General features: G+C 61.6%; 54 protein-coding genes (2 of these 54 only partly in view). 38 read left to right on the top strand and 16 right to left on the bottom strand.

Annotation, left to right across the window (positions count from 1 at the left end):
• On the top strand, positions 1–62 hold the final stretch of the coding sequence (locus tag I7X13_RS11120; protein ID WP_198069322.1) for a VF530 family protein. The gene continues 214 nt to the left of window position 1, outside the view; 62 of the gene's 276 nt are visible here — the last part of the coding sequence; the start codon falls outside the window, past its left edge; its stop codon occupies positions 60–62.
• Positions 63–67: 5 nt separating this feature from the next.
• Positions 68–391, top strand: a complete 324-nt coding sequence (locus I7X13_RS11115; protein WP_198075555.1) for a hypothetical protein — start codon at positions 68–70, stop codon at positions 389–391.
• A 199-nt stretch (positions 392–590) separates the two neighbouring features.
• On the opposite strand, the gene I7X13_RS11110 is transcribed toward I7X13_RS11115, so the two are convergent.
• Positions 591–977, bottom strand: a complete 387-nt coding sequence (locus tag I7X13_RS11110; RefSeq protein ID WP_198069320.1) for an Hsp20 family protein — start codon at positions 975–977, stop codon at positions 591–593.
• Positions 978–1,197: 220 nt separating this feature from the next.
• Positions 1,198–3,060: a BamA/TamA family outer membrane protein gene (locus I7X13_RS11105; RefSeq protein ID WP_198075554.1), complete on the bottom strand. Its 1,863-nt coding sequence runs from the start codon at positions 3,058–3,060 to the stop codon at positions 1,198–1,200.
• 160 nt (positions 3,061–3,220) lie between these two features.
• On the opposite strand from I7X13_RS11105, the gene hemW reads away from it, so the two are divergent.
• The 6 genes from hemW to I7X13_RS11075 all read left to right on the top strand — a co-directional run bounded on the left by hemW (position 3,221) and on the right by I7X13_RS11075 (position 7,860).
• A complete protein-coding gene (hemW, locus tag I7X13_RS11100) occupies positions 3,221–4,369 on the top strand; it encodes a radical SAM family heme chaperone HemW (RefSeq protein WP_198075553.1) in 1,149 nt (382 codons plus the stop codon).
• Positions 4,366–4,797, top strand: a complete 432-nt coding sequence (locus I7X13_RS11095) for a hypothetical protein (RefSeq protein WP_198075552.1) — start codon at positions 4,366–4,368, stop codon at positions 4,795–4,797. Before hemW ends, I7X13_RS11095 begins: the two co-directional genes overlap by 4 nt.
• 14 nt (positions 4,798–4,811) lie before the next feature.
• Positions 4,812–5,510, top strand: coding sequence for an alpha/beta fold hydrolase (locus tag I7X13_RS11090; protein ID WP_198075551.1), 699 nt, complete (start codon positions 4,812–4,814; stop codon positions 5,508–5,510).
• Positions 5,511–5,522: 12 nt separating this feature from the next.
• On the top strand, positions 5,523–6,302 hold the full coding sequence (locus I7X13_RS11085; RefSeq protein WP_198075550.1) for a cyclase family protein: 780 nt from the start codon (positions 5,523–5,525) through the stop codon (positions 6,300–6,302).
• A gap of 80 nt (positions 6,303–6,382) precedes the next feature.
• On the top strand, positions 6,383–7,012 hold the full coding sequence (locus I7X13_RS11080) for a hypothetical protein (protein WP_198075549.1): 630 nt from the start codon (positions 6,383–6,385) through the stop codon (positions 7,010–7,012).
• 140 nt (positions 7,013–7,152) lie between these two features.
• Entirely contained in the window at positions 7,153–7,860 is a 708-nt protein-coding gene (locus I7X13_RS11075; RefSeq protein WP_213019062.1) for a hypothetical protein, read from the top strand.
• 75 nt (positions 7,861–7,935) lie between these two features.
• On the opposite strand, the gene rpmA is transcribed toward I7X13_RS11075, so the two are convergent.
• Positions 7,936–8,211 (bottom strand): 50S ribosomal protein L27, encoded by a 276-nt coding sequence (gene rpmA, locus I7X13_RS11070; protein WP_198069311.1) that lies wholly within the window; start codon positions 8,209–8,211, stop codon positions 7,936–7,938.
• An 81-nt stretch (positions 8,212–8,292) separates the two neighbouring features.
• On the bottom strand, positions 8,293–8,598 hold the full coding sequence (gene rplU, locus I7X13_RS11065; RefSeq protein WP_198069310.1) for a 50S ribosomal protein L21: 306 nt from the start codon (positions 8,596–8,598) through the stop codon (positions 8,293–8,295).
• Between the two features lie 508 nt (positions 8,599–9,106).
• On the opposite strand from rplU, the gene I7X13_RS11060 reads away from it, so the two are divergent.
• The 13 genes from I7X13_RS11060 (at position 9,107) to I7X13_RS11000 (ending at position 23,156) form a co-directional block, all read left to right on the top strand.
• Complete coding sequence (locus tag I7X13_RS11060; protein WP_198075547.1) at positions 9,107–10,066, top strand: ribonucleoside-diphosphate reductase small subunit; 960 nt, start codon at positions 9,107–9,109, stop codon at positions 10,064–10,066.
• A gap of 137 nt (positions 10,067–10,203) precedes the next feature.
• Positions 10,204–10,821 (top strand): YceI family protein, encoded by a 618-nt coding sequence (locus I7X13_RS11055; RefSeq protein ID WP_198075546.1) that lies wholly within the window; start codon positions 10,204–10,206, stop codon positions 10,819–10,821.
• Positions 10,822–11,033: 212 nt separating this feature from the next.
• Entirely contained in the window at positions 11,034–11,909 is an 876-nt protein-coding gene (locus I7X13_RS11050; protein WP_198075545.1) for a hypothetical protein, read from the top strand.
• Between the two features lie 255 nt (positions 11,910–12,164).
• On the top strand, positions 12,165–14,546 hold the full coding sequence (locus I7X13_RS11045; protein ID WP_198075544.1) for a ribonucleoside-diphosphate reductase subunit alpha: 2,382 nt from the start codon (positions 12,165–12,167) through the stop codon (positions 14,544–14,546).
• A gap of 74 nt (positions 14,547–14,620) precedes the next feature.
• The gene (locus I7X13_RS11040) at positions 14,621–16,288 is read left to right on the top strand and encodes an ATP-dependent nuclease (protein WP_198075543.1); all 1,668 of its coding nucleotides are present in this window, start codon (positions 14,621–14,623) and stop codon (positions 16,286–16,288) included.
• Between the two features lie 470 nt (positions 16,289–16,758).
• The gene (locus I7X13_RS11035) at positions 16,759–17,694 is read left to right on the top strand and encodes a helix-turn-helix domain-containing protein (RefSeq protein WP_198075542.1); all 936 of its coding nucleotides are present in this window, start codon (positions 16,759–16,761) and stop codon (positions 17,692–17,694) included.
• Positions 17,695–17,799: 105 nt separating this feature from the next.
• Entirely contained in the window at positions 17,800–18,510 is a 711-nt protein-coding gene (locus I7X13_RS11030; RefSeq protein WP_198075541.1) for an SDR family oxidoreductase, read from the top strand.
• Positions 18,511–18,714: 204 nt separating this feature from the next.
• Positions 18,715–19,032: a hypothetical protein gene (locus I7X13_RS11025; protein ID WP_213019061.1), complete on the top strand. Its 318-nt coding sequence runs from the start codon at positions 18,715–18,717 to the stop codon at positions 19,030–19,032.
• A 188-nt stretch (positions 19,033–19,220) separates the two neighbouring features.
• The gene (locus tag I7X13_RS11020) at positions 19,221–20,123 is read left to right on the top strand and encodes a DUF5694 domain-containing protein (RefSeq protein WP_198075540.1); all 903 of its coding nucleotides are present in this window, start codon (positions 19,221–19,223) and stop codon (positions 20,121–20,123) included.
• 147 nt (positions 20,124–20,270) lie between these two features.
• Complete coding sequence (locus tag I7X13_RS11015) at positions 20,271–20,699, top strand: hypothetical protein (RefSeq protein WP_198075539.1); 429 nt, start codon at positions 20,271–20,273, stop codon at positions 20,697–20,699.
• 121 nt (positions 20,700–20,820) lie between these two features.
• Positions 20,821–21,123 (top strand): hypothetical protein, encoded by a 303-nt coding sequence (locus tag I7X13_RS11010; protein WP_198075538.1) that lies wholly within the window; start codon positions 20,821–20,823, stop codon positions 21,121–21,123.
• A 221-nt stretch (positions 21,124–21,344) separates the two neighbouring features.
• Positions 21,345–22,742, top strand: coding sequence for an FAD-binding oxidoreductase (locus I7X13_RS11005; RefSeq protein WP_233454760.1), 1,398 nt, complete (start codon positions 21,345–21,347; stop codon positions 22,740–22,742).
• A gap of 99 nt (positions 22,743–22,841) precedes the next feature.
• Entirely contained in the window at positions 22,842–23,156 is a 315-nt protein-coding gene (locus tag I7X13_RS11000; protein ID WP_198075537.1) for a hypothetical protein, read from the top strand.
• Between the two features lie 10 nt (positions 23,157–23,166).
• On the opposite strand, the gene I7X13_RS10995 is transcribed toward I7X13_RS11000, so the two are convergent.
• Together I7X13_RS10995 and I7X13_RS10990 are read right to left on the bottom strand one after the other, a co-directional pair.
• A complete protein-coding gene (locus I7X13_RS10995) occupies positions 23,167–23,592 on the bottom strand; it encodes a hypothetical protein (RefSeq protein WP_198075536.1) in 426 nt (141 codons plus the stop codon).
• 47 nt (positions 23,593–23,639) lie between these two features.
• Positions 23,640–25,700 carry an ExeM/NucH family extracellular endonuclease gene (locus I7X13_RS10990; protein WP_198075535.1) on the bottom strand — a complete coding sequence of 687 codons (2,061 nt, stop codon included), beginning with the start codon at positions 25,698–25,700 and terminating at the stop codon, positions 23,640–23,642.
• A 178-nt stretch (positions 25,701–25,878) separates the two neighbouring features.
• Here I7X13_RS10990 and I7X13_RS10985 point away from each other — a divergent pair, with 178 nt between their 5' ends.
• The 9 genes from I7X13_RS10985 to I7X13_RS10945 all read left to right on the top strand — a co-directional run bounded on the left by I7X13_RS10985 (position 25,879) and on the right by I7X13_RS10945 (position 32,430).
• Positions 25,879–26,430, top strand: coding sequence for a GNAT family N-acetyltransferase (locus tag I7X13_RS10985; RefSeq protein WP_198075534.1), 552 nt, complete (start codon positions 25,879–25,881; stop codon positions 26,428–26,430).
• 72 nt (positions 26,431–26,502) lie between these two features.
• Positions 26,503–27,126, top strand: coding sequence for a YhcH/YjgK/YiaL family protein (locus I7X13_RS10980; RefSeq protein ID WP_198075533.1), 624 nt, complete (start codon positions 26,503–26,505; stop codon positions 27,124–27,126).
• A 73-nt stretch (positions 27,127–27,199) separates the two neighbouring features.
• Positions 27,200–28,465, top strand: a complete 1,266-nt coding sequence (locus tag I7X13_RS10975) for a TPM domain-containing protein (protein ID WP_198075532.1) — start codon at positions 27,200–27,202, stop codon at positions 28,463–28,465.
• Between the two features lie 108 nt (positions 28,466–28,573).
• Positions 28,574–29,128 (top strand): GNAT family N-acetyltransferase, encoded by a 555-nt coding sequence (locus tag I7X13_RS10970; RefSeq protein ID WP_198075531.1) that lies wholly within the window; start codon positions 28,574–28,576, stop codon positions 29,126–29,128.
• 31 nt (positions 29,129–29,159) lie between these two features.
• Positions 29,160–29,981, top strand: coding sequence for a hypothetical protein (locus I7X13_RS10965; protein WP_198075530.1), 822 nt, complete (start codon positions 29,160–29,162; stop codon positions 29,979–29,981).
• A gap of 55 nt (positions 29,982–30,036) precedes the next feature.
• Positions 30,037–30,804, top strand: a complete 768-nt coding sequence (locus tag I7X13_RS10960) for a creatininase family protein (protein WP_198075529.1) — start codon at positions 30,037–30,039, stop codon at positions 30,802–30,804.
• A 69-nt stretch (positions 30,805–30,873) separates the two neighbouring features.
• Positions 30,874–31,512 carry an HAD family hydrolase gene (locus tag I7X13_RS10955; RefSeq protein WP_198075528.1) on the top strand — a complete coding sequence of 213 codons (639 nt, stop codon included), beginning with the start codon at positions 30,874–30,876 and terminating at the stop codon, positions 31,510–31,512.
• 47 nt (positions 31,513–31,559) lie between these two features.
• Entirely contained in the window at positions 31,560–31,904 is a 345-nt protein-coding gene (locus I7X13_RS21925; protein ID WP_198075527.1) for a DUF433 domain-containing protein, read from the top strand.
• A gap of 94 nt (positions 31,905–31,998) precedes the next feature.
• Positions 31,999–32,430, top strand: a complete 432-nt coding sequence (locus tag I7X13_RS10945) for a hypothetical protein (RefSeq protein ID WP_198075526.1) — start codon at positions 31,999–32,001, stop codon at positions 32,428–32,430.
• A 10-nt stretch (positions 32,431–32,440) separates the two neighbouring features.
• Here the strand turns inward: I7X13_RS10945 and I7X13_RS10940 are convergent, their stop codons facing one another.
• From I7X13_RS10940 to I7X13_RS10925, 4 genes are all read right to left on the bottom strand, one after another.
• Positions 32,441–34,102 carry an MFS transporter gene (locus tag I7X13_RS10940; RefSeq protein WP_198075525.1) on the bottom strand — a complete coding sequence of 554 codons (1,662 nt, stop codon included), beginning with the start codon at positions 34,100–34,102 and terminating at the stop codon, positions 32,441–32,443.
• Between the two features lie 158 nt (positions 34,103–34,260).
• A complete protein-coding gene (locus tag I7X13_RS10935; RefSeq protein ID WP_198075524.1) occupies positions 34,261–35,397 on the bottom strand; it encodes a LacI family DNA-binding transcriptional regulator in 1,137 nt (378 codons plus the stop codon).
• A 120-nt stretch (positions 35,398–35,517) separates the two neighbouring features.
• Positions 35,518–36,120, bottom strand: coding sequence for a pentapeptide repeat-containing protein (locus tag I7X13_RS10930; RefSeq protein ID WP_198069284.1), 603 nt, complete (start codon positions 36,118–36,120; stop codon positions 35,518–35,520).
• 199 nt (positions 36,121–36,319) lie between these two features.
• Positions 36,320–38,410, bottom strand: coding sequence for an ExeM/NucH family extracellular endonuclease (locus tag I7X13_RS10925; RefSeq protein WP_198075523.1), 2,091 nt, complete (start codon positions 38,408–38,410; stop codon positions 36,320–36,322).
• Between the two features lie 189 nt (positions 38,411–38,599).
• Between I7X13_RS10925 and I7X13_RS10920 the strand changes: the two genes are divergently transcribed.
• From I7X13_RS10920 to I7X13_RS10910, 3 genes are all read left to right on the top strand, one after another.
• Positions 38,600–39,943, top strand: a complete 1,344-nt coding sequence (locus tag I7X13_RS10920; protein WP_198075522.1) for a Gfo/Idh/MocA family protein — start codon at positions 38,600–38,602, stop codon at positions 39,941–39,943.
• A gap of 112 nt (positions 39,944–40,055) precedes the next feature.
• On the top strand, positions 40,056–40,907 hold the full coding sequence (locus tag I7X13_RS10915; protein WP_198075521.1) for a pirin family protein: 852 nt from the start codon (positions 40,056–40,058) through the stop codon (positions 40,905–40,907).
• Positions 40,908–41,114: 207 nt separating this feature from the next.
• Positions 41,115–41,453 carry a hypothetical protein gene (locus I7X13_RS10910; protein WP_198075520.1) on the top strand — a complete coding sequence of 113 codons (339 nt, stop codon included), beginning with the start codon at positions 41,115–41,117 and terminating at the stop codon, positions 41,451–41,453.
• A 118-nt stretch (positions 41,454–41,571) separates the two neighbouring features.
• Here I7X13_RS10910 and lysA read toward each other — a convergent pair whose 3' ends face one another.
• Positions 41,572–42,807 carry a diaminopimelate decarboxylase gene (gene lysA, locus I7X13_RS10905; RefSeq protein ID WP_198075519.1) on the bottom strand — a complete coding sequence of 412 codons (1,236 nt, stop codon included), beginning with the start codon at positions 42,805–42,807 and terminating at the stop codon, positions 41,572–41,574.
• 48 nt (positions 42,808–42,855) lie between these two features.
• Here lysA and I7X13_RS10900 point away from each other — a divergent pair, with 48 nt between their 5' ends.
• Positions 42,856–43,401 (top strand): DinB family protein, encoded by a 546-nt coding sequence (locus tag I7X13_RS10900; RefSeq protein WP_198075518.1) that lies wholly within the window; start codon positions 42,856–42,858, stop codon positions 43,399–43,401.
• 69 nt (positions 43,402–43,470) lie between these two features.
• Here I7X13_RS10900 and I7X13_RS10895 read toward each other — a convergent pair whose 3' ends face one another.
• The gene (locus I7X13_RS10895) at positions 43,471–44,562 is read right to left on the bottom strand and encodes an NADH:flavin oxidoreductase/NADH oxidase (protein ID WP_198069277.1); all 1,092 of its coding nucleotides are present in this window, start codon (positions 44,560–44,562) and stop codon (positions 43,471–43,473) included.
• A gap of 524 nt (positions 44,563–45,086) precedes the next feature.
• Between I7X13_RS10895 and I7X13_RS10890 the strand changes: the two genes are divergently transcribed.
• The 4 genes from I7X13_RS10890 (at position 45,087) to I7X13_RS10875 (ending at position 49,415) form a co-directional block, all read left to right on the top strand.
• The gene (locus I7X13_RS10890; RefSeq protein ID WP_198075517.1) at positions 45,087–46,007 is read left to right on the top strand and encodes a prephenate dehydratase; all 921 of its coding nucleotides are present in this window, start codon (positions 45,087–45,089) and stop codon (positions 46,005–46,007) included.
• 149 nt (positions 46,008–46,156) lie between these two features.
• Positions 46,157–47,335, top strand: a complete 1,179-nt coding sequence (locus I7X13_RS10885) for a pyridoxal phosphate-dependent aminotransferase (protein WP_198075516.1) — start codon at positions 46,157–46,159, stop codon at positions 47,333–47,335.
• Positions 47,332–48,177: a prephenate dehydrogenase gene (locus I7X13_RS10880; RefSeq protein WP_198075515.1), complete on the top strand. Its 846-nt coding sequence runs from the start codon at positions 47,332–47,334 to the stop codon at positions 48,175–48,177. The genes I7X13_RS10885 and I7X13_RS10880 overlap by 4 nt, the downstream gene beginning before the upstream one ends.
• A 167-nt stretch (positions 48,178–48,344) precedes the next feature.
• A complete protein-coding gene (locus I7X13_RS10875) occupies positions 48,345–49,415 on the top strand; it encodes a chorismate mutase (RefSeq protein ID WP_198075514.1) in 1,071 nt (356 codons plus the stop codon).
• Positions 49,416–49,598: 183 nt separating this feature from the next.
• Here the strand turns inward: I7X13_RS10875 and I7X13_RS10870 are convergent, their stop codons facing one another.
• The 4 genes from I7X13_RS10870 to I7X13_RS10855 form a co-directional block, all read right to left on the bottom strand.
• The gene (locus I7X13_RS10870; protein ID WP_198075513.1) at positions 49,599–51,362 is read right to left on the bottom strand and encodes a T9SS type A sorting domain-containing protein; all 1,764 of its coding nucleotides are present in this window, start codon (positions 51,360–51,362) and stop codon (positions 49,599–49,601) included.
• Between the two features lie 187 nt (positions 51,363–51,549).
• A complete protein-coding gene (locus I7X13_RS10865; protein WP_198075512.1) occupies positions 51,550–53,307 on the bottom strand; it encodes a T9SS type A sorting domain-containing protein in 1,758 nt (585 codons plus the stop codon).
• A gap of 152 nt (positions 53,308–53,459) precedes the next feature.
• A complete protein-coding gene (locus tag I7X13_RS10860) occupies positions 53,460–55,544 on the bottom strand; it encodes a M13 family metallopeptidase (protein ID WP_198075511.1) in 2,085 nt (694 codons plus the stop codon).
• Between the two features lie 148 nt (positions 55,545–55,692).
• A protein-coding gene (locus I7X13_RS10855) for a M56 family metallopeptidase (protein WP_198075510.1) crosses the window boundary here: on the bottom strand, positions 55,693–56,023 show its final stretch. Its footprint extends 1,262 nt past the window's final position; the window shows 331 of its 1,593 coding nt (coding positions 1,263–1,593); its start codon lies beyond the right edge, outside the window; its stop codon occupies positions 55,693–55,695.

Raw genomic sequence — 56,023 nt, 5'->3', positions numbered from 1 at the left:
AGGTAGAAGCGCTGTACATCAAGGCTCGCAGCGCGGAAGTGCAGGGCCGCCCTCGCCCGTAAGCACCATGGCCAACGTCTCCGAAAAATCGTCCGGGCCGGCGCTGCTGGCGGGGCTGGGGCTGTTCATTGCCTTCGAAACCGCGGCCTTCTACGGCCTGCAATACCTCACCTCGGGCCTGGGCGAGGCCAACCAGAACCAGCCCGAAAACACTATTGTGGCCAATTGGGTGAAGACGATGGTGTTCTTCGTGGCGCACCTCCTGCTGGTTATCGCGGCCATGCTGGTGCTCAGCAACCGCCTGCCGCGCCGCTACCGGGGCCAGATGATGGGCTGGTTCTACGTGGCCGTGCTCATGAGCTTCGTGCTCATCATCCCGTTGTTCGGTTAGGCCCGAAAAAACAAAACCACCGCTACGGGCGGTGGCTCAAGAGTGAAATGCAGAAGACCCGGTAAGCGGCCGGTCGGTCCCGGCGGTATCAGTGGACTGCGGTGCCGGTCGGTCCCGGCAGTATAAAAAAGCGACGGCGAGGAGCGGGAGCGGAGCCGGTGGCTGGCAAGGGACCGCCGGCTCGCGCTACAAATAGGCTCTACTCGTTGCGCTTGATGTCGATTTCGCGCTGTTGGTCGTTGGGGTTCAGGAAGGGGATGCGCACGCGCAGCTCCTGGCCTTCGTGGATGGCGTCGATGCGGGCTACGTCGAGGTTGGTGGGCAGGTCAAGGGTTTGAACGAAGAGCGGGGCGGCCAGCTGGTCGTCGGGCTCGTGGCGGTAGTCGCTGAATACGGTCAGTTTCTGCTGGTTCAGCACCACGCGGAAGCTGTTGGCCGACACGGTGGGCATGGCCACGCGCACAATCACACCCTTAGGGTGACGGTCGATGCGGAGCTGCGGCTGGGCTACTCCACCACCGATGGTGTTGAGCAGGTCGAGCTGAGGGGCAATGCTATGGATGAATTTCGAGCTGATAAGTTTCATGGCAGGGAGCCGCAAAAAGGGGCGGCTTCGGATGGGTAATTACAAATGATGTACCAATCCGAATCGAGGCTTATCTGCGCTGAAAATCAGCTGAATTGACACGAATTATTTGGCCGTATTCGCCAATTCCGGCCACAGTGGCGGGAAGTCGTTTTAGTTCCCGAAAAATGCAGACGATATGGCGGCCCGTAGCGTGGACTTTGCGAGTCCGCGCTACAGTTTAAAAGCGGCTGGTCAAGCCGAAGTGGATTTTGGAAGATTTCAACTCGAACGCCTGATTGCTGGCCCGTCCCACCGAATACACGAATTGAAACAAGCCGGCCGCCGTGCGAAAGCTCAGGCCCGCGCCCACGCCGGTGGGCTGGTCGCTGAACCGGTCGCTTTCAATGTCGTGGCGCAGGTAAGCCTGGTCGGTGAAGAGAAACGCGTAGGAATCGGGCCCGATGAACTGGCGGAACTCGGCCGTGGCCACAGCGTAGGAACTGGTGTAGAACTGGTTTTCGTTGAAGCCGCGCAAGGAATTCAGCCCGCCCAGCCGGAACAAATCGTTGACGAACAGGCGTGAATTGAGCAGGCCCTCGCCGCGCAGGCGCAGCAGCAGCACGCCCGCCCGCTTCACCGGGAAGTAACGCTCGGCCCGCAGGCCGAAGGAATATTGGGTGGAGTTGAGCGGAATGCCGTCGTAGAGCTCGGGTTTCAATTCGCCGTTTTTCACAATTTTTTTAGTGCCTACCGCGCCCTGGGCATTCACGAGGTAGCCGCGGTGCGGGAAGAACAAATCGTCTAGGCTGTTCCAGGCGTAGCCCAGGCCGTAGGAATTGTACTGCGAGTCAATGGTATCGGGCAGCACGGTTTTTTGCCGCAGCAGTGTATCGAGCAAAAACGAGTTGCGCTGCTCCGTGAAGAAGCTGACGCGGCCGGCCCGCGCCGTGGGGTAGGTCACCTGCAGGCGCGGGCGCAGCGTGAGGAAGGCGTTGGTTTGCTTATAAAGATTGAAAGTGCCGGCCACTTCCAGCGGTGTGCCGAAGAAGTTTGGGTGCACGTACTGGGCATCGAGCAGCTGCGAGATGGCGTCGGTTTTGCGCCACTGCAGCCCCAGCTGCTTGCCGCCGCCCTTGATGTTGCGCAGGTTGATGGTGACGTCGCCGGTGAACTGCACGCCGGTCTGGCTGGCGTTCGAGTTCGGCAGAATGCCCACGATGGCGTCGAACTGGTTGCTGGGCCGGTCGTCGAGCAGCAAATACACCCGCGCCCGGCCCAGGGCGAAGCGCACTTCAGGCTCGGCCCGAAGCTTCACGTAAGGCAACTGGCGTAGCAGCTGGGCAGCGGCGGCCACGCGTTGCTGGCTGAAAGGCTGGCCCGGAAAAATCTGCAAATACTTGGTCAGAAAGCGCTTCTTGGTTTTGCTGTTGCCCACAATCTGCAGCGAGTCGAACACCACCACGCGGCCCCGCTTCAGCACCACGCGGCCCGCAATGTCGTGCCCACTCAGGTGCACGGAATCCAAGCCAACCGAGGCAAAGGGAAAGCCCTGGTTTTCGGCTTCGGTGAGGATACGCTCCTGGAGCTTGGCCCAGTCCTCGGGCACGAAGGGCGTGTGGCGGAAGAACTTTTCGCGGTAGCCGGCGCGGGTCAGCAGGCCATCGCCGAGGTTGCCGTTGCGCAGGTAGGCCCAGCGGAACTGCTCGCCCACGTACAGGCGCACCCGCACGGTGTCGCGGCTCCAGTGCAGCTCGTCGGCCGAGGCCGTGAGGTAAGAGTCTCCTTGCAAGCCCAGCACCAGGTCGCGCACTTCGCGCAGCGCGCTCAGCGAATCGGGCACACTGGTGCGCACTTTGTAGCGGCGCAGTACCGGCCGGTCGATGGCCTCAGTTTCGAGCACCAGCCGGCGCGGGTGGGCCAGCACCCGGCGCGTGGCCGCGGCCGAAGCCGGCGTGGCGCGGGGTGGCAGGGTAGGGGTGGCCAGGCCGGGCTGGTTGGGCACGTTGGGGTCGAGACCGGGCGTTTGGGCCGCGGCTAGCTGTGGCAGCGTCAGCCAGCCGAGCAGCAGCATTCCCCACAAGCGCAGTAAAAACCTATTCATTCGGGGTGGACAACGCAAACGGCGGCGTTTAATTTCCCGAAGGTAACAGCGCGCCTAAACCGGGCCTTGTCATACGGTCAGGCGGTACCTTTGCGCTCTGCATGGGCAATTCTGCCCGCGAAATAGATTTACTGTTAACTGCTCATTGTTAACTGAAAACATGGCCGGCCTCTACCTTCATATCCCTTTCTGCAAGCAGGCCTGCCATTACTGCGATTTTCATTTCAGCACCTCGCTGGGGCTGAAAAGTCGCTTGGTAGAGGCCATTGTGCGGGAAATTGAGCTGCGGCGCGACTACATCGGCGTGGGGGCAACCTTGGAAACCATCTATTTCGGCGGCGGTACCCCGTCGCTGCTCACGGCTGAGGAACTGGGTCAGATTTTCGCCGCCATTCATCGCCACTTCGCCGTTTCGCCGCAGGCCGAAATCACCCTCGAAGCCAACCCCGATGACCTCAGCGCCGCCAAGCTGGCCGAGTTGAAAGCCGCCGGCATCAACCGCCTCAGTATCGGCCTGCAAAGCTTTTATGAGCCGCACCTGCGGATGATGAACCGCGCCCACACTGCCGAAGAATCGACCACGGCCGTGCGCCGCGCCCAGGATGCGGGCTTCGAGAACATCTCCATCGACCTGATTTATGGCGTGCCCGCGCCGGGCCACCACATCTGGGAAGCCGATTTGGCCAATGCCTTCGCGCTGGGCGTACCGCACGTCTCGGCCTATGCCCTCACCATTGAGCCGGGCACGGCCTTCGGCCACCGCCTGCAGAAAGGCACTTTCAAACCTGCGCCGGATGAATTCGTAGCCACGCAATTTGAAATGCTGCTGGCTGCCATGCGCGCTCTCGGCTACGAGCAATACGAAATCAGCAACTTCTGCCGGCCCGGCCGCGAGAGCCGCCACAACGCCAACTACTGGCGCGGCGTGCCTTACCTCGGCCTCGGCCCCAGCGCCCACAGCTACGACGGCCGCAACCGCCTTTTCACCCTCGCCAACAACCCCCAATACGTGGCCGCTGTGCTGGAGCGCGGCGAAGTGCCCGTGACCGTGGACGAGCTCACGGCCACCGACCGTGCCAACGAGTACCTGCTCACCACGCTGCGCACCGCCCGTGGCTGCGACCTGGCCCACCTGCGCACCCACCACGGCCTCGACCTGCTGGCTACCCGCGCCCCCTACCTCGCCGAGCTGCAGGCCAACGGCTGGGCCACTATCCAGAATGAAGTCCTTACCTTGACCGACGCGGGCAAGCTCTTGGCCGACCACATCACGCTGGAGCTGTTCCAACCCCCCGCCGTAGCCGAATGAAACTACTGAGCGACAGCATTGCCGACGACGCCGACTTCTTTGTGGAGCAGATTCACGTCGTGGCTATTGTCTTCGATAATACCGACGACGTGACCGTGTGGGCCACCACGTTTTTCGATAACGACACGCACTTTTTTCATCTTGCGCTGCCCTTCAAGGCGCTTGATACCCTGCTGAACCTGGCCCACCCCCGCGCCGAAGCCCTGCAGGAAGAAGTGGCCGATGCCCTCGCTGCCCAGGAGTGGCCTGCTCTGCTCGAGTACAATTCCGAGGAAGCACCGCCCGTACCCCTGCCCAGCGTGGCCCTGAAACTATCCGTCACCTACCCAGCCACCGAAGACGGCGAGCTGGACGAGGAAGACCCCGACGACCCGCAGCCCCACAACATCTTCTACCTCGAAGGCGTGTTTGTGCGGCTCGATACGTAATTGGCGTGGAACCCGTGCCCCCCGTTTTTTATCTTATTCCCGGCTTGGGGGCCGATGAGCGGGTGTTCCAATTCCTGCGCTTGCAGGGCGAAGCACATACGCTGCGCTGGCTCCCGCCGCAAAAGGCCCCCGAGACCTTGCCACACTACGCGGCTCGGCTCGCGGCCGCAATTCCACCGGCGCAGCCCTGCTGGCTGGTGGGTGTTTCCTTCGGTGGTGTTTTGGCGCTGGAAGTTGCGCAGCTACGCCCTCTGGCGCGGGTGGTGCTCATTTCCAGCTTGGTAGGGCCCGCAGAATTGCCCTGGTTAGGGAAGCTGGCTCGCATTACGGGCCTGTATCATTTGGTGCCGCCGCAGCTGTTGCCGCGGCTGCCGCGCCTGGCTAAGTGGTTTTTTGGGGTGAAAACCGGCCTCGACTATCAGTTGCTGCGCCAGATTCTGCACGACACCGACCCGGATTTCACACGTTGGGCCATTGCGCGGCTGCTGCAATGGCCGGGCCGCACCGCGCCGGTGGCCATTCGCATTCACGGCACCGATGACCGGCTGCTGCCCGCCGGAATTGCGCACAGTCAATACGTTTTGCCTGGCGGCCACCTTATTATTATCAGCCAGGCCGTTGAAATCAGCCGAATTCTAAACCAACTTGCTGCTGAAGCAAGTCCTGTTTTTTCCGTTGCGCCAGCTACGCCGTCAGCACCCGCTCACCCTTAACCTGTTCACAAATTGCTTCCTACCTATCCCTTTGCCGGCCGCACCTACGCCTACGACCCCGCCGCGCCTCTCGATATTTCCCTGCCCCTGGCTCCCGGCGATGACCAGGTAAACTGTTTCTGGGCCGAGCCCGTCCAGTTCGATACCATCCGGGTAGGCAGCTTTTTGGGCAGCGTGGCGCTGGGCGGCAGCACCAACTACCAGCGCGTCCACGTCACGCCCCACGGCAACGGAACCCACACCGAATGCTACGGCCACATCTCGCCCGACCCAGCCATCACCCTCAATCAGTGCCTGCGCCGCTTCCTGTTCGTAGCCCGCTTGGTGAGCGTAGCCCCCTCGTCCCAGCCCAACGGCGACCTCGTGGTAATGCTGGCCGATGTGCAGGCTGCTCTTATGGCCCAGCCCGACCGCGCCCTGCCCGAAGCCCTCGTGCTGCGCACCCTGCCCAACGAGGCCGCCAAGCGCCACCGCCACTACTCCGGCACCAACCCCACCTACATCGAGCCCGCCCTGGCCGAGTGGCTGGCCGAATACAACATCCAGCACCTGCTGCTCGACCTGCCCAGCGTCGACCGCGAAGAGGACGCCGGCCAGCTCCTGGCCCACCATGCCTTCTGGCAATACCCTGCCCGGCCGCGTCGCGAAGCCACCATCACCGAGCTCATTTTCGTGCCCGATGAAGTCGAAGACGGTCTCTACCTGCTCAACATTCAAATCACCAGCCTGGAGCTCGATGCCAGCCCCAGCAAGCCCGTACTCTACCGTCTGAATTTGCCAGCTGAGGGTTGATGCCCGGTGGCCGGATGCAACTGATTGAGTTGGTGATGAATCTAAGCTGATGAATTTCCACCTCAGCTTCCTGCTTCACGATGCTTCTCGTTCGCTCCCTGTTGCCTGGCCTACTGCTGCTGGCCAGCACCACTTTCAGCCACGGCCAAGCGGCCTCCACCGAAACCGCTCCAGACAAGCTGCTCCTGAAAGTGGGCCTGAACGCCGGCCGTGCCCTCCGCTACACCGGCTACTATGGCCTGTCGATGCGCCTGCCCCTTTCGGTGGGAGCCGAATACGCCCTCAGCTCTAAGTTCACGCTCTACGGCCAGGCCGATGCCGACTTTCGGCTTTTCAAAAACAACGCGACTGTTGGCGATGGCAGCTTCGTGCTGCCGGCCGGAGGGCTGGGCGTGGGCGCGCGCTATTACTACAACCAAGCCGGCCGCGAGCGCCACAACCGGCCACACGGCTCTTTTGTGGGCAACTATCTGGCCCTGGAGGCCCACACCGAGGTACGCCAACGCTTCGGCCTCCGCAACGACGTAGCCCCCAGTCTCAACGCCGTGTGGGGAATGCAGCGCCGGTGGGGCCGCAATTTTCTGCTTGATTTCAACGCGGGCCTTGGCCTGGGGCCGCTCCGCAGCGACTCCTACCTCGGCTACACACCCAACAACAGCAGCCTCAACATTACCACCCAGTTCAACCTCGGCGTGTATTTCGGGCGGTAGGCGGGGCATGGGCCGGCACTCAGCCAGTCTTGGTTGCTATGACCAATAGATAAGCCCGATATTACTTGCGGGCTGAGAGTGAGCAAATTGCTTTCTTAATCCCAGTTTGAGTTCTCAACTGCTTTGCTTCTCTCGTTCTAATGCCATTGCTAGCTCATCGGTTGCGCATTTTTGTGCTGAGTATCGCGTTGTTACCTGCGCTGCCAGCCCCAATGCTGGCCCAAACTGCTCCCGCCGCCGTCCCGTCATCTTCAGTACCCAGCCCCCGCCTGCTGCTGAAAAGCGGCCTGCGTCTCACCCATTTGTTCTACCTGCCTGACGCGCGCAGTTGGCAACTCCTGTTGCCTGTCTCGTTCGGTCTCGAATACCGTCTGTACCCCCGATTCAGTGCCTATGCACAGGCCGAAGCCGATATCTCGGCCGGTCGGGCCCCGCGTGGCCGGCGCGGCGCGCCACTGCTGCCCACCCCCGGCACCAGTGTCGGTATGGGGGCTCGCTATTATTTCAATCAGCCTAGTACATCCCAGTCCAGCTCCGAGCCCTGGGGCAACTACGTGGCCCTGGAAGCCAGCGCCGAACTTGCGCAACTCAGTAGCCGACGCGGGCGGCGGGGCCGGGGCCTGAGCGTGGGCCGCGTCACGCCCGCGTTGTTTGCGCTGTGCGGCACGCAGCACCGCGGCCCCGGTCGCCGTCTGCTCTACGACCTCAATGCCGGCCTCGGCATCGAAGCACCCCCGGCCTACTCCGCCGAAGCGGGCACTCGCCCGCCCTGGGACGTAGCCGCACAAGTAAACCTGCGGGTCTACCTCGCCAACCAGCGCCACGCGGCCAGAACCAGCCAAGACTAAGCTCGTCGGGAAGGCCCCAACGCCAAAAGGGCTGCCCGGTTGGAGCAGCCCTTTTGGCTTATAATCGGTGGGCAATTAAGCCGGAACCGAAACTACTTCGCGGGGAATAACCGTCACAATCGAACGGTCTTTGCGGCCCTTGCGGAACTGAACCTCGCCATCAACCAGCGCAAACAGCGTGTGGTCTTTGCCCATGCCAACGTTGGCACCGGGGTGGTGGGCAGTACCGCGCTGACGCACGATGATGTTACCGGCAACGAGGGCCTGGCCACCGAAGATTTTTACGCCGAGACGTTTGGAATGCGATTCGCGGCCGTTGTTGGACGAGCCGACACCTTTCTTGTGAGCCATGGTATTGAAGCTAAAGCTGCCGGCAAATGGCCGGAAGCGGCTGGTTTAATAGAGGAATTAGATAACAAACGAAGGCTAAAACTAGCCGATGCTGTTAATCATTACTTTGGTGAACGACTGACGGTGGCCGTTCATTTTCTGGTAGCCTTTGCGGCGCTTTTTCTTGAACACCAGAACTTTGTCGCCTTTCACGTGGGCGAGAATGGTGCCGGTTACGGCAACGTTCAGCTCGGGCGCACCAACGGTGATGGTGCCGTTGTCGTCGGTCAGCAGGGCGTTGCCCAGCGTTACTACATCGCCAACATTGCCGGCCAGTTTGTGAGCGTAAACGAATTTGTTGGCCTCAACCTTGGTCTGCTGGCCAGCTATGTTAACAATTGCGTACATCAGCTTTCGCGGGTTTTTTCTGAAATGGGAAGGCAAAAGTACGGGTTTGATTTGGGAAATCCAAACCTAAGTTGTTAATCATCATTGGCTGCCCGGCAGCAACCACTCCCAAAGCGCCCTGCCGCTGATGAAGCGCAGATTAAGGCCAGATTAAAAAACGAGGCAAACCGGCCCATAAATTGGTCGGTTTGGGGACAAGTGGGTTTATCCACAGCGCTAATGTGGATAAGTGGGGCCAAAAGGGCTGATTTTGAAGGAGATTTGGATACTCGGCTTGACTAACAAACCTGACAAAAGTCATTGCAAGTGGCCTGAAAAAAATCCGGACTTAGCTAAAAAAGAGCAGATAAAAAAGCTAATCGGACGGGCACTCGGCCTGCCGGGTGGGGCTATATTTGGTGTTGGAAGGCCGGCCGCATTTCCGGCGTCCGGGCCAAACATCTGCCCGAACGTGGGAGTTAGCCTGCCGTCTTCCACGCCGAAAACCGCCATCAAGCCCCGAGATATTATGGAACCGCTCCTTGCCGAAAACCCCAACCGCTTCGTGCTATTTCCCATCCAGAACGATGAGGTGTGGCAGTACTACAAGAAGTCGCAGGCCTCGTTCTGGACGGCTGAGGAAATCGACCTGAGCCAGGACCAGAAAGACTGGAACAGCCTGAATGACAACGAGCGCCACTTCATCAAGCACGTATTGGCCTTCTTCGCTGCTTCGGATGGCATCGTGAATGAGAACCTGGCCGTGAACTTCATGCAGGAGGTGCAGATGCCCGAGGCGCGCTGCTTCTACGGCTTCCAGATTATGATGGAAAACATTCACAGTGAGACGTATTCGCTGCTGATTGATACTTACATCAAAGACCCTAAGGAAAAGGACTACCTCTTCAATGCCCTTGAAACGGTGCCCGCCGTGCAGAAGAAGGGCGAGTGGGCCCTGAAGTGGATTAACTCGGAGAACTTCGCCGAGCGCCTCATTGCCTTCGCGGCGGTGGAGGGCATCTTCTTCTCGGGCTCGTTCTGCTCCATTTTCTGGCTGAAGAAGCGCGGCCTGATGCCCGGCCTCACGTTCTCGAACGAGCTGATTTCGCGGGATGAAGGGTTGCACTGCGATTTCGCCTGCCTGCTGTATAGCTACCTGCAAAACAAGCTGAGCACCGAGCGGGTGCAAAGCATCATCCGCGACGCGGTGACCATTGAGCAGGAGTTTGTGACTGATGCGCTGCCGGTGAGCCTCATCGGCATGAATGCCAAGTCGATGTCGCAGTACATCGAGTTTGTGGCCGACCGCCTGCTGGTGTCGCTGGGCTGCCCCAAAATATATAATGCCACCAATCCCTTCGATTTCATGGAAATGATTTCGGTGCAGGGTAAAACCAACTTCTTCGAGAAGCGCGTGGCCGAGTACCAGAAAGCCGGCGTGATGAGCGAGCGCAACGACAACGTGTTCTCGCTCGACGAGGATTTTTAAGCGGCGGCTAAAAAAAAGTTACTGACAGGCAACTCCATAAGTAGATTTGACGAGTTGCTGACGAGAAGGCCCAGCGCGCCGCGCTGGGCCTTCTGTGCTTCAGTCTCTCACTTATAATTATTCCATCCTTTCATCGCATGAAATACGCTTTACTTCTCCTGCTGGGTATGGTGATACCCAATGCCTACGCCCAAACGTCTGCCCCAGCTGCTCCGGCGGCGGCGCCCTCGGCCGCCATGCTCCAGCGCTATACCACGGCCAACGGTCAGACTACTTTCTTCTCTACTGCGCCGCTGGAAGACATCGAGGCGCTGAACTCGCGGGTGGCGGCCATCTTCGATTTGAACAATGGACAGCTGGCGTTTTCGATGCTGATGAAGGATTTTCAGTTCAAGAACTCGCTGATGCAGGAGCATTTCAACGAGAACTACGCCGAGAGCGAGAAGTACCCCCGGGCCCGCTTCACCGGCACGCTGGTGACCAAGCCCACCGAGGACCAGCTCCGCAGCGGCCCGCAGCCGGTGTACGTGCAGGGCCAGCTCACCATTCATAATGTGAAGCGTAAGGTGCGGGTGCCAGGCACCCTGCAGCTGCGCGGCAACGACCTAGTAGTGACGTCCAAATTCAGCGTGGCCCCGGCCGACTACAAGATTAAAATCCCGGCGCTGGTGCGGAATAACATTGCCAAGTCTATTGACATCAGCGTGATACTGACCTGCCAGCCGGGGCCGGCGGGCACGGCGAGCGTGAAGTAGAGACGCAATATTTTGCGTCTCAGCGTCCGCGCCGTTCGGACAAATCGTTCAACGACGAGACGACAAGACGCAAATATGCGTCTCTACAAAAAAGCCCGCTCTGCGCTTGCAGGGGCGGGCTTTTTCGTGCGTCAAACACGAAACCGTCGTCGCCTGCCGTTGCGGGAGCTATGACGAGACTTCGACGCTTTTGGCAATGCCTGCGGCCGCGCATGCCGTACATCAATATTGGTTTGGCGGCGGCGGCATACGGCGCGAACCAGTATGTGGCCCAGGTGTTTTGCCAGCCTGTACTGTGGGCCGCGACGGTACTCGTTGGTAGCGTGGGGGCTTTTCTGGCGTGGCCGTGGTTGGTTGGCTGGCCCAAAGCGGTGCGGTACGGGGCGCTGTTTCTGCAAGGCGCTTTGGTGCCCATTTGCATTTATTGCATCGTGTTCATGAGCCCGGGGGCGTTGGTAGTGGGGGTGTTATTTTTCTTTTTTCTATTGCCCGCGCTGGCCTGGGTGCCGGTGGTGTTTGCGGGGCAGGCGCTACGGCGGGCGTGGCGGAGCGAACTGCCGGGTGGGCGGGTGGTTTTCGGTTTGGGAATGGTGCCGTTGCTGGTAGCGCAAGGCTGGGCCGAGCAGCAGTACCGGGCCGTGGAAGGGGCGGTGGCACTGTTGCCCCCAGCCCAACGTCGCCAGCCCGCTGCCCTGGTTAAGGTTGTGCCCCGCACCTATATCGCCGAACGGCTGGCGGGCACGCTGTTCAAGTACCACAATTACGAAGATGATAATGACGGCTGGCGCCCGCCCTTGCACGACCCCTTAGTGAACGTAAGCCTGTGGAGCCGTCGCGGCATGGCCTACTACCAACCAGGGGTGCGTGATGCTAATCCCTTGTTGGTAGGCCCGATAGAGATGCAGGCTGCTTTCTACCACCAGCTTTTCCCCAGCCTGCCCATCAAAGCCGACTGCACCTGCAACCACACCCACGACGGCGAAAGCTACCTGGAATGGCAACCCTGGCTGAACAGCCGCGCGGCCGATACCCGGCTCCGAATGAAGCGCCGAGAATTGTTGAAAGCGAATAATCCGCTAGGTATATAAGCCTCGTGCGCCCGGCCATTTCCTGAAAAGTGGCCGGGCGCGGTCGTTTGAGTGGTGTGTGGAAAACTTCCGGAACTTTTCCTTGCCCTTCGAAAACACAGGAGGTAATTTCCGGGATTCAATATCGAGCCGGCTGCTGGTACCCCAGCCGTTGGTTCAACTCTTTCACAACTGCCTCAACGACTTGCCGCCGGTACTGTGCCGTGCCGGCCCCTTCAGTATATAAGCAAAAACCATCAACCAAACACCACTGGTATGCTAGTAATTAAACGCGACGGGCGCCGCGAATCCGTCAAGTTCGACAAAGTGACGGCCCGTATTGAGAAGCTCTGCTACGGGTTGAACCAGGACTACATCTCGCCCATTGAGGTGGCCAAGAAGGTGATTGACGGCATCTACGATGGCGTGAGCACCATTGAGCTGGACAACCTGGCGGCCGAGACGGCGGCCTCGCTCACCACGCGCCACCCCGATTACGCCATTCTGGCGGCCCGCATTGCGGTGAGCAACCTGCACAAGGTGACTTCCAAGTCCTTCTCTTCCACGATGAAGCGGTTGTACACTTATGAGGACCCGAAGAATGGCGACAATGCTTCGCTCATCGCCACGGATGTGTGGGAGGTGATTCATAAGAATGCCGCTACGCTGGACTCGGCCATTATTTATGACCGGGACTACAACTACGACTTCTTCGGCTTCAAGACGCTGGAACGCTCGTACCTGCTGCGCCTGGAGGGCAAGGTGGTGGAGCGGCCCCAGCACATGCTGATGCGCGTGTCGGTAGGCATCCACAAGGACGACATTGACTCCGTTATCAAAACCTACAACTTGCTGAGCGAGCGGTGGTTTACGCACGCCACGCCTACGCTGTTCAACGCGGGCACGCCGAAGCCGCAGATGTCGAGCTGCTTCCTGTTGACGATGAAGGACGACTCCATTGATGGCATTTACGACACGCTGAAGAACTGCGCGCTGATTTCGCAGAGCGCCGGCGGCATCGGGCTGTCGGTGAGCAACGTGCGGGCCACGGGCTCTTACATCAAGGGCACGAATGGCAACTCCAACGGGCTGGTGCCCATGCTGAAGGTGTTCAACGACACGGCCCGCTACGTGGACCAGGGCGGTGGCAAGCGCAAGGGCGCGTTTGCCATTTACCTGGAGCCCTGGCACGCCGACGTGTTCGAGTTCCTCGACCTGAAGAAGAACCACGGCAAGGAGGAAATGCGCGCCCGCGACCTGTTTTACGCCCTCTGGACGCCCGACTTGTTCATGAAGCGCGTGGAGGAAAACGGCGACTGGACGCTGATGTGCCCCCACGAGTGCCCCGGCTTGGAAAACTCCTGGGGCCCGGAGTTCGAGAAGCTCTACATGAAGTACGAGAAGGAGGGCCGCGGCCGCCGCACCATCAAGGCGCAGGAGCTGTGGTTTGCCATCCTGGAAAGCCAGACGGAAACGGGCACGCCCTACATGCTGTTCAAGGACGCGGCCAACGGCAAATCGAACCAGCAAAACCTGGGCACGATTAAGAGCTCGAACCTGTGCACCGAGATTATTGAGTACACCGACGCCGACGAAATTGCGGTGTGCAACCTGGCCTCGCTGGCGCTGCCCCGCTACCTGGTGACCGACGCGCAGGGCAACACCACCTTCGACCACCAGAAGCTGTACGAGGTGACCTACCAGGCCACGGTGAACCTGAACAAGGTGATTGACGTGAACTACTACCCGGTGCCCGAAACGCAGAAGTCGAACTTCCGCCACCGCCCCATCGGGCTGGGCGTGCAGGGCCTGGCCGATACGTTCATTGCCCTGCGCATGCCCTTCGAGAGCGACGAAGCTTCGGGCCTGAACAAGGACATCTTCGAAACCATCTACTTCGCGGCCATGACGGCCTCGAAGGACCTCGCCATCAAGGACGGGGCCTACGAGACCTTCCCCGGCTCGCCCCTGAGCCAGGGCAAGTTCCAGTTCGACCTGTGGGGCGTGACGCCCGACTCGGGCCGCTGGGATTGGGAGAGCCTGCGCGCCGAGGTGGTGAAGCACGGTGCCCGCAACTCGTTGCTGGTGGCGCCCATGCCCACGGCCAGCACCGCCCAGATTCTGGGCAACAACGAGTCGTTTGAGCCCTACACGAGCAACATTTACGTGCGGCGCGTGCTCAGCGGCGAGTTCATGGTGGTGAACAAGCACCTGCTGAAGGACCTGGTGGCCCTGGGCCTGTGGAACGACGCGATGAAGCAGGAAATCATCGCGGCCAACGGCTCGGTGCAGAACATCCAGCGCATTCCGCAGCACATCAAGGACCTGTACAAGACGGTGTGGGAGATTTCGCAGCGCCGCATCATCGACCAGGCCGCCGACCGCGGGGCCTACATCTGCCAGAGCCAGAGCCTGAACCTGCACGTGCAAAACGTGAACTTCGGCAAGCTCACCAGCATGCACTTCCATGCCTGGAAGCGCGGCCTGAAAACGGGGATGTACTACCTGCGCACCAAAGCCGCCGCCGACGCCATCAAGTTCACGGTGGAAAAGCAAGCCGCCGAAACCCTGGAGCCCCTGGCCCTGGTGGAGCAAAACCAGTCCGACATGGCCTGCTCCCTGGATAACCCGGACGCCTGCGAGGCCTGCGGGTCGTAAGAAATACTAGTCCTTTTTGAAAACGGGAGAAGCGAATGCCTCTCCCGTTTTTTTATGTCTTAATAAATTCAAAGATGAAAATAATTGAAATTTTAATCGAAAACTACAAAAGCATTAAGTGCTTGCTTATCAGGCCAACCGAGGGAATCAACGTAGTGATTGGTGAAAATAGTGTTGGAAAAAGTAATGTGTTTGATGCAATAAACTGGTTAATAGGACCAGTTTATCCAACTTTCAATTCAACATTTGAACATGACCATTTTCAGGGAAATGTTGCCAACAAGATAAAGATTCGTCTTACGTTCAGTGATGGGAATTATTTAGAACTAGCAGAGCAATGGACAGATAACTACGGGCATGAAAAAAGCGGCCTGAATTTTAATGGGAGCTACGTCAAAGATGAAGTAAGACAACGTTACTGTTCTGCCTATTTAGGAATAGAAAGGCAAGTTGTAGACTACATGCCATCAAATAGATGGTCATTGATGGGTCGCGTCTTACTTGAAATAAACAAGCTTTTCTGTAAGGAAGAGTTTACTGACGAAGAGACCGGAGAGGTGACTTTGAAGTCGGATTACTTAAAACAAGAACTGAAAAGGCTGCGCGATGACGTTCTTTTCTCAGTAAAGGATGCGACAGGGCGGGATGTGATGAAGGCGTTTATCAGCTTGATTCAAAAGGAAAGCGCTAAGCACCTCAATAGGCCAGAAGGAAGTATGTCTATCGACTTAAATCTGTATGACCCGTGGCATTTTTATAGAACAATGCAGCTGTTAGTACAGGAAGAAGGGCAGCCTTTACAATTTCAAGCATCAAAGCTTGGTATGGGCGTACAGGCAGCTATTTCTATTGCAATTCTGAAAGCATATGCATCATTAAAATTGAATAATGGCTGCGCAATCTTTATAGATGAGCCTGAGTTGTTTTTACATCCACAGGCCCAACGTAACTTCTACAAAGTGCTTCGTGAACTAGCAGATTCAGGCACACAAATTTTCATTACTACCCATTCGCCCGACTTCTTAAATGTGGGCCGGTTCGACGAAATCTTTATCGTAACCAAATGTCCACGCGAAGGCACTTGTATGCATTGCGCAAATCCACAAGCATTTGTTGAAGACTTGTTGGTGCGCAGAGGGATAGTATCAACCCGTGAGGAAATGCTGTTGCAATACAGCAATGCTTACGACAATACTGGCGATACTCAAAAAGCCAATGAAGCCTTCTTCGCAAAGAAGATACTTCTAGTCGAGGGTTCATCAGAAGCATTAATTCTTCCATACTTCTTCGACCTTGTGGATTACGACTATCTAGGAAAATGCCTATCAATAGTGCGTTGCGGTTCTAAAGGTGAGCTAGACCGCTTCTATCGTTTGTACACTGAATTTGGCATTCCTACTTATGTGCTCTTCGATGGAGATAAACAGCATTTGGGCACAGCGGATGAACGTGATACTGTTGCTAAAAACAGAGCACTATTGAGCTTATTCGGTGTAGATGCCGACTTCCCCGATGGCCAAGACCATGAGCTTTATTACGGTTTTGAAAAAGAACTAGGAAAATACCTTGGCTTCAATACAGGCAGCTTGAAAGGCTTGAGCTTATACAAAAAGACCAAAGAGGTTCTTCAAACCCGTGATGATATACCAGTATGGGTAGAGCGGCTGATAACGCGTCTTGAAATGCTGCCTGCTAAACCAGCAAGCGTATTGCTTCATCGTGAGGAAGTAATTGCAGCTTAAAAACAAAAGAGGCCGCTGAAAGCGGCCTCTTTTTATAGCTGAGCCCGTTAAGGGCGAATAATCAAGACGGGAATCGAACCCGTAACCCCGAAGGGACCAACTTGGCAAGTTGGCGCGTTTACCAATTTCGCCACATGTCCATTGTTGTCAGCTAGGCTGACCTGATTAGTGGAGTGGAGACAGATAAACCCACGTAATTTCTGCAAAGTTCCAAAGTCAGGAAAAAAACTTAAGCTTCGCCAGCCGCTTCGCACTGGGGGCGGCTGGGGTGGTGTTGGGGTAGCTCGCGCCGTTAGGTAGAAACACGAAGCATCGTTCAGCCGCGGCGGTGCCGGGGGCGGGTGGAGTGCTGTGGACCTTTACAGTTTGAAGAATTACGTATTCTGAGGAGTTGGCTGCCTGTTCCTGATGATAACCCGTAGCTCCTCTCGCCTGTTGCCATTGCCCGTTTGAGTCGTTCAATTGCCCGCATGAAACCGAATACCCTCCCTGACTTTTACGCGGCGTGTGCCCCTACGCCGGAATCCGGAGCAGGTGTGTTGCCGCCGCCAGATATGGAGCAGGGCATGGGGCACTTTAACGTGTTTCCATTGGCGGACATTCCCCAGGAGCCGCCGATGACGTTTGGCCGGCGGGCCTACTACAAAATCACGCTCTGCCGCGGGCGCAGCCAGGTGGAGTGTGGCGACCAGGACCCGCACGTTGGTTCCAATTCCTTGTTTCTGGTAACGCCGCGTGTACCCTACCGGTGGCTGCCGCTCACCGAAGCGCCGGGCGGCTACTGCTGCCTTTTCGACAACGCTTTTTTGCTGCCCGCCCGCACCGGAGTGACGTTAGCGGAGCTGCCCATTTTTCAGCCCGGGGCCTACCCGGTGTGGGAAGTGGCGGAAGCTGATTGCGCGGCGGTGGAGGCTGTTTTCCAGAAGATGGCCCGCGAGCTCCCGTCCCGCTACGCCTACAAGCACGACCTGTTGCGCACCTATCTCTGGGAGCTGATTCATCTGGTGCAGAAGCTGCAGCCGGCCCCTGCCCCGCTGGCTACGCACAGCGCCGCCGACCGGGTAGCCACCCAGTTCGCAGAACTGCTGGAGCGGCAGTTTCCGCGCCACAGCCCGCAACCGCCGCTACGCCTGCGCACCGCCACCGACTATGCCGACCAACTGGCCGTGCACGTCAACCACCTCAACCGGGTGCTGAAAGAAACGACGGGCTTCACCACCACTGCCCTCATCAGCCGCCGCCTGACGCAGGAAGCCAAGCTTTTACTGAAACAGACCCCCTGGAGCATTTCGGAAATTGCCGACAGCCTGGGGTTTGCCGACGTAGCCCACTTCTGCACCTTTTTCAAGCGCCACGCCCACCATACGCCGGGCGACTTCCGGCGTGTGGCCATGTTTGAAATCTAAAACAGATGGGTTGATTGGCGAAGTTTACCCCGCGGCAAGCTCCCGGACCTTTGTGGCGTACTCAATCACCTCCCTGATTCAAGCGAGGTACTGCCCACAGGTAACATGGAAAACAAAAAAAATGCGCTGGTCACCGGCGGCAACAAAGGCATCGGGTTAGAAATTGTGCGGGGGCTGCTGCAGGCCGGATGCCGGGTGTACTTAGGAGCCCGCGAAGAGGCCAAAGGCCAGCAAGCCGTAGTGGAGCTGTCGGCCACCGGCGACGTCCGGTTCCTCAAAATAGACCTGACCAACCAAGCAACGCTCGACACGGCAGTAGCGCAGCTACGGCGCGAGGAAGGTCACCTCGATATCCTGGTGAACAACGCGGGCATTAATGTACCCGGCGACGATTCGCCCAGCAGAGTCGACGTGCGCAGCGTGGAGCAAGCGCTCCAAACCAATTTCCTGGGTACGCTGGCCGTCACCCAGGCGTTTTTGCCCCTAGTGAAGCAGGCCGCAGCGGGGCGCATTGTCAACGTATCCAGTCCGCTAGGCTCGCTTACTCTCACGGGGAAGCACGACTGGACCCTGCTGGGGTACTCCGCCTCGAAGGCTGCGCTGAACATGCTCACCGTGCAACTGGCCTACGAGCTGCGGAATACGACCATCAAGGTAAACTCGGCGGCTCCCGGCTACACGGCCACCGACCTAAACGGCTTTGCGGGCACCGACACCCCAGCGCAGGGCGCTGCGGAAGCCATTCGGCTGGCGCTGCTGCCAGCCGATGGCCCCACCGGCACAATGTCTTCTTCCGACGGCCCCATCCCATGGTAAGGGCTGGCCGATAAGCGGCAGTTGCCGTGGCGTGCACGTAGGCCACCGCTTAAAAACTACTTTGGGAAATTAGCCTTATTCCAGCCGCTGCCGCCCCGGTGGCGGCTGGTTTGGTGTTGAAGCCTGAGCTTCTGGAGCCACGGCGGCAGGGTGGTGGGTAGGGACGCGTATAACTTTGGGTTTGCAACTTTTAGCTCCTTCCCGATGCGTACGTTTCTGCTAAGTGCAGTTTTTACGGCTATGACTTCCATCACTGCCATTGCAGGCCCGCCGAGCGTAGTGCTGGTGCAAACAAATACCCGTAACGCCACTATCACCATTTCTCGCGGGCCGGGCAAGACAGAAACCATCGAAGGCCCAGCAGCGACGGGCGCCAAAAACCAAGCCGGTATCATTGAAAACCTTGTGGTCGCATTCACGGGCCTCTACGCCGAGGGCTACGAGTTAAAGAATAGCGTAACGAGCCATATTTCTCCGGACATGCATTTTGAAACGGTAACGTATGTTTTCGTGAAGCCCTAGGTGAGGTAGTTCTAGGAAGTAACTGACGCTTCGTTCAGCCGCTTCCGCCCCGGGAGCGGCGGGGGTGGGGTTGGGACCTAAGCTTCTTTCAGCCCCGAGGTGGAGGGTGGGGGCATTGCAATAGCCAGTCATGCAGCTTGGCAGTAGCTTGTGGGTTCTTTGGCTACACCTTCCGTCCCTGTTTCTGCATGAATGCATTCGTTTCTTTCTCCTGCCGCATTGCGGCAGGGATGATTTTGCTGACTGGCATGGCTGCTTGCGCCAGCACCAAAACCCATTCTACCGCCAGCCCGGCCACGGCCGCTACCACCGACATCCTGCTGCTGGGCTGCAGTCATCTATCACAATTATACAAAGCCGGCAACCCCAATTCCGACGTGCTCACGCCCAAGCGGCAGGCCGAGCTGAGCGCCGTGCTCGACGGGTTGCAGCGCTACCAGCCCGACGGTATTCTGGTGGAGGAACTGCCCGAGAACCAGGCCCGCCTCGACAGCCTGTATCAACGCTACCGGCAAGGGCAGCTCGACCTGAGCGCCCTGCCCGGTGGCCGTAGTGAGGTGTACCAGTTGGGCTTCGCGCTGGGCAAGCGCCTTGGGTTGGCGCGCATCTACTGCGTGAATGCGCCGGGGGGCACGTCGCAAAGCATTCTGCACGAAGGCCGGAATATTGAGCTGTACAAACAGGCCGATGCCGACTGGCACACGTTTTCCGACCCTTTCGGCCAGCGCCTACTGGCCGGCACCAGCACCATTGGGCAGTTTCTGCGCACCATCAACGCGCCGGCCACGCTGCGGCAGTTACACACGCTGGTGTACCGCACGCCGGCCCGCGTCACTGGCGGCACGCTTAAGCCCGATGAGATGGTGGACGCCGCTTTCATCAATCCGCAGTACGTGGGCGCAGAGTTTATTTCGGTGTTCTACAACCGCGACCTGAAGGTGTATTCCAACATCGTGACCACCCAGCTACAAACCCAGCAGCACCGGCAGCTCCTGATAATTGGTGCGCGGCACGTGGCCTCGCTGCAAGGCATAGTGAGCGACGACCCGGCCTATCGGGTGGTGCCCACTGCGCGCTACCTGGGCCACTAGCCTGTGCCCACCACATAGCCTCGCCGCTGCGGCCCCAGGCACGGCGGGGGGAGGAGTCCCGCTTTATGCCCATTATTTGGTGTATAAACTTATTCTGATATATTCGGGCGTCTTCTGGGTACTCAGGGCTAATCCGAGAAACGTCTGTTGGATGCTGGTTTTGCTCTGTTTGGGGTGGGGTTCAGCGGCCTTTGCCCAGCAGGTTCCAGCTTCGCCTTTGGCGGAGAGCCAGCCCTTGCCCACCCGCGCCGATACGGTGCAGCCCTGCACCAGCTGTTCCAAACCAAGCGCAAATCCAGTGGCGTGGTGCTGGCTGCCGCTCCGGTCACGCTGTTGCTGACGGTCGCAACCGTGGGCTTATTTGCCGTGAGCCAGGTCGATAACGGGGCTTCCGAGTCGGCCTTTCCGGTGGTGGTCATCGCGGGCGGCCTGGGCGCAACTAGCGCCTTGCTGAGCCGCTACATTCGCTACACCAAAGGCCGCGAAGCGGCAATGGTGAGCAAGTACGAGCGAACCCACGTGCTGGCAGGGTGGGTGAAGCGCAATCTGGCGCGCCAAAAACCGCTTACACAGTAGCTCGCGGGTGGTGCGGTGGCCGGCTGCGGGCAATACATCGCCTAATCAACATTTACCCATTCTTGCCCGTACACGCGCTACTATTCTCACCTTCACACCGCCCCGGGCGGCACGCATTGTCATGACCAACCGCCTCCCTTACCTCCTCGCCGCCGGCCTGCTCCTGGGCGGCTGCAGCCAGGAACAAGAAAAACAACGCCAAGCCGACAACGCCCGCGAAGATGCCATCGAAGCCCAGGCCAAAGCCGACGCCGAGCGCGCCCGCGCCGATGCCAAACAAGTGCGGGCCGATGCCGAAGCCAAAGCGCATGACCTCGAAAAACAAGCCGATGCCGTAGAAAAAGGCGCCGGCGAACACCCCACCGTGGTCACCGAAGAAAAGAAAACCACCCGCTACGAAACTGTACCCGCCCGTCGGCGCTAGGGCCAGGCAGACCAGCCACCTATCGACCAGCCGCTTCCGTTCCGGGAGCGGCTGGTTTGGTTTTGGGCAATGGGCAACGACATCAAGCATAGATTTTAGATAAAATAATATATATTTTTATATACTAATGAGGGGTCCCGCAGTTACGGCTTGCCGTGGGCTGGCGGCTACCCCGGCCCGATACTTTCACCCGGCGCCCGCGCCCTTAGCATCTCACGGTCATGCTCGTCGACGAAATTGCCTCTCCCATCACTATGGACCTGCGCGGCAGGCTCATCGAACCCCACCACCCCGACTACGACGCCAGCCGCCGGGTGCACAACGCCATGATTGACAAGCGGCCCGCCGCCATTGCCTACTGCGCCGACGATGCCGACGTGATGGCCGCCGTGAACTACGCTCGCGAGCACAACCTGCTGGTGGCGGTGCGCGGCGGCGGCCACAGCGGGGCCGGTCTGGGCCTCTGCGATGATGGGCTGGTGATTGACCTCTCGCAGCTCAACGGCATCCACGTCGACCCCGTGGACAAGACCGTGCGGGTGGAAGGGGGCTGCCATCTCGGCGACCTCGACCACGTGACGCACGCCTTCGGGGTGATGGTGCCGAGCGGCATTATCTCGACCACCGGCGTGGGCGGCATCACGCTGGGCGGGGGCATGGGGCACTTCACGCGCCGATGCGGCCTCTCCATCGACAACCTGCTGGAGGCCGACGTGGTGCTGGCCGACGGCAGCATGGTGAAAGCGTCAGAAACCAAGCACGCCGACCTGTTCTGGGCGTTGCGCGGCGGGGGCGGCAATTTCGGCATCGTCACCTCGTTTCTGTTCCGCTCGCACCCCATCAGCACCGTGTACGCCGGCCCCATGCTCTGGGAGCTGAGCGATGCTAAGCCCGTGATGCAGTGGTACCGCACCTTCATCAAAGACGCGCCCGAGGAGCTGGGCGGCTTTTTTGCCTTCCTCACGGTGCCCGCCGGCCCGCCCTTCCCCGAGCACCTGCACGGCAAAAAGATGTGCGGCATCGTGTGGAACTACAGCGGCCCGGCCGATATGGCCGAGCAGGTTTTTGCGCCCATCCGCCGGGCCTGGCCGCCGGCCCTCGACCTGCTGGGCACCCTGCCGGTGCCGGCCCTGCAAAGCATGTTCGACGGCCTGACGCCGCCCCACATCCACTATTACTGGAAGGCCGACTTCATCAACGAGCTGTCCGACGAGGCCATCGACATTCACCTGCACTTCGCCCAGATACTGCCCAGCCCGCTCTCCACCATGCACCTGTACCCCATCAACGGGGCGGCGGCCCGCGTGGCGCCTGATGCCACCGCCTGGGCCTATCGCAACGCTACCTGGTCCATGGTCATTCTGGGGGCCGAAGCCGAGCCCACCCGGGCGGCGGTTATCACACGCTGGGCCAAGGAGTATTGGGAGGCCATGCACCCGCATTCGGCCGGGGGAGGCTACATCAACTTTATGATGGACGAAGGCACCGACCGCGTGAAGGCCACCTACGGCCCGCACTACGAGCGGCTGGTAGCCATCAAAACGGCTTACGACCCGCACAACCTGTTCCGGGTAAACCAGAATATTCCGCCCACCGGCTACCACATGAATGGGGAGTGAGGCGCGACATTTTTGAATGCGCTTTGGGCAAAGCCGGGGTAGTTGGGGCAATGAGGGAGGCGGGTATCTTTGGATTTCCCCTTTCCCATCCCTTGCCCCATGCGTACCCTGATGCTGAGTGCCGTTTTCACGCTAATGCTGTCCCAAATGGCCGTGGCGGCACCGCCCAGCCTGGTGCTGGTGCAGTACCACTACATCACCAATAGCCTGACCGTAACGCGCGGCCTGGGCCAGACCCAGACTATCGAGCTGGCCCCGCTGGATGTCAAGAAGAAGTTTCAGGCGAATGCCGAGGGGCTCTATACGCTATTTGCCGGGCTCTACGGCGAGGGCTACACGCTGCAAAACTCCTCCGAAATAGGCTCGTCCAGTTCCGGCACCCTCACGGTGAACTACGTTTTTGTGAAGCCCTGACCAACCGGACCTACTGCGGCGTGGCGGGCTGGAGTTCCAGCCAGCGCCGGGCATCGGTATCGGCATTGAAAGAGCGGTAAACCAACGGCAGGCCCTGAATGCTGGTGGTAACGAAGGCCGTGGCCAAGCGCACCAACACGTTGGGCGATACTACCACGGCCCCGTGGCGGTAGCCGGCCTGCACGGCCCGGGGCAGCCAGTCGTGGGCAATCCACTGCTGCTCTTCGTGCGTGAAGGGAATCATGACCAGCTGATTAACCAGGATGCGGCTCCAGCCGCGTTGTTGCAGCGCCCGCAGCATGTTCTCGAAAATGGCCTTCGTGGCTTCCGGCGTGCGCTTCTGGCTGCTCCAGTTGGTACGCAGGAAGCCGGCGGGGTCCGTCAGCACTTCGCCCGCAGCGTTTTCAAAATACAGGCTGGGCAAGAGGCTGGGCATTGCGACAAAGGTAAGGCCGATGTGCCCCTCAGCGGCAGCGTGGGCCGCTATTCCTTCATCACGCGCTGGGTTTTCTGGTAGTTCTGGCCGCGCAGCGTAACCACGTAGATGCCCGGCGCGAGGTGGGCCGTGTAGCTGTTGAGCTGGCTGCCCAGCAGCGCCGGCGTGCCGTGCAGCGAGAGCAGCCGGAGGCCTCCCTGGGGCATGGCAAAGTCGAGCGTAAGCGCGCCGGCGCTGGCCGGCACATCGGCCAGGCTGAACGCCTGCGGCCCGGCCGCCGGCCCGGGGTACACAAACAGGCGGTTGGTGCGGTTGGACGACGCGTTGCGAATGCCCGCGAAATTCACCCCAATCAGCACCGGGTCGTGGTCGGAGCAGCGGAAGGGTGTGGTGATGTCGGTGGCCTCGCCGGCCTGGTCGTACTCCAGCACGGGCGGCTCGGCCGAGTTGATGTGCCACTTCTGCACGTCCACGAAGCCCACCATGTTGGGCGTCACCACGGCGTGGTCGAGCGAGCCGGTGAGGCCCTTGAACACGTAGGACGCGCTGGTGGGCGGCGTGGCTGGTACCAGTCCGGCGGCCCGCATAATGTCGATGGGGTCTTCCTCGTAGTTGGCGTTGTAGTCGCCGGCGCTCACGATGCGCGACGCCCCGGCCGGACGCACGGTTTTGTTGATGAACTCAACCAGGGCGCGGGCCTGAGCCTTGCGGCGGGCGTTGGAGCCGCCCTGGCCGTCGTTCTGGTCGGCATCGGGCCCGCTGCCGCTGCTCTTGCTTTTGAAGTGGTTCACGATGAATCCCAGCGTATCGGGCCGCTCCTTGCGCTTTGTGACGAACACCTGCGCCAGCGGCGGCCGCTCAAATACCCCCTGCACGGTGGCCACCATGGGCGGCCCAAGCGGAGCCACCACGCCCGGCTTGTAGAGAATGGCGCAGTGAATGAGGTCGGTGTTGTTGGTTTGGCGCTCGGCGTTGCCGTCGTTCACGAAGATGTAGGTGCCCGCGCCCACGGCTTTGTTCAGACCATCCACAAGGTCCTGAATGGCCGCCGTAGAGCCATTGCCGTCGTTCTCAATCTCCGTTAGACCCACGATGTCGGCGTTCATCTGCGCCAGGGCCAGGATGATTTTGGTGCGCTGGCGCTGGAAGTCGGCCGCCGTTTTGGCCCCGCGCGGGGTGGGGAAGCCGCCGCCTGCCCCGTCGCCGTTGAAGTAGTTGAACACGTTGAAGCTGGCCAGCTTCAAATCGAGCGGGCCGAAGGCGGGCGGCGTGAGCGGCCGCGTCACGTTAATCACGGGCGCATCGGCCCCGGCGAGCGGCTGCAGGCGCCAGCGCCCGTAGCTGTAGGCCAGAATGCCCCCGATGTTACTCAGGGTGCTGCCCACCCGCACGGTATGGAAACGGGCATCGAGGTAAGGAGTAGGCGTGGGGTTGGTGGCCGAGCTGCCGTCGTCGAGCACTAGGCTGCGGCGGTCGTTGGCGGCCTGGTAGGCCAGCACGGCGGCCAGGTTGCTGGTGCCGCTGCTGTTGGTGCCGGTGGCGGGGTTGTCGTTGGGGTCGATGAACTGCGTGGCCTGGTACGTCAGGCCTTCGGTGGACACCGTGAGCTCGCCTCGCTGCTTCAGGAAGTAGTTGTCCGTGACGGTGAGCGGCTGCATGAACTGCACCCGCATGCCCTCGTAACGCTCGGCCTTATCGGCCGCAAACTCGCTGTTGACGAGGCGCACGAAATCCGGCACCGCATTGCCCGAGGAAATAACTACGAAGCCCGGGTCCGTTATCACGGCCTGGCCGAAGGAAGGGGCCGCGTCGTCCTCGCGCACCACGCCGGTCACGCGCACCTTGTCGCCCACCTTCACGTTGGGGTCGGCCTGAATCACGAAAATGGCATCGGAAGTGGCGGGGTTGCCATCGGCCGTGGCCTTGTCGTCCTGAATGTAAAAGCCGGCCGGTTTCAGGTCGGCGTAGATGCCCGTTACAATACCCTCGACGGTGTAGCTGCCGGCCTTTGCCGCCGCGCCCGTGCCCTGGATGGAGCCAATGGAAGTAGCGCTAACCGTGCGGGCTGCCAGCAGGATAGCCGAGTAGAAGAGTAATTTGGGGGTCATAGCGCGGGGCGAAAAGAGCGGGAGCGGGGGTGGTAAAGATATTGGGAAGGGTTGGACTTCGCTAATGTTCCAATTTAGGCTGGATAAAGTACCGCGTTGGCATCGCCGTCGCCCGACTGCCAGCAAAAATGCCGCTAGTGCGCCGCCCGCCGGCCATCCGCGCCGTATACTGCAGCCTATGATTCCGCTCATCACCCAGACCCCGCACCTTCAGATTCTCGCCGCCAGCCGTGCGCTGCTCACGGCCGAGCTGCACAAACCCCAGTATTTCCCCGTGCTGCTCGGCGCGGCCCTGCCCGCCGACTGGCCCCCTGCCCGGCACGACCGCCCCACCCAGGAGCTGGCGCTGGAAGAACTCACGGCGGGCGGGCGCGACGCCGCCGGCTGGTACGCCTGGTACGCCCTGCGCAAGGCCGATGACACCGCGCCCCGCACGCTGGTGGGCGCGGGCGGCTTCCTGGGCCGGCCCGATGCCGATGGTACCGCCGAACTCACCTACTCCATCGCGGCCGATTGGCGCGGTCAGGGCCTCGGCACCGAGCTGGTGGCCGGCCTGGTGCAGCAAGCCGCCGACACCGGCCTGGTGCGCCGGCTCATCGCCCACCCGCCCACCGACAGCCCGGCCGCCCAGCAGGTGCTGCTGCGCAACGGCTTTGTGGCTGCCGACAGCAGTGCCGATGGCCGCCTGCGCTTCGAGCGCGCCGTGGAGCCAACGGCCAAAGAGGCGTAGTGCTGGCACGGAAGCTGCCAGGGGGCGGTTATCTTTCCGCCTCCAATCGTCGCTTCCTTACCCTTGCCAATAATGAAAAATCCCCTGTTGAAAACTGCCCTGCTGATGCTGGGCGTGGCTGCCCTGGGTTTCGGTGCCCGCGCCCAAACGGCGCCTGCCGCCGAAACCTGGACCAAGAAAAAAGCCGAAAAGTGGTTTAAAAAGCGCGAGTGGGCCAACGGCCTGAAGCTGAACGTGCAGGAGTCGATTGATAAGGTCGAGTTTGCGAAGCAGTACCACGCCAACAAGGCGGTTTGGGACAAGGCATTTGCTTACTTCCGCGATACCAACCTCGACCAGCTCACGCCCGGCAAATACCCCGTGGATGGCGAAAATGTGACGGCTGCCGTGACTGAAAACCCCACCAAGGACTACGACAAAACCAACTGGGAGTCGCACCGCAAGTACATCGATATGCAGTATGTGGTGCAGGGCGCGGAGAAAATTGGCGTGGTGCCCCTGGACAAAGCCACCGTTACCAAGCCCTACGACGAGGCCCGCGACGTGGCCAACTACAGCGCCGATGGCAAGCTCTACGAAGCCAAGCCGGGCACCATCTACATCTTTTTTCCGCAGGATGTGCACCGGCCCAACATCAAGGTCGACGGGGTGGAGAAGGACAAAAAGCTGGTGCTGAAAGTCCGGGTGGCCTCGTAGGCAGCTAATTGGCGGCCGAAACCGTAGAAGGTGCGCAAACGCAGTTTCCTTCTTCACTTCAACCCGCCGAGCTATGTCCCGTCTCCTGTTTTTCGTCTTCTTATTCGTCTCGGCTGGGCTGGCGCAACCCGCGCTGGCCCAGACCGATGCCCTGCCGCCCAGGCCCACCCCGTTCAGGTTCATGAACGATGAGGCCCAGCTCATGCAGCCGGCCGATGCCAAAAAGCTGGACGCCGGCCTGCGCCGCTACGCCGATAATACTGGCACGCAGGTAGTGGTAGTGACCGTGCCCACGCTGGGCGGCCGCGACGTGGCCGACTACGGCCGCGCCCTCGGCACCGCCTGGGGCGTGGGCCAGCGCGATAAAAACAACGGCATCGTGGTGCTGATAGGTGCTAAGGAGCACAAAGTCACCATCCAGCCCGGCAACGGCCTGGCCAGCGTCATCACGCCGGAAGTCACCAGCCGCGTTATCAACGAAATGACGCCTGGATTTAAGCAGGGCAATTATTTCGCCGGCCTGCGCACGGGTTTGAATACGTTGATGGTGACAGCCAACCCTGGCTCGGCCCCCAAAAAAGACCAGACGGCTGATGCCACCGCCTCGGGTGTAGCAGGTAGCAGCATGGCCACGGACAATTCCTCCACCAACCTGGCGCAGGACAACCAGTACCCCGCTACTTCTTCTGAGCCAGTGAATACGATGCCGGCGGCCGAGCCCGTTTCGTCTGGCCCAGGCATGGGCATGCTGCTCATCGGCGCGCTAATAATTGGCGGCATTCTGTGGTTTGTGGTCCGCATGTTCAAAGGCCGGAGCGCCGCCAACAACGGCACGGCCAGCAACCCGAGCGGTACGCCTAATTTCCTGCCGAATCGACCCAATGGCCCCGCCGGCGGCTACGGCCAGGCTCCCGGAAACTACGGCCCCGGCTACGGCCAGGCGCCCAACCAGGCCAGCGGCCCCGGCATTGGCGGGATGCTGGCTACCGGCGCGGCCGCGGCGGCCGGTGCTTACCTCGGCAACCGCATGGCCTCGGGCCACGATACGTCGGGCCAGAACCTGTCGAACTACGATAACAATAACAGCAATTTCAACACCGGTGCGGGCGCCGCTGGGGCTGCCGGCACGGGCGCGGCCAGCGACTACTTCTCCAACCGCGACGGCGGCACGGCCGACAATTCGGCTCCCGACTATTTCTCCGACGACAACACGGCGGCTGATAACAACTCCGACTACTTCTCGGGCGATGACAATAACTCGTCCTACGACGATACTTCGTCCAACGACACCGGCGGCGGGGGCTTCGATAGCGGCAACGACAACAGCGGCTCCTGGTAGCCTAACCTGCTATCGCATAATGCCTAAAAAGCTCCCGTACGGGTTGGTATGGGAGCTTTTGGGTTTATGAGAGTCCGGAGTTTGGCCGGCCGGCCGTAAGTTGCCGCCATGTCTATTTCCCATACGCCTCCCTCGGTGGTGCCCGTGCTGGAAACCAGCCGCCTGCGCCTGCGTGGCTTCCGCGCCGATGACTTTGATGCCTGGTTTGCCATGAGCCGGCAGCTCGCCTACCACCGCTACTTCACCCCCGAGCCCATGCCGGCCGAAGAAGTGTGGAAACTGGTGCTGCGCAGCGCCGGCCACTGGCTAATAACGGGTTATGGCTTCTGGGCGGTGGAGGAAAAGGCCAGTGGCCGCTTTGTGGGGGCCGTGGGGTTTCTGCACCTGAAGCGCGCCATCGAGCCGCCGCTGGGCGACGCCCCGGAAATCGGCTGGGTAATGGACCCCGCTATCCACGGCCGGGGCTACGCCTCCGAAGCTGTAGAAGCCGTGCTGGCCTGGGGCGAAAGCCACTTTGGGCCGGTGCGCACCGTGTGCATCATTCACCCCGAAAACGAGCCCTCGCTGCGCCTTGCGGCTAAATTCGGCTACCGCGAATACTGCCGCACCACCTACCACGACCAGCCCATCGTGCTGCTGGAGCGGCCCGGGGCATCGGCTTAACTGCACCTGCTCGGCTGCCTCGAATTTTGTTATGACTTTCTCCGACCATGACCTGGCGCAGCGCCTGGAGCTGACCGAAGCCCGCAGCAACGCGGCGTTTGTGGAAGCCCGTGCCCGCATTTTTCCGAAAAGCGGGGCACAGTGGCAAGCCATAGCCGGCGCCTACGTGCTGTTTGACGGCCCGGGCTCGCCGCTCACGCAAACTTTTGGCCTGGGCTTGTTTGAGGAAACCACGGCCGTCGACTTGGACCGCATCGAAGCCTTTTTTGCGGCACGGCAGGCGCCGGTGCTGCACGAGATAAGCCCCTTAGCCAGCCCCACGCTACTGCCGCTGCTGGGCGCACGCGGCTACCAACCCATCGAATTCACCAGCGTGCTGTATCAGGACCTGACCCCTGCCAGTGCGCCTGAGCCCCCGCATTCGGACATCCGCACCCGCATTATAGGGCCGGAAGAAGCCGATGCCTGGGCCAGTACCGCCGCTGCCGGCTGGCTGGAAGAAGCGCCTGAGCTGACGGCTTTTCTGCGGGAGCTGGGTGCCGTCAGTGCCCAAAGCGCGGGCATGACGTGTTTTGTGGCCGAAGCTGAGGGCGCGGCCATTGCCACGGCCAGCCTGTACATGCACGGCGGCGTGGCCCTGCTGGCCGGGGCCAGCACGGTGCTCGTCGGGCGCCGGCGGGGTGCCCAGGCGGCGCTGCTGGCGGCCCGGCTGCACCACGCGGCGGCTCACGGCTGCACCCTGGCCATGATGGGCGCGCTGCCCGGCAGCCAGTCGCAGCGCAACGCCGAACGCCACGGCTTCCGTATTGCCTACACGCGGGCCAAGTGGCAGCTGCTGCGCGAAGGCCGGTAGCGACAACAAGCCCCGAGCGCGGCTGTTTTTCTTATCAATCTTTTACCGTTCGACCATGGCCCCACGTCCCTACATCCTCGCCGAAACAACCTGGAAAACCGTTAAGGAAGCCAACTATGAGGTGGTGATACTGCCCTGGGGTGCCACCGAGGCGCACAACTACCACCTGCCCTACGCCACCGACAATATCCAGTCGGACTATGTGGCCGCCGAGGCCGCCCGCAAGGCCTGGGACCTGGGCGCCAAAGTGGTGGTGCTGCCGTGCATCCCGTTCGGGGTGAATACCGGCCAGCTCGACATCACCCTGGATATGAACCTGAACCCCAGCACCCAGCTGGCCATTCTGGGCGACATCGTGCACACGCTGGCCCGGCAGGGCATTCCGAAACTGGTGATTCTGAACGGCCACGGCGGCAACGATTTCCGCCAGATTCTGCGGGAATTGCAAGCCGACTTCCCCACGGTTTTCCTCAGTACCCTCAACTGGTTCAAAGCCGCCGACCGCAACCAGTATTTCTCGGCCCCCGGCGACCACGCCGACGAACTGGAAACCAGCGTGATGATGCACCTCACGCCCGATTTGGTGAGCCCATTGAGCGAAGCCGGCGATGGCGCGGCCAAGCAGTTTCGCATCGCAGCGCTGCGCCAGGGCTGGGCCTGGGCGCAGCGCGAATGGAGCCAAGTTTCGGCCGATACCGGCGTAGGCAACCCGGCCGCCGCCACCGCCGAAAAAGGTGCGGCTTTCCTCGAAGTCGTAACCACCAACATTGCCCAATTCCTGGTGGAGCTGGCCGCCGCCGACCCGCAGGATTTGTACGAATAAGAACCCCGGCGCACTTCCGCCGGTTAGGAACCGGGCGAAACCACTCGCCCGGCCCGTTTTCCTTGCCCAATGCCCGACCAATTCGACAGCGTAATCTTTGACCTCGATGGTACCCTGTGGGATGCCTCGGCGGCCATCACCAAAGCCTTTCAAGCTGCTAAAAGCAGCGTCGACTACATCGACAATGACGTGACCCTGGCCCAGGTGCAGGCCGTAACCGGCCAGCCCTACACCGTGGTCTACGAGCGCCTGTTCCCCAACCTGCCGGCCGAAAAGCTGGAAGAATACCGCGCCCTCTGCGCCCGGCAGGAGCTGGCCGCTGCCGTGGAGCACGGCGGTGCGCTCTACCCCGGCCTCGAAATCACCCTACGCTACCTGCTGAACCAAGGCTACCGGCTGTTCATCGTGAGCAATTGCCAGCAGGGGTACATAGAAGGGTTCTTCAAGCACAGCGGGCTGGCGCGCTACTTTGAAGGCCACCAGTGCTTCGGCACCAAGCTGCTGCCGAAGTCGGAAAATATCCGCGCAATCATTGCCGAGTACGACCTGCAAGCGCCCGTGTACGTGGGCGATACGCCCGGCGACCTGGCCGCCAGCGAGGCGGCCGGCGTGCCGTTCATTTTTGCCACCTACGGCTTCGGCCAGCTCAGCGAAGCCGAAGCACCGCTGCGCATCAATCGCCCCGGTGATTTGGAAAAATTGCTGTAGCGGCGCTGGGGGTTGCGCACTTGGGTGCGTCGCTGTAATTTGGATGCATGAATTTCCCGGCCATTCCCCGCATCACCATTCACCCAGCTATTTGTGAAGGGCAGCCCACCGTGCGGGGGCTGCGCTACCCCGTGTGGCAAGTGCTTGAGTGGCTGGCATCCGGGCAGACTACCGATGAAATTCTGGCGCAGCATCCCGCGCTGGAACCCGAGGATTTTCGGGCGTGCCTGGCTTTTGCTGCCGGCCGCCTCAAGCCTTTGGGCCACGTTGCCGAAACAAAACAGGACGAAAAGTCGGAGCAGTGGCTGCTGGGGCGGCAGGGCCAGTGGCTGGCCGAGCAGGAGTTTCTGAAACAGCTTTGGGAGCGGAATCCGGTCAGCAACCCGGTGTAACTAAATAGAGGGCCGAGGTGGTTTGGGCGTGCCGAAGCCCGCGCTAATGCCGAGCTATTTTGTGTAGCTTTGGCTACCTCTTCTGCCGCCGGTTATGTACCAGGAATTAGCTTCTACCGCCTTCTTACAAGTCGCCTACCGGCCGGATTCCTGCCTGCTGATTGGCCGTTGGCTGTGTTCCATCACCGATGAGCAGCTGCGCGAGGGCTACGAAACCATGCGCCTGGCCGCATTGGAACACAACTGCCCGCACTGGCTCATGGATGCCCGCCGCCGCGTCGACCGCCGCCGCAATGGCCCTGAATGGGTGGTGACCAGCTTTCTGCCCCAGGTGCAGCGCGAACTGGGCGACCGGTTGTGCGTGGCCTTTCTGGTGCTGCCCAACCACCTGCGCGAGCTGGAAGAGGACGCTAGCCTGCCCCTCCGCTCCCCCAACGCCACCGACCCTTTTCAATACGCCCGCTTCATCGACGAAGGTGAGGCTAATGCTTGGCTCGACGAGCATCGTCGGCGGCCGCGGAAGTAAATAGTGCCGCTCAGCGCTGGCTTTCCTGGGTGGCAATGGGCGTGGCTTCTTCCACGTTGGAGGTGTTGGGGAAGGCCAGCAGGTGCGTTACGCGGGGTGCCTCGGGGCCGGAATGGAAGCGGCGCACGGCGGCTTCTACCACTTGGTCTTCGCGGGTGAAGCGGTGGTGCTGGCGCTGGTGCTCGCCCCAGGTGGCCAAGTAAAAAAACTCGGAAATGCGCGTGGGGTCGTTCACATCGGCAAACACGCCGGCCCGCAAGGCTCCGTCGCGCAGGCGCAGGCGCTTGAGCTGCTCGGCAGCCGTGTGGAAGGCGGCCCAGTTTTCCGGTTCGACGTGGTACTCGATGGTGACGAGCACAGGGCCGTCGTCGGGGTCGATGGTGCCGTTGCCTACGGTATGGGGGCGGTCGTCGGCGGGGTCCAGGTTCAGGCCCTCGGCCGAGCGCATGGGGAAGGGCAGGGCCAGCAGCGTGCTGGCCAGCATCCAGCCGGCAGCAGCCAGCAGCGAGGTCTCCAGCGTGAGATGGTCGGCCAGCTCGCCCCACACCAAGCTGCCCACCGACAAGCCAGCCTGAAACACCAGCATGTACACGCTGATGACGCGGGCCTGCACCCAGCGCGGCACGCTCAGCTGCACGGTGGTGCTGAAGCTGGTCATCACCAGCAGCCAGGCAATGCCCGACACGAACATCACCGCGTACAGGATATAAATCTGATTCACCAGCGCCAGCGCCGTATTGGTGCCCACGAAGGCCAACACGCCTAGCAGCACGCGCTGGTTGAAGTTGAGCTGCGAGCCGGCCCGGCCCATGATGATGGCTCCGGTCACGGCGCCCGCGCCTAGCCACGAAAGCATCACGCCGTAGTGCCCGGAGCTTAGGTGAAGCCGCCGCGCCACGACTACTGAAACCAGCCCCCACATGGCCGCCGCCCCAAACGAAAACGCGAACGTGCGCACCAGCACCCCATAAATGGCCGGCGAATACTGCACGTAACGCATCCCGGCCCGCAGCGCGCCGATGAAGTTTTCGGCCGGGCCGCTGGTTACGGTGGGCTGGCGCTTCCAGAAATACACCACCGCCCAGGTGCCCAGAAACGACACCCCGTTCAGCAAAAACACCCAGCCCGCCGAGTAGTACGCAATGATAGCCCCGCCCAGGGCCGGACCGATGGCCCGCGCAATGTTATTGCTCACGCCATTCAGCGTGATGGCCGACCCCAGCGCCGGGCGCGGCACCAGTTCTGTGGCTATCGACTGCCAGATGGGCGCATTAAGGGCTGCGCCCATGCCCAGCAAAAACGTGAAGCCCAGCACCCCATAGGCCGAAATGCCGTTGTTCAGCGTGAGCGCGCCCAGCGCCGTGGCCACCACGGCCATGAAGCCCTGCGTGAGCAACAGCAGCCGGCGGCGGTCCACCAAATCAGCCATCACGCCGGCCGGCATGCTCAGCAAAAAGGCCGGCAGCGAGGTGGCGGTCTGCATCAGCGCCACCAGCAGGGCCGAGGTGGTAAGCGTGGTCACGAGCCACACGCCGGCCACGTTCTGCATCCAGGTGCCCACGTTGCTCACCAGCCCCGCAATCCAGATGGCCCGAAACAGGGCGTACATGAACGGCGTCCAGAGTGTGACTTTGGCGGGGGGAGCAGAGGCAGTAGTGGTGGCTTCAGGCATTGGGCAGCAGGAGGGTTTCGCTGGTATTAACAGCGAAACAGCATAAATGGCTTCCTACGGAAATAGGGGATAGGGGATAAGAAATAAGGGACAAGGAATAGGGATGATTTTTCACCCTTATTCCTTGTCCCTTATTTCTTATCCCCTATCCCTTGCTTTTACCGCCGTTTCTGCGACGACTCGCGCACCAGTAGCTTGGGCTTGAGCACGATGGGCTTGGGCGGGCCGGTACGGTTGGGGCCGCTTTTCAACATTTTTTGCAGCAACTGTACCGCCGTTTTACCCATCTGCTCGCAGCGCTGGTCCACGCTGCTCAGCATGGGCTCGGTGAGGGAGGTGAACATCTCGTTGCTGAAGCCCACAATGGCCACGTCCTCAGGCACGCGCAGGCGCTGGGCTTTCGCCACTTGCAGGGCGCCTACGGCCGCCAGGTCGTTGCTCGAAAACACGGCGTCGGGGCGCTGGGGCAATTTCAGGAGCTGGCGCATGGCCTGGGCCCCGCTTTTCTGGTTCATGTCGAAGCAGGCAATCAGGTCTTCTTCGATGGGCAGGCCGTGGGCCGTTAGGGCGTCGCGGTAGCCCTGGTGGCGGTTTTTGTGAATGCTCAGGTGCAGCGGGCCGGTGAAGTGCGCGATGCGCGTGCAGCCCTGCTCGATGAGGTGCGTTACCACCTGGTACGCGCCTTGGTAGTCGTCAATCACCACGGCGCTCACGTTGCTGCCCTGGAAATCCTCCACCATGCGGTCGAAAAACACCAGCGGAATGTTCTGCTGGCGCACGGCCTCAAAATGCTCGAAGCTCTGCGTGGTGTTGGCCAAGGACACCAAAATGCCTTCCACCTGCGAGTTCATCAGCAGGTCGATGTTTTTCTGCTCCTGCCGGGCGTCTTCGTTCGACTGGCAAATCATCACGTTGAAGCCCAGCTTGGCGGCTTCGGTGGCAATGCCATTGACCACCAGTGGGAAAAAGTGGCCGGTGATGTGCGGCACTAGCACGCCTAGCGTGTTGCTGCGGCCCCGGCGCAGGGCGGCGGCCAACTGGTTAGGCTGGTAGTGCAGCTCCTCGGCCAGCTTGCGCACGCGGGCCTTGGTAGCCTCGCTCACGTCGTCGTGGTCGGAGAGGGCGCGGGAAATAGTGGAAGGCGAGAGGCCCAGCGTTTTAGCCAGGTCGGTAATGGAAGCGCGGCGATTGGCCATCTGGTCGTTGTAGCGAAGTGATAAAATGCCCGCGCAGGCCGGGGCGGCCAGAAGCAACCGGTGCTGGCCCAGCCGTGCCACGGCGCGGGATGCTGACAATTAACCGAAAGTAGGGGCCGGCTGGTCGGTAGCCGGTGGCTCTCGGGCAGAGATGGGAATTCCAACGCAATCTACTAGCCGAAATCGAAACCGGAAGTTAAGCCGTTGCCAAAGGACAGGTTATTCGACCACCAGATTGTACTTGGCTACCACGCCCAGCAGGCCATGCAGCGTGAAGTGTGCGCCGGTAATGACGTTGCTTTCGGGGTCGATAACGAAGCCGGTGGCACTGCGGAAATCCGCTTCGGCCAGCCGCGTGTTCTGGAACACGGCCCCCGCCAGTGCGCAGTCCTGAAACACGGCCGCCGAGAGGTCAGCGTCGGCAAAATCGGCTTCTTCCAGCGGACAGCCCACGAAGCGCGTGCCCGGCATCACCCGGCCTGCAAACGAGGCGTAGCGCAATTGGCACTGGTCGAAATGCACGCCAAACAGCATGTCGCGGCAGGCCGTGAACTGTAGGCCCAGCAGCTTGCAATCGGCGAAAGCCACGTTTTGCAGGGCCGTGCCCGCCAGCTTGGCCGAGCTCAGGTTGCAGTGCTCAAACAGGCAGTCGGTGAAGCGCAGCCGGCTGAAATCAGCCCCGCTGAAATCGCAGTTCACGAAGCGAAACTCGTCAAACTCGGTGTGACCCAGCAAGTGGCGGGCATCCCAGCGCTCGGCCACGTTTTCTTCGGGGAAGTGGGTGGGCTTGCGGAGGGCAGTGGGCTTGCGGCGGGGTTTCATGTCTCAAAAGTAGGCGCCATGTACGTTAGCCTCACCCCCGGCCCCTCTCCTGTGGAGAAGGGAGCCACGGCGGAGCAGTCATGTTTTGGTTACCTACAAATAGCGAAAGCCCCAGCTCCTTTTTGAGCCGGGGCTTTCGCTGAATTTCGTCTGGCACCCCTGTCCCCTAAGGAGAGGGGCCGGGGGTGAGGTTGCGGAGCTACAGCTTCACCACGCGCTGTACCTGGCTGAAACCGGTGCCGCTCAGGCGCAGCACGTATGTGCCGGCCGCCAGCCGCGCCGTGCGCTGGCCGATTTCAGTCTGCAATTCCTCGGCCGTGCCGTGCAGCGTGAGCAGGCGCTGGCCCAGGGCCGATACCACTTCCAGCGTCATCGGCTGGGCCGGAAAACCGCTGATGCGGAGGTTGAATGCGCCGGATGCGGGGTTCGGGAAAACGTCAATTTGCCCGCCCGCAGTGGCCCGGCCGGTGCCCGTGACGGTGGTACGGAAATTCAGCCCGATGAGCACCGGGTCGTGGTCCGACGAGCGGAAGGGGCTGTTGATGTCGGTGGCCGCGCCGGCGATGTCGTACTCCAGAAATTCGGGCTCGCTGGCGTTGATATGCCACTTTTCCACGGCCGCGTGGCCCATCAGGTTGCCGCTGAGCACGGCATGGTCGAGGCTGCCGCTCAGGCCGCTGAATAGGTAAGAGGCGCTGCTGGCCGGGCTGGGCAGCACGAAACCCGCCGCCCGCAGAATGTCAATGGGGTCTTCCTCGTAGTTGGCGTTGTAGTCGCCCACGCTCACCACGTAGCGGGTGCCGGCGGGCTTCACAGTATTATTAATGAACTGCACTAGGCCCGTGGCCTGGCCTTTGCGGCGCAGGTTGGATGGGCCCTGGCCGTCGCCCTGGTCGGCGTTGGCACCGGTGCCACTGGCCTTCGACTTGAAGTGGTTGACCACGAGGGCAAACGTGTCGCGGGCTGCGGCCGTGGCGCGGTTGGTAATGAAAATCTGGGCCAGCGGCGGGCGCTCAAAAATGCCGGTTGCGGTCACCAGCATGGCCGGGCCGGAGAGCGTCACGGTTGCCGGCTTGTAGAGGATGGCGCAGTGAATCAGGTCGGTATCGTTGGGCTGGGCGTTGGCCCCGCCGTCGTTCACGAAAGCGTAGGTGCCCGCACCCATGAGCTGGTTCAGACCATTCACCAGGTCCTGCACGGCCGAGTTGGGCCCAGTGCCGTCGTTTTCCACCTCCATCAGGCCCACCACGTCGGCGTTCATCTGGGAGATGGCGGCGAGGATTTTGCTGCGCTGGCGCTGGAAATCATCAAACGTAAGCGCCCCGCGCGAAGTGGGAAAACCCGCGCCCAGGCCGTTGCCGTTGAAGAAGTTGAGCACGTTCATGCTGGCAATTTTCACGTCAATCGGCCCGAAAGTGGGCACCGGAGGGCGCACCGTCACCACGGCCGGCGCATCGGCCCCGGCCAGGGGCTGGATGCGCCATTTGCTGTTGCCGTAGCCCATAATGCCGCGCAGGCTGGCTACGGTGCTGCCCGCCCGCACGGTTTGGGTGGCGGCGTCGAGGTAGGGGATGGGCGTGGGGTTGGTGGTGGCGCGGCCATCGTCGAGCAGTAGGCTTTTGTTCACGTTATCGGCCTGGTAGGCGTTCACGGCGGCTACGTTGGTGGTGCCGCTGCTGCTGGTGCCGCTGGCGGGGTTGTCGTTGGGGTCCACAAACTGCGTGGGCTGGTACACGAGGCCGCGCAGGGAGATATTCAACTCACCGCGCGATTTCAACGTCGCCACGTCCGATACCGTGACGGGGGCCGAAAACTGCACCCGCATGCCTTCGAACTGCTCGGCATCGGCCATCGAAAACGTGGTGTTGTTGATGACGGAGAAGGCTGGCTGCGGGCTGCTGGCCGCCAGTACCGTGATGGTGGGCGAGGTAAGCACCGCCTGGCTGGATGAAGGCGAGGCCGGGCCTTCCTGCACCGTGCCGCTGATGCGCAGGCGGTTGCCGACAGCTACCGTGGGGCTGGTTTGCACCACAAACAGGGCATCGGAAGTGGCGGGGTTGCCGTCGGCGCTGGCCGCGTCGTTTTGAATGTAGAAGCCGGCCGGGTTCAGGTCGGCGTACACGCCCGTTACCACGCCCTCGATGGTGTAGGTACCCGCCGTGGCCAGTGCCCCCGTGCCCTGGATGGTGCCAATGGGCGTGACCGTTTGGGCCTGCGCCAGGACTGGGGCCAGGCTGCCGGCTGTCAAAGCCGCGAAAACGAAAAAAAACGAGCGGGTAAATGCCTCCATCAGCAAGTTAAAAATTAAGAAATCCCAATGCGGGGCTATAAATGTACTAGGGTTTTGGTAGTTGGAATCGGTTGCGCAAAACCGGGTCACTAAGCTCGACCATGTAGCGGCGCGCGGCAACTATGAGTTGGGCTGGGCACGTAAGCAGAGTTGCTGACACTAAATCCCTGCCTTTCGCCGCCAAAAACCATGTTCCAGGAAAATACTGCTTTCAATACCGCCTACAGCGCCGAAGCCGAAAACGGCTACGATGAGTCGCGCCGCCATTTTATCAACCACGCCGGGCGGGGGCTGCTGGCCGTGGGCGTAGCCAGTGCCCTGCCCATTGCCGCAGCCGAAGCCCACAAAGCGGTTGAAGCCGCTGCGCCGCCCGTCACCGGCCCGCTCGACATCAAGCTGCCGCCCTTGGAAGCGCCCACCGACCCCAAAGGCGCCGAGCCCTTCAACCCCGACGCGCCCGACCGCCGCGTGGGCTACGCGCTGGTGGGCCTGGGCCACCTCACGCTCAATGAGATTCTGCCCGCCTTCGGCAAAAGCAAGCACGCCAAGCCGGTGGCCCTGGTGAGCGGCGACGCCGACAAAATGGCCAAAGTGGCCAAGCAGTACGGCATCAAGGCCAGCAGCTGCTACTCGTACCAGACCTACGACAAAATAAAGGACAACCCCGAAGTGGAGGTGATTTACATCGTGCTGCCCAATTCCATGCACCACGAATTCACCATTCGGGGCGCGAAAGCCGGCAAGCACATTCTCTGCGAAAAGCCGATGGCCAACTCGGTGAAAGAGTGCGAGGAAATGATTGAGGCCTGCAAAAAGGCCGGCAAAAAACTCATGATTGCCTACCGCATTCAGTACGAGCCGCTGAACCGCCAGGCGCAGAAACTGGTGCGCGACAAAACCTACGGCGCCACCAAAATGCTGCAGATGATGAACACCCAAAACCAGGCTCACGACCAGCAGTGGCGGCACAAAAAAGCCCTGGCCGGCGGCGGCTCCCTGCCCGACGTGGGCCTGTACTGCCTCAACACCACGCGCTTTTTGCTGGGCGAGGAGCCAACCGAGGTTTCGGCCCAGATTTATAGTACGCCGGGCGACGACCGGTTCAAGGAAATAGAAGAGAACGTGAGCTTTACGCTGCGCTTTCCCAGTGGCGTGATTTCGCAGTGCATGACGGGTTACGGCTCTTTCAACAACAAGAGCTACACGGTGTACGCCGAAACCGGCAGCATTAAAATGGACCCGGCTTTTCCCTACCACGGCCTGCACCAGGAGCGCATTCACGCGCCCGACGGCAAGCAGATGAAGGAAACGCCGAACGACCCCGGCAAAGACCAGTTTGCCCTTGAAATGGACCACATGGCCGAGTGTGTGCACCAAAACAAAACGCCCTACACCCCCGGCGAGGAAGGCTTGCAGGACCAGCGCATTATGGAAGCCATCTACCAGTCGGCTCGCGAAAACAAGCCCGTGAAGCTGCCCGCCGTGGCCAAGCTGGACGCTTTCCGGGGCGAAGCTCCGAAGGAGGAGGCCTAAACTTTAGCCATGTAGTCCGGCTTACTCAACGGTCATGCTAAGAGCTGCTTCGGCGGCGCTCAGCATGACGTTTTGTTTATGCCTTAACCTGTCAACGAGAATTCCCTTTGCCATGCGCACCATCAAGCAGCAGCACCGCGCTGTGAGCGCGCCCATTGCCGACCTCACCACCTGCCGCGCCCTGCCCACCAATTCGGTTGAGTACATCGACCCATTTCTGTTTCTGAACCACCACGGCCCGCAGGTGTACCGGCCCAACAACCGGGGTCTGCCCTTCGGTCCGCACCCGCACCGGGGCTTCGAAACGGTAACGTTTATTCTCGAAGGCGATATCCTGCACAAGGACAGCAGCGGACACGAAAGCGTGATTGAAGCCGGCGGCATTCAGTGGATGACGGCTGGCAGCGGCCTGATTCACGCCGAGATTTCTTCTGATAATTTTAAGGCTCACGGTGGGCCACTCGAAATTCTGCAGCTGTGGGTGAACCTGCCCGCCAAGGATAAGATGACGGCCCCGCGCTACATCGGTCTGCAAAAAGACGAGATTCCGGCCGTGACGCTGGCCGACGGCGTGGTTATTCACGCCGTATCGGGCGAGTGGGCGGGCACCGCCGGGGCCGTGCAGCCGCTGGCCGATGTGGCCCTGGCCTGGCTGGAACTGCCGGCTGGCAGCCGCGTGACGCTGCCCATTGCGGCGGCGCGCAATATTTTCTTCTATACCGTGCGCGGCACCCTGCGCGTGAACGACACCGAAACCAAGGCCCTGCAACTGGTTGAATTCAACCACGACGGCGACGAGCTAACCATTGCCGCCCATGAGGCGAGCGTGCTGCTGCTGGGGCACGCCCAGCCGTTTGGCGAGCCCGTGGTGTCGGCGGGGCCATTTGTGATGAACACCGACGCCGAGATTCGGCAAGCCTACCGCGACTACCAGCGCGGCGCGTTCGGGAGCTGGAATGGCTAAGCGTAAAAAAAGCGTGGGGTTTATAACCTCCACCGTGGGTTAGTGGTTGAGGCGTGCGACCTGCTACGCCGCCGCTGCCTTGCGTCGGCTGCCAAGGCAAAAGGTCGTTGTCTTGTTTGTAATCAGTTGATGCTTGTACCCAGTCGTTCTCTGTATTTTGAAAATAGCGCAGGGCGCGTTTGGGAAGAGCCTGCCAGCTACATCCGCTTGGAATACCGCGCCGGAACCCGCGACGCAGTCCAGTTTCGGGCCTTGCTCACGCACACGGCCCAGGCACTGAGCCGTCGGCAATGGAGCAAAATGCTGGTTGACCAGCGCGAAATGTCTCCTTTCAACCCAGCAGAGCAGGATTGGATGACCAACGAATGGCTACCCCGCACCGTGCGAGAAAACGGCTACCGCTTCGGCGCTATTCTGGTGGCGCACAACGTGTTTGCCCGCCTGGCTACCAATCAGTTTATCATGGCTTCGCGGGAATTACCGCATACCTACCGCACTTTCGAAGTAGAAGCCGAGGCCATAGCTTGGTTGACGGAGCATAAATAAGTACCGCAGTCCAAAATAGATTATAGGGCTTTGGATAAGGCTGAAAATCTAAAGCATGGGCCAAAAAGAAAGCCGCCGTACTCAGTACGGCGGCTTTCTTTTTGGCCCTAAATGACGGTTACTCGGCTTGCGCGGGCACCTCGGCTGCCACGTCCACCTGCCCGGTCAGCAGGTCCTCAAACGTCTGGCGCTTGCGGATGAGGCGCAGCTCGCCGGCCTCGGTGAGTAGCACTTCGGCGGGGCGGGTGCGCGAGTTGAAGCTGCTGCTCATCTCGAAGCCATAGGCCCCGGCGTTGTGGAAGGCCAGCAGGTCGTTTTCGTGGATTTCGGGCAGCAACCGGTCCCAAGCGAAAGTGTCCGTCTCGCAGATGTTGCCCACCACCGTGTACAGGCGCTCCGAACCCTTGGGGTTGGTGAGGTTGCTGATGTGGTGGTAGCTGTCGTAGAACATGGGCCGGATGAGGTGGTTGAAGCCCGAGTTCACGCCCGCAAACACGGTGGCGGTGGTTTGCTTCACCACGGCCACATTCACCAGCAGGTAGCCTGATTCGCTCACCAGATACTTGCCGGGCTCAAACCAGCATTCCAGTGGCCGGCCGTATTCCTGCTCGAAGGTTTTGAACGCCTCGGCCACCTGCTTGCCCAGCGTGGCCACGTCGGTTTCGGGGTCGCCGGGCTTGTAGGGCACTTTGAAGCCCGAACCCAAGTCCAGAAAGTCGAGGTCGGGGAAACGGCCGGCGGCGTCGAACAGGATTTCGAGCGAGCGCAGGAACACGCCCACGTCCTTGATTTCGGAGCCAGTGTGCATGTGCAGGCCGCGCACGTGCAGGCCAGTGCCCTTCACCACCCGCTCCAGGTGGCGCATCTGGTGAATCGAAATGCCAAACTTGGAGTCGATGTGGCCGGTTTGAATCTTGTAGTTGCCGCCCGCCTCAATGTGGGGGTTCAGGCGCACGCACACCGGGTAGGAGCCGCCAAACGTGGCCCCGAACCGCTCCAGCAGCGAGATGTTGTCGATGTTCAGATTCACGCCCAACTCCTTGGCTTCCACCAACTCTTCAAACGTCACGCTGTTGGGCGTGAACAGAATGTCGTCCGGCGCGAAGCCTACGTGCAACCCTAGGCGTACTTCGTTGATGCTCACGCAGTCGAGCCCCGAGCCCAGGCTGTGGATGTGGCGCAGGATGGCCACGTTGCTAAGTGCCTTGCACGCGTAGAAAAACCGGGTTTTGTGGCCCGCGAAGGCGCGTACCAGTTTTTGATACTGCCCCGTGATGGTGGCCGCATTGTACACGTAAAGAGGGGTGCCGAACTGGTCGGCCGCAGCGCGCAGCGCATCGTTAATTCCTGACATAATCACAAAAGTACGGCCTACGCAGCCGCTCCAACTACCGTACACCCAATGAGTAGCCCAACGTTCCCATCCGCCCCGCCACCCGAAACCCGCGAAGTCTGGCTGCGCGGCCCGTTGCCCGACATGCCGCCGCTGCTCCAGCCCGTGGCCCACGCTCTGCTGCAGGCCCGCGAAGAGCTGACCGCCGCCATGCAGGATTTTCCGCCCGCGCTGCTCAACGAGCGGCCCGGCGGCGTGGCCTCGGTGGGCTTCCATTTGCAGCACTTAGCCGGTGTGCTCGACCGAATTTTTACCTATGCCCGGGGCGAGGCGCTTTCGGAGAATCAGCTAGCCGCTTTGGCTGCTGAGAATCCGCCGCTGGCAATTGAGGCGGATACGGTGCAGAAGTTAGTTCAGCGCTTCAGCGCACAGGTTGATAGGGCGTTGGCGCAGCTTTGCGGCACTGAGGAAGCTACGCTGCCGGAAGCGCGCGGCGTGGGCCGGGCGCAGCTGCCTTCTACCGTCATCGGCCTGCTGATGCACGCGGCCGAGCACACTACGCGCCACTTGGGCCAGCTGCTGGTAACCGCAAAATGGGTGCGTAGCGACGCATAATTGCGTCTCGTCGTTGTGCGGCAAGCGTACTCAACGGCCTCTTACGACGAGACGCAAAATATTGCGTCTCTATCGCGGGCCCGCCGCCGTGTGCACGTGCGGCCTGGCGCGCTCGTACTGCGCCGGCCACTGCACCTCTGCCCCCAAGTCCTGCGCCGCGAAGAGCGGGAAGTACGGCTCGCGCAGAAACTCCCGCGCCAGCAACACGATGTCGGCCTGGCCGCTGGCCACAATGGCTTCGGCCTCGGCCGGCGTGGTGATGAGGCCCACCGCGCCGGTCAGAATCCCGGTTTCTTCCTTAATGCGCTCGGCGAATTGCACCTGGTAGCCAGGGCCCACGGGGATGGGCGCTTTCGGCACGTTGCCGCCCGTGGAGCAGTCAATCAAATCCACACCGCGCACCTTGAGCATGGCCGAAAGCTGTACTGTGTCGTCGGCGTTCCAGCCGCCTTCGGTCCAGTCCGTGGCCGAGAGGCGCACAATGAGCGGCAAGTTCTCGGGCCACACCTCGCGGGTGGCGGCCACCACCTCCAGCAGCAGGCGGATGCGGTTTTCAAACGTGCCACCGTACTCATCGGTGCGCTGGTTGCTCAGCGGCGACAGAAACTGGTGCAGCAGGTAGCCGTGCGCTCCGTGCAGCTCAATCACCTTGAAGCCCGCCTCCAGCGCCCGCCCGGCCGCCGTCCGGAAATCGTCCACCACCTTCCGAATGCCATTTGCATCGAGGGCCGTCGGCACCGGGTAGTTGTCGTTGAATGGCACATCGGTGGGGCCGACTACCGGCCAGCCGCCGTCGCTTTCGGCCACCACACCCTCGCCCGACCACGGCCGGAAGGTGCTGGCCTTGCGGCCGGCGTGGGCCAGCTGCACGCCGGGCACACTGCCCTGCGCCGCGATGAAGGCGTTGATGCGCTGAAGCATGGGCACATGCTCATCTTTCCAGATGCCGAGGTCTTCGGGGCTGATGCGGCCCTCCGGCGACACAGCCGTGGCCTCCTGAATAATGAGGCTGGCCCCGCCCACGGCCCGGCTGCCCAGGTGCACCAGGTGCCAGTCGTTGGCAAAGCCGTCTTCGGCGCTGTACTGGCACATGGGCGATACCACGATGCGGTTTTTCAGAATGACGCTGCGCAGGGCGAGGGGTTCAAAAAGCTTAATCATAAACGGGATGCCAAGAAGATGCGAAGCTGGATAAACCCATTTTAGGGCGTTTGGGTTGTGACGAAAGTTCTCTGTCATCCTGAGCGTAACGAATGACATTATCACGTTTAACTGCTCGTTCAGCGGCGATAAGGTCCTTCGCTGCGCTCAGGATGACAGGTACTTAAAATTTGCTTTTCCTCAATCCATCCCTACCTTGCAGCCGCAAACACACCCAATGATGCTCCAGACGCGCTACTTTTTTGGCTATTATACCTTCTACGCCACCGCGTAGAACGAGCCGCCGTTTGTAGCTAACTCCACAAACTTCTTCAGCGCCGCTCGTTCTTCGGGAGGCGCTTTTTTGATGTCCGGTTTTTCGATGACCACCCTGCAAAACGTCTTTTTTTATTACGGCTATTACTTCTTCTACCCGAAGAAGGCGGCCCTTTGTTGCCAGTGCTAACCAGCGCACTGCCTGCCAACAAACCCAGGGCCACCGCATCGCGGAGGCCCTTTTTTATTGCCCATTAATCTCGCCTATCATGCCTCAGCACGTTTCTATTCAGGGTTTCCAGGGAAGTTTCCACGAAGTCGCGGCCCGCCGGTATTTCGGGGCGCAGCCGGCGCTGCTGCCCTGCGCCACCTTCGGCGCGGTGGTGGCGCACGTGGTGAACGGCACCGCCGAAGCCGGCCTGATGGCCATGGAAAACTCATTGGCCGGCAGCATCCTGCCCAACTACCTGCTGCTGGAGCGCCACGCCGTGCGCGTGACCGGCGAGGTGTACCTGCCCATCCATCAGCACTTGCTGGCGCTGCCCGGTACTACGCTGGCGGAGGTGCAGGCCGTGCACTCGCACCCCATGGCCCTGCGCCAGTGCGGCGAGTTTCTGGACCGCCACCCACACTGGAAGCTGGTAGAAACCGATGACACCGGCCACAGTGCCCAGCTCCTGGCCGAGCAGCACACTCCCGGCGTGGCCGTAGTAGCCGGCGCCCAGGCCGCCGAGCAGTTCGGCCTCCAAATCCTGGCCCCCGCCATTCACGACGACCCGCACAACTACACCCGTTTCCTGGTGTTGGAGCGTGCCGAAACGGCCACCGCTGACCCGCAGGCCGATAAGGCATCACTCTATTTCTGCGCGCCGCACGCGCCGGGCAGCCTGGCCGCCGTGCTCACCCGCGTGGCCGCGCTGGGGCTGAATCTAAGCAAACTACAGTCGTGCCCCCGACCGGGACATGCTCGTACCCCGGCAGGGGCCTGGCACTACGGCTTCCACGCCGATGTCGAATTCGATGAAATAAACCAGCTGGAGGCGTTGCGGCGGGATTTGGAAGCCGTGACGGAGGAGCTGCGGGTGCTGGGAGCCTACCGGCGCGGCCGCATGGCCGAGGCGACCGGGGAGGAAACTCCCCTCCTTACCAAGGAGGGGACGCTGGTGCGAAGCGCCGGCTGGGGTGGTTAGGGCGCTGGACGAGGCCCGAACGAATTCAGCACTACTGTTTGACGACCGCAAAGGAACCCAATGCCAAAACCACCCCCGTTTTCGCTGGCGCGAAAACATCCCCTCCTTGGTAAGGAGGGGAGTTTGCTCAACAACTTCAACCTGCTACCATGAATATCTCAATTGCCAGCCGCCTGGCCCACACGGGCGAATACTACTTCTCGCGCAAGCTGCGCGAGCTGGCTGCCCTCAACGCGGCCGGAGCTAGTATTATCAGCCTGGGCATCGGCAGTCCTGATTTGCCGCCGCACCCCAGCGTGACTGCGGCGCTGGCTGCTTCGGCGGCGCAGCCCTGCGCGCACGGCTACCAGAGCTACCAGGGCACGCCGGCCCTGCGCGGCGCGATGGCCGATTTCTACCAGCGCCACTACGGCGTGGCGCTGGACCCGGCCATGGAAATCCTGCCGCTGCTGGGCTCAAAAGAAGGCCTGATGCACATCGGCATGACGTTTCTGGAAGCGGGCGACGCCGTGCTCATCCCCAACCCCGGCTACCCGACGTACCGGGCCGTGGCCGAAATCTGCGGGGCCGAGGTGCGCGAGTACAACCTGACGGCAGCCACCGGCTGGCTGCCCGACCTCGATGCGCTGGCCCAAACCGACCTCTCTGGCGTGAAGCTCATGCTGGTGAACTACCCACACATGCCCACCGGCACGGCCGCCGATTTGCCGTTTCTCACGCGCCTGGTGGCCTTTGCGAAGGTCCATGATATTCTGCTGGTGCACGACAACCCCTACGGCTTCATCCTCAACGAAACGCCGCCCGTGAGCCTGCTGGCCGTGCCCGGAGCGCGCGAAGTGGCCATCGAGCTGAACTCGCTCAGCAAGAGCCACAACATGGCGGGCTGGCGCGTGGGCCTGCTGGCCGGCCGCGCCGATGTCATTGCCGCCGTGCTCCGCTTCAAGAGCAACATGGATTCGGGCATGTTTCTGCCGGTGCAGCAGGCGGCGGTAGCGGCCCTGGCGCTGGGCGACGACTGGTTCCGGGAGCTAAACGCCGCCTACCGCGCCCGCCGCGAGCTGGTGCTGGAGCTGCTGCGCGCCCTGGGTTGCGCGCCCGCGCCGGGCCAGACGGGCTTGTTCATCTGGGCGGCGGTGCCGGCCGGTTTCGCCGATGGCTACGCTCTGAGCGATGCCGTGCTGGCCGAAGCGCGGGTTTTCCTCACGCCGGGCGGCATTTTCGGGAGCAACGGCAACGGCTACATCCGCGCCAGCCTATGCCAGCCGGAAGCGCTGCTGCGGGAAGCGCTGAAGCGCATTCAAACTACTGTTCAGTCTGTCAAATCATGAATGTTACCGTAATCGGATTAGGCCTTATCGGCGGCTCGCTGGCACTCAGCCTGCGGCAGCACGGCCTGGCGCAGCACCTCATTGGCGTAGAAAGCAGCCCGGCCCATGCCCGCCGCGCATTGGAGCTGGGGCTGGTCGATGAAATCGAAACTGACCTGACGGCGGCCGTGCGCCGCGCCGAACTCGTGGTAGTGGCCGTGCCCGTAGATGCCATGGTGGCCGTGCTGCCGCCGGTGCTCGATATCGTCACGCCGCAGCAGGTAGTTATCGACGTGGGCTCGACCAAGCAGGCGCTGCTGGCAGCCGTGGCCGGGCACCCGCGCCGGGGCCGCTTTGTGGCCGCGCACCCTATGGCCGGTACCGAACACTCGGGGCCGGAAGCGGCCGTTTTGGGCTTGTTTGAGGGGAAAACGGTGGTGCTGTGCGACGTGGAGCACAGCGATGCCGAGGCCGTGCAGCTGGTTGAGAAGCTGTTTCAGGCGCTTCCCATGCGACTGCTGTATCTGAATGGGGCCGACCACGACGTGCACACGGCCTATGTGTCGCACATCTCGCACATCACCTCGTTTGCGCTGGCGCTCACGGTGCTGGAAAAGGAGAAGGAGGAGCAGCGCATCTTCGATTTGGCCAGCGGCGGCTTTGAATCGACGGTGCGGCTGGCGAAGAGTGCGCCGGCTACGTGGGTACCCATTTTTCGGCAAAACCGGCTCAACGTGCTCGACGTGCTCGATGAGCATTTGCATCAATTGCAACACCTGCGCGGACTGCTGGCGCGGGAGGATTACGACGGGCTGGCCGAGCAGATTCGGCAGGCTAACCACATTCGGAAGATTCTGCCGTGACGGCATGCCCCATCTGTCATCCTGAACGGAGCGAAGGGCCTTATCATGGTTGCACTGATTGAATTACTGCAAGCTGTTCAGCCGTGACAAGGCCCTTCACTCTGCTCAGGATGACAGGCGAGAATTAAAAATCAACAATCAAAAAAGCAACTACCATGAACCCAACCATGAAATCCGCCCTGTTCAACCGCCAGCCCGACGACAAGCCCTACCTCATCGCCGGGCCGTGCTCGGCCGAGACGGAAGAGCAGGTGCTTGAAACCTGCCAGCGGCTGGCCGCTACCGGCAAGGTGCAGGCCCTGCGCGCCGGCATCTGGAAGCCCAGAACCAAGCCGGGCGGCTTCGAGGGCGTGGGCACCCGGGGGCTGCCCTGGCTCAAGAAAGCCAGCGAGCTGACCGGCCTGCCCATTGCCGTGGAAGTGGCCACGGCCAAGCACGTGGAAGACTGCCTGGCCTTCGGCGTTGACATTCTGTGGGTGGGGGCGCGCACCACGGGCAACCCGTTTTCGGTGCAGGAAATTGCCAACGTGCTGCGCGGCGTTGACGTGCCGGTGCTGGTGAAAAACCCCATTCACCCCGAGCTGGAGCTGTGGGTGGGGGCCGTGGAGCGCCTGCAAAAGGCCGGCCTCACGCACGTGGGCCTCATTCACCGGGGCTTTTCGAGCTACGGCAATACCGACTTCCGCAACGCGCCGATGTGGCACCTGCCCATCGAAATGAAGCGCCGGATGCCCGAGATGCCGCTGCTCTGCGACCCCAGCCACATCTGCGGCCGGCGCGATACGCTGTTTGGCGTGGCCCAGCAGGCCCTCAACCTGGGCTTCGATGGCAACATGCTGGAAAGCCACATCGACCCCGACCACGCCTGGAGCGACGCCCGGCAGCAAATCACCCCGGAGGTGCTGCGCGACCTGATTCAGGACTTGGTGTGGCGGCACGAAACCACCGACCAGCGCGAGTTCCTCACCGCCCTCGCGGGCCTGCGTGAGCAAATCAACCAGCTCGATGCCGAGATAATGCAGCTGCTGGGCCGCCGCATGGCCGTGGCCGAGAAAATCGGCCTTTACAAGAAGGAAAACGACATCACCATCCTTCAGACCAGCCGTTGGAACGAGGTACTGGAACGCGCCCAGCGTCAGGGCGCGTCCGTAGGCCTAACCCGCGAGTTTGTGGAGCAGTACCTGGCCGCCGTGCATCTGGAGTCCATTAACCGCCAGAACAAGGTGATGGAAGGGTAGTGGTTTGTCGGGGCGTAGCTCTGTCATTGCGAACGCAGCGCGGCAATCCGTTCTGTGCAACGTGATTAGCCTTCGGACGTGAAAAGCCCCGGTACTGTGTGGTGCCGGGGCTTTCTGGTATAAGAAAATGACGGGTTTTGACAGGGCGGATTGCCGCGCTGTGCTCGCAATGACAGCTTTTTATTACTCCACCACCAGCCGGCGGGCGGCCGTGTTCTGGCCCGCTTGCACCTGCACGGCGTAGACGCCGGCGGGTAGTCCGGCTAGGCTCATCTCGTGGCGCAGGCCGGTGGTGGGCAGAGTCACGGTAAGGGTGCGGAGGGCCCGGCCCATTGCATCGCGCAGGGTGAGAGTGGCCGCGGCGGTGCCGGGCAGGGCGGGCAGCGTGAGCGTGGAAGTGCCGTGGGCGGGGTTAGGGTAGAGCGCGAAATCCGAGCTGCTCAAGGCCGAAGTGGTGGCCGTGGTGGTAAGGGCGGCAGGGTCGACGAGGTGGGCCAGGAAGTTAGTTGACGACCCGGCCGAGGAGCTGTTGAGCGTTTGGCTGCCAAAGGTGGCAGTGTTTTGGAAGCTGCCGGTCATGTACATACGGGTGCCACTCATGGTCAGGCACGAGGCCATGGTGTTGGTGACGCTGCCGCCGCGCTGCGACCAGTCCACCGTGGCAGAAGGACCGTCATCGCTGAGACGTGCCACCAGCGCGCCGCCGCTGCCGGCCGCCAGCGTGGTGCCACCGATGGTGACCGTGCTGCTGGCAAAGCTGCCCGCCAGATACACGCCGCTGGTGCCGTAGAGGGCCAGGCCAGTGCCTTTGTCATCGGCGGTGCCACCAGCCTGGCGAGCCCAACTCCAGACGGCGGTGCTACCGGCATCCTGCACCGCGGCCACGAAGGCATCAGTAGTGCCGTTGGGGCCGGCGTTGGCAATGGTGTGGCTGCCCATCACCAGGGCCGTGCTCGACATGGTGCCGGCAATGTAGATGACGGGACCGTTCACGACCAGAGCATTGCTTTGGTCGCTCCCCGAGCCGTTGGCCCGCAGGGCCCACTGCCAGGTGCTGCTGCTGCCGGCATCATTGAGCTTGGCCAGGAAGGCGTTAGAGGCCCCGCCGTTGGGGACGGTGGTGGTGCCAAAAGTAGCGTTTGGGCCCCCAATAGAGCCAGTGGCGTACACGCTGGCTCCGTTCAGGGCCAGGGCATTAACATACTTGCTGCCCGAGCCCGTGATGGCCTGCACCCAGCTAACCGTGGCGCTGGTGGGGCCATCGGTCAGCTTAACCACGAAGCCGTCGTAACCAACGCCGGCATTGGAACTGGCCTGCGAAACACTGCCGAATTGCGCCGTGGCACTGGCAAACTGCCCGCCCACAAACACGCTGTTGCCGGCCACAGCTAGGGTGTTGGCTACGTCCTGGCTGGAGCCGCCGAACTGCTGCGCCCAGTCGACAGTAGCCGAGGAGCCGGCATCGGTGAGGCGCGCCACGAAGGCATCGGTGGTGATGGAGGTGGCGCTGCCGTAGTTGGTGAGGTTGGTGCTGCCGAAGGCGGCGGTGGGGCTGATGAAGGTGCCGGCCACGTACACGCGGGTGCCGCTCAGGGCCACGGCCGTTACCTGGTCGAGGTCGGAGCCGCCGAAGCGGTAGGCCCACACAAAAGCGTTGGTAGTCGGGCTCCACTTGGCCACGAAGCCATCGGTACCGCCGGCGCTAATCATGGTAGTGCCGCCAATGGTGACAATGCCGGAGAAAGACCCCGCCACGTACAGGTCGCCGCCGAGGTTGGAAGTCGTGCTTTTAATGGATAAGTTGGAGCTGCCGCCGCCTACTACCAGGGCCGACTGCCAGAGCGGGGCAGGGGTTTGGGCCTGGGCCATCGGGGCCGACAACCACCCGGCCAGCAACAGGGCACCCGCCCGGCAGCTGCGTGAGATAAAATTGATAACGTATTTCATTTTCGTAAGAGATATGCACGCCAATACGTAGCATATCGGGTAAAGTTGGGGCGCAAAAAAGCCCCAGTGCCGGGCACCGGGGCTTTTTGATAATAAGGACCCGAATGCGGCTAATAGCTGCCAAATCAGCAAACAAAGGTCCGGCGATTTAATTGAAATTCAAGCCCGACGGGCAATTAAGGCAGCGCTACTCCACCACGAGCCGGCGGGTGGCTGCGGTGCTGCCGGCCTGCACCTGCACGGCGTAGATGCCGGGGGCCAGGCCGCGTAGGTCCAGCGGGTGGCGCAGGCCGGCGGCGGGCAGGGCCACGGTTTGGGTGCGCAGGGTGCGGCCCAGGGCATCGCGCAGGGTGAGTGTGGCCGTGCCCGTGCCGGGCAGGGCAGGTAGGGTGAGCGTGGCGGCGGTGCGGGCCGGGTTAGGGGAGAGGGAGAAGCTCAGGCTGCCCGTTGCGGTGGTGGTGGCGGTGAGGGTGGGGTCGGTAAGGGAGGCGAGGAAGGCAATATTGGCCGACGTCGTATTGCTAATAACTAAGCTGCCAAAGCTGGCCGGGGTGCCGCTGCCGCCCGCAATAGCTACCGTATGACCCGTTAGGGCGAGCACCGCGCCGTAGTCGTACCCAGCGCTGCCAAACCGGTCAGCCCAGGTGAAGCTGGGTGCAGTGCCCGCGTCAATCAGTCTCGCCACAAATCCATCGTTCGTAGAGGCGTTCGCATTTGCCAGCGTGGTAGTGCCAAAGGCAGCTGTAGCCCCCGCAAAATAGCCGGTTATGTAAACGGTACGGTCCTGCACAGCTACGGCCGATACTCGGTCGTTGCCGGTTCCACCGGCCCGCTGAGCCCACGCAAAGCCTGCACCGGTGCCCGTGTCGGTTAACTTGGCGACGAAAATATCGCTGCCCCCGCCGCTGACTAGCGAAGTCGCGCCAAAGATTCCCGTGCCAACAAAAACGCCTGCCAGGTAGATATCGGAGCCTTTGATGGCCACCGCCGGCTGGCTGTCAACGTCGGCTTGCTGCGCCCAATCGAAGCGCCCGGAACCAGTATCGGTCAGCCGGGTGATAAACAGGCTGGCGGCCGGGGCGTTGGTTTTGGTCAGCGTGTAGGCACCGAAGGTAGCCGAGCTGCTATTGAAGCCGCCCAGGACGTATAGGTTGGTTCCATTCGATGCTAACCGTGCAACCAATTCGTTGCCGCTGCCACCGGCCCGTTGGGCCCAGTTAAAGGTGCTAGTGGCCCCGCTATCCGTGAGCTTGGCCACAAACACGTCGGAGGAGAAGCCGTTGGCGTCGGCATTGGCGAGCACCGTCGAGCCAAAACTGGCCGTCGGACCATTAAAGCGTCCAGCCAGGTACACCCCAGTGCCGTTTACCACTAGCCCGCTCACGGCATCATCCGCAGCCGAGCCCGCGCTTTTCGCCCATACAACGCTGCCGGAAGTACCGCTATCCGTAAGCTTGGCTACGAATACCTCACTGAAATAGCCCGTCGGGTCGCCGTTGTTCTGCAGCGGGAGAGAGCCAAGGGTTGCCGTTGCCCCTTTGAATTCGCCCACGACATACACACTGGTCCCCTGCACGGCTACGCCGGTGATGGTTTCCTCAACTGGCCCGCTCGTTTGCTGTGCCCACACTACGCGGTTGGTCGCAATATTCCATTTTGCTACAAAACCGCTACGGGTAAGGGCTGAGCCATTGCTGCTGATGAGTGTAGCATTGCCCAAGCTAATGGTGCCCTGAAAAATGCCCGCCAAATATAGATTCCCAGTCCCGTCGGTAGCAGTGGCACTAATGGATAAATAAGAGGCGCTCGTGGTTTGACATTGGCATAGGGCGGTTGCCACCTGCCAGGCCGGGGCCTGGGCCCGCGCCGCCGGCCCGGCCAGCCACAAGAGCAGCAAAAGCGCCGCTGGGAGGCTGCCGCGCAAGAAAGAGGAAAGGTGTTTCATGAAAAGGAAAGAACGGCCGCCCGTTGGTAGAAGGCCAGGGGTAAAGATATATACACAAAGAAGCCCCGGCGCGCGGACACCGGGGCTATTTTGCGAAGGATAATCAAGCGGCGCGGGGACGCGGATTCGCAGAGTCCGCGCTACGGTTCGGGCTACCAGATTACGGCCCTATCAGTGGCGCTGCGGGTCATTTTGCTGCCCTCGGGGCAGCCGAAGGCCTGCTGAAACTGCGGCATGTTCATGATGGGCCCGATGGTGCGGTACTGGCCGGGCGAATGTGGGTCGGTGGCAATTTGCTGGCGCAGGGCCTCGGGGCGGATGTTGGTGCGGCGCAGCTGGGCCCAGCTCAGGAAGTAGCGCTGCTCGGGCGTGAAACCGTCGTAGTTGGGGCGCGGGCCGTTGCCGTAGCGCTGCTGGAGCTGCTTTTCCAGGGCCCCGTACACCACCGTCAGGCCGGCGAAGTCGGCCAGGTTTTCGCCCATCGTAAGCTGGCCGTTCACGTGCACCGAGTCCAGCGGCGAGAAGGCGCTGTACTGCTTGCCCACCACGGCGGCGCGCTTCGTAAACTCGGCCGCGTCGGCCGGCGTCCACCAGTCGCGCAGGTTGCCCTCTGAGTCGTACTGCCGGCCCTGGTCGTCGAAGCCGTGGGTCATTTCGTGGCCCATCACCCCGCCAATGGCCCCGTAGTTGATGGCGTCGTCGGCCTTGGGGTCGAAGAACGGAGGCTGCAGGTAGCCGGCCGGAAACACGATTTCGTTCATCGGCGGGTTGTAGTAGGCGTTGATGGTGGGCGGCGTCATGCCCCACTCGTTGCGGTCGATGGGCTGGCCGAAGTGGGCCGCCTCGCGCCGGCTCTCCCAGAGGCGGGCCGCCAGCAGGTTTTTCAGGTACGAATCGCGCGAGATGGGCAGGGCCGAGTAGTCCTTCCACACGTCAGGGTAGCCGATTTTCACGCGCAGGGCGTTCAGCTTTTTCAGCGCCTCGGTCTTGGTGGGCGCGCTCATCCAAGTGTTGGTCTTGATGTGCTCAGCCATGCTGGCCTTGATGTTGGCCACCATCTCCAGCGCCCGCGCCTTGGCCTCAGGGCTAAACGCATGGTCCACGTATAGCTGCCCAAACGCTTCGCCCAGGTAGGCATCCGTGGCCGCCTGAATGCGTTTCCAGCGCGGGGCCTGTTGCTTGGCCCCGGTCTGGGCCTGGCTGTAGCGGAAGGCCGCCTCTGCATACGGCGTGGGCAGCGCACTCGCCACCGAGCGCACCAGGTGCCAGCGCAGGTAGGTTTTAAGGTCGGGCAGGCTCTCGGTTTTCAGCACCGCGTTCACCTCATCGAAGAAAGCCGGCTGGCCGATGATGATTTCCTGCGCCTTGCCGAGCTGCATGCCCGCCAGCATGGCCTTGGGGTCGAGCACGGGGTAGCGCTGCTGGGCGGCGGCCACGGTCAGCTTGTTGTAGTTGGTCTGCGGGTCGCGCAGCTCCACGGGCGTGCGCGAGGCCTTCGCCAGGCGCGTTTCGATGCGCTCTACGGTAGCCGCGTCCACCTTGGCCACCGCGGGGGCCGTGCCTAGCAGCTCAAACACCTGCTGCATGTAGGCGCGGTAGGCGGCTTTCACCTTCTCGGTGCGGGCATCGGTTTTGAAGTAGAAGTCGCGGTTGGGCAGCGTGAGGCCGCCCTGGTTCATCTGCACGGCGTACTTCGTGGTTTCCTTCTCGTCCACGTCCACCCCAGCCCGGAAAAACGGACCCGCCCCCAGCTCCTGCAAACGCACGATTTCGGCCCGCAGCCCAGCCGCGTCGCGCACGGCCGCCACGCGGTCCAATTCCGGTTTCAGTGGCGCCAGGCCGGCCCGGTCAATGGCCACCGTGTCCATGGCGCTGGCGTAGAAGTCGCCCACCTTCTGGGCATTGCTGCCGGGAGCGGCGCTGCGGTTGGCCGCCGCGTCTTCCAGAATCTTGCGCAGCAAATCCTGGGTGCGGTTGCCCAGCAGGTTACGCGGCCCCCAGCTGCTGGCGTAGCTCGGCACGGGGTTGTTCCGCAGCCAGTTGCCGCCCGAAAACTGGAAGAAGTCGTCGCACGGGTTCACCGCGCGGTCGATGTCGGCCATATCGAGGCCCACGCCTTTGGGGGCCGGGGCTGCTGCGGATACCGGGGCGGCGGCCGTGGTCACGGCGGCGGGCTTGGTGCCGGCGCAGCCGGCCAGGGCCAGCAGGGCGGCGGCCGCGAAGTATTGGTTATTCATAAGAGCAAAGAAGAAGTATGTACACTACTGCAAAAAGCTCCTAAAGAAAGCGGATTGCTGCCAGGATTGCATCCCGACAACAAAAAGCCGCTTTCTTTGGTAAGAAAGCGGCTTTTGGAAGAAGATATCAGGCCAATGGCTCGGAATGTTAGTGGGCCGCGCTACTGGCGTACGATTCCGAAATGAACTGGCCCGCGCCGTCAAACAGCACATAGCCGGGCCGGCGGCCAATCACAATCTGGGCCTGATAGCGCGAGGGACTACCGTTGGGGGCTTTCAACTCCGTCACGCCCAGCAGCCGGGCGGCGGGGTAATGCTGAGTGATGTAGGCCAGGGCGGGCGCGGCCAGGTAGGGCACTGGCTGGGCGGCCGGAGCCACGGCTCCCACCGGCTTGTCAGCGGTGGCGGTGCCTACAGGCTGGCCTTTCGCGTCGAAATATTGCATCTTGGTCTGGCCGCCGTCCTCAAACTGGGCGCGG

This window comes from Hymenobacter negativus (assembly GCF_016056375.1).
In the GTDB taxonomy this organism is placed as follows: Bacteria; Bacteroidota; Bacteroidia; order Cytophagales; family Hymenobacteraceae; genus Hymenobacter; species Hymenobacter negativus_A.
The sequence above is the reverse complement of the archived record's forward strand: the minus strand, read 5'-3'. Positions and strand labels throughout refer to the sequence as shown.

What these genes read in the sequence shown, in the direction of transcription:
- I7X13_RS11115 (WP_198075555.1), top strand. Translation starts at nt 68, where the DNA reads ATGGCCAACGTCTCCGAAAAATCGTCCGGGCCGGCGCTGCTGGCGGGG.
- I7X13_RS11110 (WP_198069320.1), bottom strand. Translation starts at nt 977, where the DNA reads ATGAAACTTATCAGCTCGAAATTCATCCATAGCATTGCCCCTCAGCTC.
- I7X13_RS11105 (WP_198075554.1), bottom strand. Translation starts at nt 3,060, where the DNA reads ATGAATAGGTTTTTACTGCGCTTGTGGGGAATGCTGCTGCTCGGCTGG.
- hemW (WP_198075553.1), top strand. Translation starts at nt 3,221, where the DNA reads ATGGCCGGCCTCTACCTTCATATCCCTTTCTGCAAGCAGGCCTGCCAT.
- I7X13_RS11095 (WP_198075552.1), top strand. Translation starts at nt 4,366, where the DNA reads ATGAAACTACTGAGCGACAGCATTGCCGACGACGCCGACTTCTTTGTG.
- I7X13_RS11080 (WP_198075549.1), top strand. Translation starts at nt 6,383, where the DNA reads ATGCTTCTCGTTCGCTCCCTGTTGCCTGGCCTACTGCTGCTGGCCAGC.
- I7X13_RS11075 (WP_213019062.1), top strand. Translation starts at nt 7,153, where the DNA reads ATGCCATTGCTAGCTCATCGGTTGCGCATTTTTGTGCTGAGTATCGCG.
- rpmA (WP_198069311.1), bottom strand. Translation starts at nt 8,211, where the DNA reads ATGGCTCACAAGAAAGGTGTCGGCTCGTCCAACAACGGCCGCGAATCG.
- rplU (WP_198069310.1), bottom strand. Translation starts at nt 8,598, where the DNA reads ATGTACGCAATTGTTAACATAGCTGGCCAGCAGACCAAGGTTGAGGCC.
- I7X13_RS11060 (WP_198075547.1), top strand. Translation starts at nt 9,107, where the DNA reads ATGGAACCGCTCCTTGCCGAAAACCCCAACCGCTTCGTGCTATTTCCC.
- I7X13_RS11055 (WP_198075546.1), top strand. Translation starts at nt 10,204, where the DNA reads ATGAAATACGCTTTACTTCTCCTGCTGGGTATGGTGATACCCAATGCC.
- I7X13_RS11050 (WP_198075545.1), top strand. Translation starts at nt 11,034, where the DNA reads ATGCCGTACATCAATATTGGTTTGGCGGCGGCGGCATACGGCGCGAAC.
- I7X13_RS11045 (WP_198075544.1), top strand. Translation starts at nt 12,165, where the DNA reads ATGCTAGTAATTAAACGCGACGGGCGCCGCGAATCCGTCAAGTTCGAC.
- I7X13_RS11040 (WP_198075543.1), top strand. Translation starts at nt 14,621, where the DNA reads ATGAAAATAATTGAAATTTTAATCGAAAACTACAAAAGCATTAAGTGC.
- I7X13_RS11035 (WP_198075542.1), top strand. Translation starts at nt 16,759, where the DNA reads ATGAAACCGAATACCCTCCCTGACTTTTACGCGGCGTGTGCCCCTACG.
- I7X13_RS11030 (WP_198075541.1), top strand. Translation starts at nt 17,800, where the DNA reads ATGGAAAACAAAAAAAATGCGCTGGTCACCGGCGGCAACAAAGGCATC.
- I7X13_RS11025 (WP_213019061.1), top strand. Translation starts at nt 18,715, where the DNA reads ATGCGTACGTTTCTGCTAAGTGCAGTTTTTACGGCTATGACTTCCATC.
- I7X13_RS11020 (WP_198075540.1), top strand. Translation starts at nt 19,221, where the DNA reads ATGAATGCATTCGTTTCTTTCTCCTGCCGCATTGCGGCAGGGATGATT.
- I7X13_RS11010 (WP_198075538.1), top strand. Translation starts at nt 20,821, where the DNA reads ATGACCAACCGCCTCCCTTACCTCCTCGCCGCCGGCCTGCTCCTGGGC.
- I7X13_RS11005 (WP_233454760.1), top strand. Translation starts at nt 21,345, where the DNA reads ATGCTCGTCGACGAAATTGCCTCTCCCATCACTATGGACCTGCGCGGC.
- I7X13_RS11000 (WP_198075537.1), top strand. Translation starts at nt 22,842, where the DNA reads ATGCGTACCCTGATGCTGAGTGCCGTTTTCACGCTAATGCTGTCCCAA.
- I7X13_RS10995 (WP_198075536.1), bottom strand. Translation starts at nt 23,592, where the DNA reads ATGCCCAGCCTCTTGCCCAGCCTGTATTTTGAAAACGCTGCGGGCGAA.
- I7X13_RS10990 (WP_198075535.1), bottom strand. Translation starts at nt 25,700, where the DNA reads ATGACCCCCAAATTACTCTTCTACTCGGCTATCCTGCTGGCAGCCCGC.
- I7X13_RS10985 (WP_198075534.1), top strand. Translation starts at nt 25,879, where the DNA reads ATGATTCCGCTCATCACCCAGACCCCGCACCTTCAGATTCTCGCCGCC.
- I7X13_RS10980 (WP_198075533.1), top strand. Translation starts at nt 26,503, where the DNA reads ATGAAAAATCCCCTGTTGAAAACTGCCCTGCTGATGCTGGGCGTGGCT.
- I7X13_RS10975 (WP_198075532.1), top strand. Translation starts at nt 27,200, where the DNA reads ATGTCCCGTCTCCTGTTTTTCGTCTTCTTATTCGTCTCGGCTGGGCTG.
- I7X13_RS10970 (WP_198075531.1), top strand. Translation starts at nt 28,574, where the DNA reads ATGTCTATTTCCCATACGCCTCCCTCGGTGGTGCCCGTGCTGGAAACC.
- I7X13_RS10965 (WP_198075530.1), top strand. Translation starts at nt 29,160, where the DNA reads ATGACTTTCTCCGACCATGACCTGGCGCAGCGCCTGGAGCTGACCGAA.
- I7X13_RS10960 (WP_198075529.1), top strand. Translation starts at nt 30,037, where the DNA reads ATGGCCCCACGTCCCTACATCCTCGCCGAAACAACCTGGAAAACCGTT.
- I7X13_RS10955 (WP_198075528.1), top strand. Translation starts at nt 30,874, where the DNA reads ATGCCCGACCAATTCGACAGCGTAATCTTTGACCTCGATGGTACCCTG.
- I7X13_RS21925 (WP_198075527.1), top strand. Translation starts at nt 31,560, where the DNA reads ATGAATTTCCCGGCCATTCCCCGCATCACCATTCACCCAGCTATTTGT.
- I7X13_RS10945 (WP_198075526.1), top strand. Translation starts at nt 31,999, where the DNA reads ATGTACCAGGAATTAGCTTCTACCGCCTTCTTACAAGTCGCCTACCGG.
- I7X13_RS10940 (WP_198075525.1), bottom strand. Translation starts at nt 34,102, where the DNA reads ATGCCTGAAGCCACCACTACTGCCTCTGCTCCCCCCGCCAAAGTCACA.
- I7X13_RS10930 (WP_198069284.1), bottom strand. Translation starts at nt 36,120, where the DNA reads ATGAAACCCCGCCGCAAGCCCACTGCCCTCCGCAAGCCCACCCACTTC.
- I7X13_RS10925 (WP_198075523.1), bottom strand. Translation starts at nt 38,410, where the DNA reads ATGGAGGCATTTACCCGCTCGTTTTTTTTCGTTTTCGCGGCTTTGACA.
- I7X13_RS10920 (WP_198075522.1), top strand. Translation starts at nt 38,600, where the DNA reads ATGTTCCAGGAAAATACTGCTTTCAATACCGCCTACAGCGCCGAAGCC.
- I7X13_RS10915 (WP_198075521.1), top strand. Translation starts at nt 40,056, where the DNA reads ATGCGCACCATCAAGCAGCAGCACCGCGCTGTGAGCGCGCCCATTGCC.
- lysA (WP_198075519.1), bottom strand. Translation starts at nt 42,807, where the DNA reads ATGTCAGGAATTAACGATGCGCTGCGCGCTGCGGCCGACCAGTTCGGC.
- I7X13_RS10900 (WP_198075518.1), top strand. Translation starts at nt 42,856, where the DNA reads ATGAGTAGCCCAACGTTCCCATCCGCCCCGCCACCCGAAACCCGCGAA.
- I7X13_RS10895 (WP_198069277.1), bottom strand. Translation starts at nt 44,562, where the DNA reads ATGATTAAGCTTTTTGAACCCCTCGCCCTGCGCAGCGTCATTCTGAAA.
- I7X13_RS10890 (WP_198075517.1), top strand. Translation starts at nt 45,087, where the DNA reads ATGCCTCAGCACGTTTCTATTCAGGGTTTCCAGGGAAGTTTCCACGAA.
- I7X13_RS10885 (WP_198075516.1), top strand. Translation starts at nt 46,157, where the DNA reads ATGAATATCTCAATTGCCAGCCGCCTGGCCCACACGGGCGAATACTAC.
- I7X13_RS10880 (WP_198075515.1), top strand. Translation starts at nt 47,332, where the DNA reads ATGAATGTTACCGTAATCGGATTAGGCCTTATCGGCGGCTCGCTGGCA.
- I7X13_RS10875 (WP_198075514.1), top strand. Translation starts at nt 48,345, where the DNA reads ATGAAATCCGCCCTGTTCAACCGCCAGCCCGACGACAAGCCCTACCTC.
- I7X13_RS10870 (WP_198075513.1), bottom strand. Translation starts at nt 51,362, where the DNA reads ATGAAATACGTTATCAATTTTATCTCACGCAGCTGCCGGGCGGGTGCC.
- I7X13_RS10865 (WP_198075512.1), bottom strand. Translation starts at nt 53,307, where the DNA reads ATGAAACACCTTTCCTCTTTCTTGCGCGGCAGCCTCCCAGCGGCGCTT.
- I7X13_RS10860 (WP_198075511.1), bottom strand. Translation starts at nt 55,544, where the DNA reads ATGAATAACCAATACTTCGCGGCCGCCGCCCTGCTGGCCCTGGCCGGC.